General features: G+C 53.8%; 47 protein-coding genes and 2 tRNA genes (1 of these 49 cut by a window edge). 13 read left to right on the top strand and 36 right to left on the bottom strand.

Annotated features, from left to right (window positions below; all coding sequences use genetic code 11):
* Positions 1–75: 75 nt before the first annotated feature.
* The 14 genes from KORM41_RS06120 to KORM41_RS06050 form a co-directional block, all read right to left on the bottom strand.
* A protein-coding gene (locus KORM41_RS06120) for an IS3 family transposase (protein ID WP_156431865.1) occupies positions 76–1430 on the bottom strand; the annotation gives its coding sequence in 2 pieces (ribosomal slippage) (positions 76–1083 and positions 1086–1430; 1353 coding nt in all).
* 20 nt (positions 1431–1450) lie between these two features.
* Entirely contained in the window at positions 1451–1885 is a 435-nt protein-coding gene (locus tag KORM41_RS06110) for an ATP-dependent nuclease (protein WP_068146094.1), read from the bottom strand.
* 33 nt (positions 1886–1918) lie between these two features.
* Positions 1919–2809 carry a 3'-5' exonuclease gene (locus KORM41_RS06105; protein WP_068146091.1) on the bottom strand — a complete coding sequence of 297 codons (891 nt, stop codon included), beginning with the start codon at positions 2807–2809 and terminating at the stop codon, positions 1919–1921.
* Positions 2810–3433: 624 nt separating this feature from the next.
* The gene (locus KORM41_RS06100) at positions 3434–5296 is read right to left on the bottom strand and encodes an ABCB family ABC transporter ATP-binding protein/permease (RefSeq protein WP_068146087.1); all 1863 of its coding nucleotides are present in this window, start codon (positions 5294–5296) and stop codon (positions 3434–3436) included.
* Between the two features lie 136 nt (positions 5297–5432).
* On the bottom strand, positions 5433–6176 hold the full coding sequence (locus tag KORM41_RS06095) for a retropepsin-like aspartic protease family protein (protein ID WP_082719789.1): 744 nt from the start codon (positions 6174–6176) through the stop codon (positions 5433–5435).
* A gap of 60 nt (positions 6177–6236) precedes the next feature.
* Positions 6237–6992, bottom strand: coding sequence for an MBL fold metallo-hydrolase (locus tag KORM41_RS06090; protein WP_068146080.1), 756 nt, complete (start codon positions 6990–6992; stop codon positions 6237–6239).
* Positions 6989–7804, bottom strand: coding sequence for a TatD family hydrolase (locus tag KORM41_RS06085; protein WP_068146077.1), 816 nt, complete (start codon positions 7802–7804; stop codon positions 6989–6991). The genes KORM41_RS06090 and KORM41_RS06085 overlap by 4 nt, the downstream gene beginning before the upstream one ends.
* A complete protein-coding gene (gene metG / locus KORM41_RS06080; RefSeq protein ID WP_068146074.1) occupies positions 7804–9357 on the bottom strand; it encodes a methionine--tRNA ligase in 1554 nt (517 codons plus the stop codon). Before metG ends, KORM41_RS06085 begins: the two co-directional genes overlap by 1 nt.
* 33 nt (positions 9358–9390) lie before the next feature.
* Positions 9391–10497 (bottom strand): DNA polymerase III subunit delta', encoded by a 1107-nt coding sequence (locus KORM41_RS06075; protein ID WP_068146071.1) that lies wholly within the window; start codon positions 10495–10497, stop codon positions 9391–9393.
* Entirely contained in the window at positions 10494–11147 is a 654-nt protein-coding gene (tmk, locus tag KORM41_RS06070) for a dTMP kinase (protein ID WP_068146068.1), read from the bottom strand. The genes KORM41_RS06075 and tmk overlap by 4 nt, the downstream gene beginning before the upstream one ends.
* Positions 11147–12322: a D-alanyl-D-alanine carboxypeptidase family protein gene (locus KORM41_RS06065; protein ID WP_068146064.1), complete on the bottom strand. Its 1176-nt coding sequence runs from the start codon at positions 12320–12322 to the stop codon at positions 11147–11149. Before KORM41_RS06065 ends, tmk begins: the two co-directional genes overlap by 1 nt.
* A gap of 16 nt (positions 12323–12338) precedes the next feature.
* Positions 12339–13115 carry a septal ring lytic transglycosylase RlpA family protein gene (locus KORM41_RS21715; RefSeq protein WP_156431912.1) on the bottom strand — a complete coding sequence of 259 codons (777 nt, stop codon included), beginning with the start codon at positions 13113–13115 and terminating at the stop codon, positions 12339–12341.
* 6 nt (positions 13116–13121) lie between these two features.
* Positions 13122–14198, bottom strand: a complete 1077-nt coding sequence (locus KORM41_RS06055) for a lytic murein transglycosylase (protein ID WP_082719788.1) — start codon at positions 14196–14198, stop codon at positions 13122–13124.
* A 180-nt stretch (positions 14199–14378) separates the two neighbouring features.
* A tRNA-Lys gene (locus KORM41_RS06050) sits at positions 14379–14454 on the bottom strand.
* A 165-nt stretch (positions 14455–14619) separates the two neighbouring features.
* Between KORM41_RS06050 and KORM41_RS06045 the strand changes: the two genes are divergently transcribed.
* Positions 14620–16101 (top strand): alpha/beta hydrolase, encoded by a 1482-nt coding sequence (locus KORM41_RS06045; protein ID WP_082719787.1) that lies wholly within the window; start codon positions 14620–14622, stop codon positions 16099–16101.
* Here KORM41_RS06045 and tgt read toward each other — a convergent pair whose 3' ends face one another.
* The 4 genes from tgt to coaD all read right to left on the bottom strand — a co-directional run bounded on the left by tgt (position 16102) and on the right by coaD (position 19459).
* The gene (tgt, locus tag KORM41_RS06040; protein WP_068146053.1) at positions 16102–17244 is read right to left on the bottom strand and encodes a tRNA guanosine(34) transglycosylase Tgt; all 1143 of its coding nucleotides are present in this window, start codon (positions 17242–17244) and stop codon (positions 16102–16104) included.
* Between the two features lie 3 nt (positions 17245–17247).
* Entirely contained in the window at positions 17248–18282 is a 1035-nt protein-coding gene (queA, locus tag KORM41_RS06035; protein ID WP_068146050.1) for a tRNA preQ1(34) S-adenosylmethionine ribosyltransferase-isomerase QueA, read from the bottom strand.
* A gap of 97 nt (positions 18283–18379) precedes the next feature.
* Positions 18380–18868 (bottom strand): peptidylprolyl isomerase, encoded by a 489-nt coding sequence (locus KORM41_RS06030; RefSeq protein WP_231727165.1) that lies wholly within the window; start codon positions 18866–18868, stop codon positions 18380–18382.
* Between the two features lie 75 nt (positions 18869–18943).
* Positions 18944–19459, bottom strand: a complete 516-nt coding sequence (gene coaD / locus KORM41_RS06025; RefSeq protein ID WP_068146044.1) for a pantetheine-phosphate adenylyltransferase — start codon at positions 19457–19459, stop codon at positions 18944–18946.
* Between the two features lie 126 nt (positions 19460–19585).
* Here coaD and KORM41_RS06020 point away from each other — a divergent pair, with 126 nt between their 5' ends.
* On the top strand, positions 19586–20221 hold the full coding sequence (locus KORM41_RS06020; protein ID WP_068146040.1) for a LysE family translocator: 636 nt from the start codon (positions 19586–19588) through the stop codon (positions 20219–20221).
* Between the two features lie 59 nt (positions 20222–20280).
* Here KORM41_RS06020 and gyrA read toward each other — a convergent pair whose 3' ends face one another.
* A complete protein-coding gene (gene gyrA, locus KORM41_RS06015) occupies positions 20281–23043 on the bottom strand; it encodes a DNA gyrase subunit A (protein WP_068146037.1) in 2763 nt (920 codons plus the stop codon).
* Positions 23044–23318: 275 nt separating this feature from the next.
* Between gyrA and KORM41_RS06010 the strand changes: the two genes are divergently transcribed.
* Together KORM41_RS06010 and KORM41_RS06005 are read left to right on the top strand one after the other, a co-directional pair.
* Positions 23319–23408 (top strand) — tRNA-Ser (locus KORM41_RS06010).
* A 127-nt stretch (positions 23409–23535) separates the two neighbouring features.
* The gene (locus KORM41_RS06005; protein ID WP_068146034.1) at positions 23536–23988 is read left to right on the top strand and encodes a hypothetical protein; all 453 of its coding nucleotides are present in this window, start codon (positions 23536–23538) and stop codon (positions 23986–23988) included.
* Positions 23989–23992: 4 nt separating this feature from the next.
* On the opposite strand, the gene KORM41_RS06000 is transcribed toward KORM41_RS06005, so the two are convergent.
* Complete coding sequence (locus KORM41_RS06000) at positions 23993–24571, bottom strand: glutathione S-transferase family protein (RefSeq protein WP_068146031.1); 579 nt, start codon at positions 24569–24571, stop codon at positions 23993–23995.
* Positions 24572–24818: 247 nt separating this feature from the next.
* On the opposite strand from KORM41_RS06000, the gene KORM41_RS05990 reads away from it, so the two are divergent.
* The 4 genes from KORM41_RS05990 to KORM41_RS05975 all read left to right on the top strand — a co-directional run bounded on the left by KORM41_RS05990 (position 24819) and on the right by KORM41_RS05975 (position 28447).
* Positions 24819–25157: a P-II family nitrogen regulator gene (locus tag KORM41_RS05990; protein WP_068146026.1), complete on the top strand. Its 339-nt coding sequence runs from the start codon at positions 24819–24821 to the stop codon at positions 25155–25157.
* 13 nt (positions 25158–25170) lie between these two features.
* Positions 25171–26532, top strand: coding sequence for an ammonium transporter family protein (locus tag KORM41_RS05985; RefSeq protein ID WP_068146023.1), 1362 nt, complete (start codon positions 25171–25173; stop codon positions 26530–26532).
* A gap of 183 nt (positions 26533–26715) precedes the next feature.
* Positions 26716–27798: a ferritin-like domain-containing protein gene (locus tag KORM41_RS05980; protein WP_068146019.1), complete on the top strand. Its 1083-nt coding sequence runs from the start codon at positions 26716–26718 to the stop codon at positions 27796–27798.
* Between the two features lie 307 nt (positions 27799–28105).
* Entirely contained in the window at positions 28106–28447 is a 342-nt protein-coding gene (locus KORM41_RS05975; protein WP_068146016.1) for a TraR/DksA family transcriptional regulator, read from the top strand.
* Positions 28448–28452: 5 nt separating this feature from the next.
* Here the strand turns inward: KORM41_RS05975 and KORM41_RS05970 are convergent, their stop codons facing one another.
* Both KORM41_RS05970 and KORM41_RS05965 read right to left on the bottom strand, forming a co-directional pair.
* Positions 28453–28740, bottom strand: coding sequence for a chorismate mutase (locus tag KORM41_RS05970; RefSeq protein WP_082719786.1), 288 nt, complete (start codon positions 28738–28740; stop codon positions 28453–28455).
* 123 nt (positions 28741–28863) lie between these two features.
* Positions 28864–29721 (bottom strand): tetratricopeptide repeat protein, encoded by an 858-nt coding sequence (locus KORM41_RS05965; protein ID WP_082719785.1) that lies wholly within the window; start codon positions 29719–29721, stop codon positions 28864–28866.
* 163 nt (positions 29722–29884) lie between these two features.
* Here KORM41_RS05965 and KORM41_RS05960 point away from each other — a divergent pair, with 163 nt between their 5' ends.
* A complete protein-coding gene (locus KORM41_RS05960) occupies positions 29885–30067 on the top strand; it encodes a hypothetical protein (protein WP_068146006.1) in 183 nt (60 codons plus the stop codon).
* A 120-nt stretch (positions 30068–30187) separates the two neighbouring features.
* On the opposite strand, the gene KORM41_RS05955 is transcribed toward KORM41_RS05960, so the two are convergent.
* Positions 30188–31066: a squalene/phytoene synthase family protein gene (locus KORM41_RS05955; RefSeq protein ID WP_068146002.1), complete on the bottom strand. Its 879-nt coding sequence runs from the start codon at positions 31064–31066 to the stop codon at positions 30188–30190.
* A gap of 146 nt (positions 31067–31212) precedes the next feature.
* Here KORM41_RS05955 and KORM41_RS05950 point away from each other — a divergent pair, with 146 nt between their 5' ends.
* Positions 31213–31800, top strand: a complete 588-nt coding sequence (locus KORM41_RS05950; protein WP_068145999.1) for a urate hydroxylase PuuD — start codon at positions 31213–31215, stop codon at positions 31798–31800.
* Between the two features lie 77 nt (positions 31801–31877).
* On the opposite strand, the gene KORM41_RS05945 is transcribed toward KORM41_RS05950, so the two are convergent.
* The 9 genes from KORM41_RS05945 to KORM41_RS05905 form a co-directional block, all read right to left on the bottom strand.
* Positions 31878–32501 carry a superoxide dismutase gene (locus KORM41_RS05945; RefSeq protein ID WP_068145996.1) on the bottom strand — a complete coding sequence of 208 codons (624 nt, stop codon included), beginning with the start codon at positions 32499–32501 and terminating at the stop codon, positions 31878–31880.
* 105 nt (positions 32502–32606) lie between these two features.
* Complete coding sequence (locus KORM41_RS05940; protein WP_082719784.1) at positions 32607–33200, bottom strand: gamma carbonic anhydrase family protein; 594 nt, start codon at positions 33198–33200, stop codon at positions 32607–32609.
* 10 nt (positions 33201–33210) lie between these two features.
* Positions 33211–34338: an N-acetyl-gamma-glutamyl-phosphate reductase gene (argC, locus tag KORM41_RS05935; RefSeq protein ID WP_068145994.1), complete on the bottom strand. Its 1128-nt coding sequence runs from the start codon at positions 34336–34338 to the stop codon at positions 33211–33213.
* Between the two features lie 133 nt (positions 34339–34471).
* Positions 34472–35341, bottom strand: coding sequence for a flagellar motor stator protein MotA (gene motA / locus KORM41_RS05930; RefSeq protein WP_068145991.1), 870 nt, complete (start codon positions 35339–35341; stop codon positions 34472–34474).
* 188 nt (positions 35342–35529) lie between these two features.
* Positions 35530–36135 (bottom strand): redoxin domain-containing protein, encoded by a 606-nt coding sequence (locus KORM41_RS05925; protein WP_068145989.1) that lies wholly within the window; start codon positions 36133–36135, stop codon positions 35530–35532.
* A 17-nt stretch (positions 36136–36152) separates the two neighbouring features.
* A complete protein-coding gene (locus tag KORM41_RS05920) occupies positions 36153–38225 on the bottom strand; it encodes a protein-disulfide reductase DsbD family protein (protein WP_068145986.1) in 2073 nt (690 codons plus the stop codon).
* Positions 38226–38318: 93 nt separating this feature from the next.
* Positions 38319–39587 (bottom strand): glycerate kinase type-2 family protein, encoded by a 1269-nt coding sequence (locus KORM41_RS05915; RefSeq protein ID WP_156431911.1) that lies wholly within the window; start codon positions 39585–39587, stop codon positions 38319–38321.
* Positions 39577–40980, bottom strand: coding sequence for a M28 family metallopeptidase (locus KORM41_RS05910; protein WP_068145981.1), 1404 nt, complete (start codon positions 40978–40980; stop codon positions 39577–39579). The genes KORM41_RS05915 and KORM41_RS05910 overlap by 11 nt, the downstream gene beginning before the upstream one ends.
* 23 nt (positions 40981–41003) lie before the next feature.
* A complete protein-coding gene (locus KORM41_RS05905; RefSeq protein WP_068145977.1) occupies positions 41004–41345 on the bottom strand; it encodes a 5-carboxymethyl-2-hydroxymuconate Delta-isomerase in 342 nt (113 codons plus the stop codon).
* A gap of 180 nt (positions 41346–41525) precedes the next feature.
* Here KORM41_RS05905 and KORM41_RS05900 point away from each other — a divergent pair, with 180 nt between their 5' ends.
* Positions 41526–42095 carry a hypothetical protein gene (locus KORM41_RS05900; protein ID WP_068145974.1) on the top strand — a complete coding sequence of 190 codons (570 nt, stop codon included), beginning with the start codon at positions 41526–41528 and terminating at the stop codon, positions 42093–42095.
* Between the two features lie 52 nt (positions 42096–42147).
* Here the strand turns inward: KORM41_RS05900 and KORM41_RS05895 are convergent, their stop codons facing one another.
* From KORM41_RS05895 to KORM41_RS05885, 3 genes are all read right to left on the bottom strand, one after another.
* Positions 42148–42564, bottom strand: a complete 417-nt coding sequence (locus KORM41_RS05895; RefSeq protein ID WP_068145971.1) for a DUF4399 domain-containing protein — start codon at positions 42562–42564, stop codon at positions 42148–42150.
* Positions 42565–42723: 159 nt separating this feature from the next.
* A complete protein-coding gene (locus KORM41_RS05890; protein ID WP_068145966.1) occupies positions 42724–43086 on the bottom strand; it encodes a cupin domain-containing protein in 363 nt (120 codons plus the stop codon).
* Between the two features lie 85 nt (positions 43087–43171).
* Positions 43172–43696 (bottom strand): PAS domain-containing protein, encoded by a 525-nt coding sequence (locus KORM41_RS05885; protein ID WP_068145963.1) that lies wholly within the window; start codon positions 43694–43696, stop codon positions 43172–43174.
* Positions 43697–43883: 187 nt separating this feature from the next.
* On the opposite strand from KORM41_RS05885, the gene def reads away from it, so the two are divergent.
* A complete protein-coding gene (gene def / locus KORM41_RS05880; protein ID WP_156431909.1) occupies positions 43884–44429 on the top strand; it encodes a peptide deformylase in 546 nt (181 codons plus the stop codon).
* A 172-nt stretch (positions 44430–44601) separates the two neighbouring features.
* The gene (locus KORM41_RS05875) at positions 44602–45129 is read left to right on the top strand and encodes a GNAT family N-acetyltransferase (RefSeq protein WP_082719782.1); all 528 of its coding nucleotides are present in this window, start codon (positions 44602–44604) and stop codon (positions 45127–45129) included.
* Between the two features lie 58 nt (positions 45130–45187).
* Here KORM41_RS05875 and KORM41_RS05870 read toward each other — a convergent pair whose 3' ends face one another.
* A protein-coding gene (locus KORM41_RS05870; protein ID WP_068145956.1) for a DUF2059 domain-containing protein crosses the window boundary here: on the bottom strand, positions 45188–45504 show its 3' portion. Its footprint extends 178 nt past the window's final position; 317 of the gene's 495 nt are visible here — the last part of the coding sequence; the start codon falls outside the window, past its right edge; it ends in the stop codon at positions 45188–45190.

The raw sequence follows: 45504 nt of genomic DNA, 5'->3' as shown, positions 1-45504 counted from the left end.
TGTCCGTCGTCAGATAAATTGTTACCAGTAGGCGCTTAAAATAAGAGAGGTTTTGATCTCATATCTTGTTTTAAGTTAAGCAGCCTTTGCGTGATGTCGCAAGGCTCGTTGTCTTAAGGTTTGTTGTTTGATTTTTCTCCTTCTGTCCAGAATGGTTGGGCCCCGCCCGAAGTAGACATCTGCAGGCGTCAGATTGTTCAGGCTTTCATGATATCGCTCGTGATTATAGTAGTGGATAAACTGGCCGATCTCATGTTCCAGATGACCGGGTAGATAATAGTTATCCAGGAGAATGCGGTTCTTCAGTGTTTGGTGCCAGCGTTCAATCTTGCCCTGTGTTTGCGGGTGATATGGCCTGCCGCGAACATGCCCCATGCCCTTGGCCTTCAGGAAGTCCGCCAGTTCCTCTGCCACATAGGACGAACCATTATCTGATAACAGGCGGGGCATGGCAGCTTTGTCATGACAGCCAGAAGCATTCAGCGCCTGATCAATTGTGTCTGTCACATCCTTGGCTTTCATGGTGCTGCAAAGCTTCCAACTGATCACATAACGGCTGTAATCATCCAGGATCGTGGATAGATAATACCAGCCCCAGCCTTTGATCTTGAAGTAGGTAAAGTCGGTCTGCCATTGCTCGTTAATGCGCGCCGGCTTGTCTTTGAACTCGTCCGCAGCCTTGATCACCACATAGGCCGGGCTGGTGATCATGTTTGCGGCTTTCAGCATGCGGTAAACGCTGGCTTCCGACACAAAGTAGCCCTTGCTGTCCGTGAACTTTACGGCCAGTTCCCTCGGGCTCAGTTCTGGCTCGTCCAGTGCCATATCATGCACCTGTTTACGGATATGATCCGGGATGCGGTTCCAGGCTTCGCCAGGGTGCGGCTGCCGGTCATTGAGACCATCAAAGCCACTGGCCAGATACCGGTCATACCAGCGGTAGAAAGTCGTGCGTGGAATGCCTATCCTGTCCAGTGTCTGACGTGCCGACAGATGTGACTGTTCGACAGTGCGGATGATCTCAAGCTTCTCAGATGCAGAGTATCTCATTCTTCGTACCCCCCATCCCCGACCACGCTTTTTTTAAGTAGCCGTATCTCCAGGGTTTGCTCCGCCACCACTTCCTTCAGGTCCCTGGCTTCCCGCCTTAGGTCGTTTACCTCGTCACTGGTGGCTGCACGCACTGTATCGCCTGCCAGGCGCTGCTTGCCGGCCTCCAAAAATTCCTTCGACCATTTGTAATACATGCTCTGCGCGATGCCTTCCCGGCGACACAGTTCGGCAACCGATGTCTCGCGGCTCAGCCCCTCAAGGACAATCCGGATCTTCTCCTCGGCCGAATAAATCTTCCGCGTCGCGCGGCGGATGTTCTTAACTGTTTGATCTGCGGCTGACTTGCCACTTTTTGAACTAGAGGATTTAGCTTTCATTCTTCGTTCCTTACGTCACTTCAAATGAAATCAAAATCCTCTCTTATGCAATTGCCTTCTTTGGCCCCATAAGCCCTGACGGGGAACACTGCCTTCTTATAGTGGCATTCGCAGACAACTCTTACCTTGAGGGCACCTGTGCCTGCGTCAAAAAACATGTCATTAAACACATGAGGTAATTTGTCCGGATCGTCGAAGGCAAAAACTACATCAATGGTTAGTTCTCGCTCCTCTACGTTTTGGCTATCTTCCCAAGGACCAAAGTGGACGTCTGTCCTGCGAAAAATACGCTCTGATGCCACCGGTGAAAAGAGGCGCTTAATCGCATCCAGCACAGCTGATTTACCCGCACCGTTATCACCTACAAAACCTGTCACACCGTTGTTAAAGGGGATATAAACCGGGGCGTTCCCAAAACAGCGGAAATTCTTTATTGCCAGCGATTCAATGTGCATGGCGATCAATCCTCTATTATTAGTGTTGCTTTCTCAGACACGATTTGAATATCGCGAAAATGCATTAAAGCGGGTTAGAATAGGCGCAGCATCTGCATCCTGATAAATGTCATTGCGAAGCCATTCGAGTTCTGCCTCAACGTCAGACTCCCGCACATCCACATACCATGCCCGTGGACGAGCATCGCTGCCGTCATTCCAACGGTATCCGCGTTTTCTAAGCTCATCTTTAAACTCAAAGGGTGCATTTTCGGCCCAAATTCGACAGGTCGATTGACGAGCAAACTCAAGCAAATAGCTCAAACCGGTCGAGCCTGTATCCCCAAGCTTGTCTGAGAGCAGCCTAAGCCCAGCAAAACAGTCCATTGTGGCCCGATGTCCGTCGTAGAAAAAGCCACTCTTTAGTCCCAAATACTCCAGTTTGGCACTCTCAAATCCATGACTACGCCAATCAATATCCGCGTACGAGCACCCCCAAGCCTTTAGTTCGAACATTGGTTCGACTTTTTCGAGAAACGGTCGATCAAAGCCCGAGTTATGAGCAATAATTATGACAGCGTCAGCGATAAGGTCCCGTACCTGTTGCCAGTCGATTACTTGGCCTCGGACATCGTCGAATCTTATTCCAGTTAATGAGGTGATTTCTTCGGAGATGGTTCCTACTGCGGGTTCTTGCAGCATATTCAACGGAGGATGTATTCCAATAATATTGGCGTTCTCATCAAACACAAAGGGAACAAGTGCCAGTTCAATTATCTCATCCTTTTCAAGGGATAAGCCGGTGGTCTCGATATCTAGATAAATGCCACGTTTGAGCAATTGGTCGGGTAGGGGTCCATCTAGCGGGACTGGCACCTGAAGTCTCTCAATGACAAGATGGTCTTCACTTGACTCAAGAAGTTCTATAGCCTCTTCAATATCCATTGATAACTCGGCCCCTAAATAAACGTACTTCGATTCGACGATCCTAATTCTACCGCCCAACTATCTGCAAGTAGAAGTACATTTGTTTCGAAGAAAAACTATCAACCGGAAACCCGTAATTATTTACGTCTTTGAACAGCTAATCTTTCAACAGCATCGTTTTAAATCCCTAGTTTTTGCAGCTGAATGTTAGAGCCTTACAGGCTGCTGGCCATTTTGTTTTCGGTTGGGGCTACAGATAAGGACAAAATATCCTGCAAACAAAACTAGGGAAACCAAATGGAAAAATTAAGAGTATTGTTTTCCTTGGTAGACCCAATAGTTCTCAAAATAAGAGATACACTCAAAGCGTATTAATAACAGTGGGTTAGTGATTGAGACTGAGACCTTAGTTGCAGAGTATTAGGATACGGGTCCATCGAATGCGGAAAAAAATCAGGAGATTTGCAATATTCTCGTCGTATTCGAATTCTCACAGATCACGCTTAGCCGAAATATTCAGCTTGACGCGCATAATTTATATTATGGGAAATATTTAGATTAGATAGATCAGATGGTTATGCCGAAACAAACCGTTTAGCACGTGTCAGCACGTCTCTATCGCGCTTGGCACGATGCGAGCGGCTATTCCGCCGGAACCGCGACGTCTTCGCCGGCAGCTTCGAGTTTTTCGAAGGCTTCGCTGACTTCCTGCTGTTTCGCCCACATCTGTGCATAAAGTCCGTCCTTGGCCAGCAAGTCGTCGTGTCGGCCGCGTTCAACGATCTGTCCGGCATCCATCACCAGTATTTCATCCGCATTAACCACGGTCGACAGCCTGTGCGCGATAATCAGTGACGTGCGGCCTTCGGCGATTTCCTCTAGCGCGGCCTGGATATCGCGCTCTGTGTGGCTATCCAGTGCTGATGTCGCTTCATCCAACAGCAAGATCGACGGGTTTTTAAGGATCGTGCGCGCTATGGCCACGCGCTGCTTTTCGCCGCCTGACAGCTTCAGCCCGCGTTCGCCGACCTCTGTTTCGTAGGCTTCAGGCAAATTGCTAACGAAATCATGGATTTGCGCGAGTTTTGCGGCCTCATAAACCTCGTCCTCGGTAGCGTCAGGCCTGCCGTAGCGGATATTATAACCGATGGTGTCGTTGAACAGCACCGTGTCCTGCGGTACTACGCCAATCTGGGCCCTGAGGCTCTTTTGCGTAACACCCCTGATATCCTGGCCGCCCACAAGTATCTGGCCGTCTGTGACATCGTAAAAACGGAACAAAAGCCGTGAAATCGTTGATTTTCCTGCGCCGCTGGCGCCCACAATCGCGGTTGTCGTGCCGCTTGGCACCGTGAACGAGAGCCCTTTGAGTATTTCCCGCGTATCGGTATAGCCGAAGCGCACATCTTTGAATTCAACGTCAGAGTTTTCTGCTTTTAAATCAAATGCATCAGGAGAATCTTTAATGTCAGAACTCATGCGAATGATATCGAACATCTTTTCCATATCCACCAGCGACTGCTTGATCTCGCGATAGACAAATCCAAGGAAATTGAGCGGCATATAGATCTGGATCAGGAGGGAGTTGACGAGCACAAATTCACCAATGGTGAACTGACCGTTCACAACGCCCTGCGCGGCCATATAAAGCACGATCACCAGCCCAAGGGAGATGATGATGCCCTGCCCGACGTTCAGTAGCGTCAGCGACAGCTGGCTGCGTACCGATGCGGCTTCGAACCCAGCCAGAGCCTGGTCATAGCGGCTGCTTTCATGTTCCTCGTTGGTGAAATATTTCACCGTCTCAAAGTTCAGCAAGCTGTCGACGGCTTTGGTGTTGGCTTTTGTATCCTGCGCGTTCATTTCGCGCCGAAACTTCAGCCGCCAGTCGGTGACATAGATAGTAAACAGGATGTAGCTGACGAGCGCAACGAATGTGATGGCAGCATACCAGAAGCCGAACTTGGTCCAGAAAACGGCTGAAATCAGAAGGATTTCAAGGAGTGTTGGCAGGATATTGAACAGCATGAACCTAAGGAGGAAATCAATCCCGCGTGTGCCGCGTTCGATTACGCGGCTAAGGCCGCCTGTGCGTCGTTCCAGGTGGAACTTGAGGCTGAGGGCATGCAGATGTCGGAAGGTGTTGAGGGCGACACGTCTCAGCGCATGCTGGCCAACGCGGACGAACACTGCGTCCCGAAGCTCGCCAAACATAAGCGCCAGCACCCGCGCAAGCCCATAGCCAAGGATAAGCCCCGTCGGTACGGCAACAGCTAGAGTCTCAGCTGTTACCTTGCCGCCGCCTGCGATGGCGTCAACTGCATCCTTGAACAGGAACGGCACGTAAACGCCGATGAGTTTTGCAAACACAAGGAAGGATAAGGCCAGAATCACGCGAAATCTGAGGTCCCAGCGGCCGTCAGCCCACAGGTACGGCAGGATGCTTTTCACTGTCGACCAATGATTTTCAGACTTCTGTTTCTCAGGCACGGGACGGTTGGTCATATAGGTGTGTTCCAATATCTTGCAGCTTGGGCAAAGGCGTGAGGCGTTAAGCGAGAGGAGAGCATATGGGCCATGGGCCTCATGTTTCAACCGCCGTATGGCAGGCTTGCAGAAATGTTACCCCGTTCTGCGGATATCAGGGCCTGAGAATCATCATGTCGCCGCGGAATTCGATGCTTGAAAACTCCTTCAGCACGGTCATGCCGAGAAGCGAACCGTCCATGTCTGCCCCGTTGATGGTAACAGGCACATCATAGAAGGTCTCCTCCCCAAGCCCCAGCGTGCTGATGGTGGCGCGGGCATAAGAAACAACGCCGTTTGCCGTGGTGGCGCGGCCGCTATAATCCAGGATGCCGGTGTTAATACCGATGCGGCGGGCATCATCCGGGCTTAGGACCACATTACTGGCACCGGTGTCCACCATGAAGCGGACATCCACGCCGTTGAGCCGGGCCTTCATCCAGAAATGCCCGTCGCGGGAGCGGTGTACCATAAGCCCCTCTTCCGTGCTGACGACCCCTGACGGGTCAATAGCGCTCATGAAGCGGTTTCCAAGATCGGACCGGTACAGGTAGAAGGTGGCGATGCCTGCGATGATCAGCGCCCATAGACCAGCCATTTTGGCGAGGCGCAGGATGCTTGAACGGCTCCAGAAGGCCGCAGCACCGCCAAAAATAAGAATGATGATAAGCCCTCGCACGAGGTAAGGGTCGACCATGCTGGTGGTCGGGAACGCGAGCGACAGACCAAACAGCAACAGCCCCATGCCTGCCAGAAATACGATAAGGCGCAAAACAGGCGACGGATGTCCTTTCGGCCGCCCCGGGACTTGCTTTCTGTCGTTATTGTGGTCTGGCACCTGCCAGGGATTATGGGTCATGCTGTCTGGCTCCGCTACGCTTCAAGGATACGGAAAGCCGTCACGCTCGCCAAGTGTTCTTTAAGAGTGTTCGATCACCATTCCGTCAAAGGCGGGAGCAACGCCCTCCGGCAGCTCCGCCGTCAGGGTCTCATAGTCCATGTCCCATGTCATGTGGGTGAGGATAGCGAGCTCCGGCTTCACCCGGTCGATCCATTCCAATGTTTGCGCCAGGTGGCTGTGCGTGGGGTGCGGATCGTACCTGAGTGCGTCCACCACCCATATTTTCACGCCCTCAAGCGCCTCAAAGGCGGATTCGGGCATCCGGTCCAGGTCTGTGGAATAGGCCATGTCGCCAAACCGGTAGCCAAGGCTTATACCGCTGCCGTGCCCCTGTTCGAACGGCGTCATCGTGATCCCGCCCACCCGAGTGGGGCCTGAGATGATTTTTGCCGTGCAGATCGCCGGATAGCCGTTCTGGCTTTTGAAGATATAGTCAAACCTTTGCTTGAGCGTGTCGATGGTTTGCTGGTCGCCGTAAACCGGCACTTTCTCGCGCGTCGCCTGAAAAAAGCCGCGCAGGTCGTCTATACCGTGGGTATGATCGGCATGGTCGTGGGTATAGAACACCCCGCTGACATGCTTCATGCCTGCTGACAGCGCCTGTTCCCGAAGGTCCGGCGTTGTGTCGATCAGGATGCTTGTATCGCCCTCTTCCACCAGCACGCTGGCACGGCGACGGCGGTTCTTCGGGTTCTTCGGGTCGCACGCGCCCCAATATTCCGGCATCTTCGGGACGCCGCCCGACGTGCCGCAGCCAAGAATGGTCAGCTTCATGCCGCGTCTTTGGCCGCTTCTGGCGGCGTGGCTTTGTCGAACAGGGCAAAGAAATTCGCGGTTGTCGCTTCCTGGAGCTCTTCAAAGGAAATGCCCTTGAGGTCGGCAACAAATCGCGCCGTGTCCATCACATAGGCCGGCTCGCACGGCTTGCCGCGGTGCGGCACGGGCGCCAGGAACGGCGCGTCCGTTTCAACCAGCAAGCGGTCCAGCGGGATGGTTTTGACGGTAGCCTGCAGGTCCTTGGCGCTATTGAAGGTGGCGATGCCGGAAATGGAAATATAGAGGCCCATCTCAAGAACCGCATCCGCGAGCATCTGGCTGGCGGTAAAGCAATGGATAACGCCCTTGAACGGCCCTTTAGCCATTTCTTCCCGAAGGATTGCTACACAGTCTTCGTCAGCGTCCCGCGTGTGGATAATCACTGGCAGCCCGGTTTCGCGGGCGGCAGCGATATGGGCGCGGAAATTTACCTGCTGCATGTCGCGCGGGGCATTATCGTAGTAGTAATCAAGTCCGGTTTCGCCAATACCCACGATTTTCGGATGTTGAGCCCGTTCAACAAGTGCCGCAACCGCGACATCTGGTTCATTTTCGGCCTCGTGTGGATGGATGCCAACCGTGCCGTATACATCGTGATAGGTCTCGGCGATGGCGCGAATTTCATTGAATTCACGTAGTTTCGTGTTGATTGCCAGCATGCAGCCAACGCCCGCGGCGCGAGCGCGCGCAACTGCACCGGCCTCGTCCTCACGAAGCTGTTTGTAGTTCAGGTGGCAGTGGCTATCGACGATATACCCGAATTCAGCCATCAGGCAGCGTCCTCCTCTGGTAGCTCAAAGCGTGGGAATACGCCCTCTGGCTTGGGAATAGCGGTACCCGGCGCGATCCGGTGCTCACTACCAATCTGGTCGAAACCACGTTCAGACACATTCATCTGGCTAAGGAGCTTATCCATGCTTTCAGGCATGATGCATTGGGCCATAATGGCGATCTGGCGAATGGCATCTGCGAGTACATAGAGAACCGTGTTCATGCGCTCAGGGTCGGTTTTCTTGAGCTTCCAGGGCTCTTGCACGGAGATATAGCTGTCAGCTGCGCTAGCCTGCGCAAAGATGGCTTCAAGCGCATAATTGAATGCTTGCTTGTCCATATGGCCGCGAACCACATCAAGTGTTGCTGCAATATCATCCAGCAACTTGCTGTCATCATTCGTAAAGTTTCCAGGTTCAGGGATAACCGCATCGCAATTTTTATGGATCATGGACAGCGTGCGCTGGCTCAGGTTGCCAATACCGTTCGCAAGTTCTGAGTTGCAGCGCAAAACGAAGGACTTGCGCGAGAAATCGCCGTCGTTGCCGAATGGCACTTCGCGCATCAGGAAGAAGCGCACAGGGTCGAGTCCGTAGGTGTCGATCAGCTCGAACGGATCGATCACGTTACCAAGCGACTTGGAAATCTTCTGACCTTCGTTGGTCCACCAGCCGTGGGCGAACACGCGTTTTGGCAGCGGCAGGTCTGCCGCCATCAGGAAGGCCGGCCAGTAAACGGCATGAAACCGCAGGATATCCTTGCCCACCATATGAACATTGGCGGGCCAGTATGTCTTGTAAGCCTCAGCGCCCTCGTCCGGGTAGCCAACGGCTGTCAGATAGTTGGCCAGCGCGTCGATCCAGACATACATTACATGCCCATCGTGGCCTGGCACAGGCACGCCCCATTTGAAGCTGGAGCGCGAGATCGACAGGTCTTCAAGCCCGCCTTTGACGAAGCTGCGCACCTCATTGAGGCGCGACTTGGGCATGACGAAGTCTTCTTGGGTGTCGTAAAGCTCCAGGAGCTTGTCCTCAAAAGCAGATAGCTTGAAGAAATAGCTGGGCTCCTCGACCCACTCAACCGGCGCACCGGTCGGGGCCAGTTTCTCACCGCCCTCCCCGATGGTCAGCTCTTTTTCAGCGTAAAACGCCTCATCGCGAACCGAGTACCAGCCAGAATAGCTGTCTTCATAGATGAAGCCCTTTTCCTCAAGTACGGTCCAGAGATGCTGAACCGCCTTTTTGTGGCGGTCTTCGGTGGTACGGATAAATTGGTCATTCGAGAAATTCATCGCCTTGGCCAGTTCCTTGAACCGGTCAGAGACATTGTCGCAGAAAGTCTGCGGGTCAATGCCTGCCTTTTCTGCAGACCGTTCAATCTTCTGGCCGTGTTCATCTGTGCCCGTGAGGAACATGACATCATAGCCGTCCAAGCGCTTGAACCGCGCCAGCAGGTCGCAAGCGAGGGTCGTATAGGCATGGCCAATATGTGGAACATCGTTCACATAATAGATTGGCGTCGTAACGTAATAGGACGGCCTGTCGGTCATATCATTCTCGTATCTGAATAAAGCAAAAACGGTTTAGCCGCGCGCCAAAGCACCGATCGACGTGAACAGGTTCACAATCACCTGTTTGCGGTCAAGGTTGACAGCGTCAGCCCGGCTTACCAAACGGCCCATCTTTTCCCACAGGTCAAGCCAGTTATCAAGCCCGGCCGTTGCAGAAATTCTGGCCATTTCGGCGCCTTCGCCCTGCATAATGTCATTTGTGCTGACGCCGCTTGCGCTTTGGCGCACCAGACGTTCAACCCAGCCCAGAAGCATCTCGATGAACAAATGGTATTCCGCATCTGCTTTGGGCGCTGCAAGCCGTGTCGCAAGGGCATGGACATCCGGCGTATTGAGACGCGGCAGGCGGACCAGTTGTGAAGCCATATCCCGGTATAGACCAACGCCACCTAGTTCTGCCAACTCAATCGCTTTGCCTGGTGCCCCGCCCGAAAGGCGGGCCAACGCGTTCAGATCGTCGCTGGCAAGCGTAGGATAGCGAGCCACAAGAACGGCTTTCACGCTTTCTTCGCCCAGTGCCTTCAGCTTGAGGGTTCGGCAACGGCTGCGGATTGTCGGCAGCAGTTTGCCCGGCGAGTGGGCAACCAGGAACAGGATGGATTTTGCTGGCGGTTCCTCCAGCAGCTTCAGAAGCGCGTTCGCCGCGTTGGCGTTCATTTCATCTGCGGCGTCCACGATGGCTACTCGCCATCCGCCTTCGCTTGCTGTTTGTGAATAAAAGCTTGTCAGCTTGCGAACGTCATCAATCACAATATCTGCGCGAAGCTTTCCCGTTTTCTCATTTTCTGTGCGCTCAGCAACAGCAACGCCGCCATGACCGCCTGAAAGAATGCGCTGAATAACGGGATTGTCAGCTTCCACATCAAGGGATGTGGCCTCTTGCGGCAGGTCATCGCCGAAAAGCCCGGGACCAGCGTCCGCACCATCCTGCGACAGCAGGAACTTGGCGAACTTCCAAGCAAGCGTGGCCTTGCCGATGCCCTTAGGGCCAGTGATCAGCCATGCGTGATGCAAGCGGTCGGCGTTAAAGGCGCTCAGGAACTCCCGTTCGGCTGCCTCATGCCCGAAAACGGCCGTTGTCTCCCGTGGGTGACGTGATATAGCGGCCTCTTCGGTCATTGCATGCCCACAAACCGGTGGTTCACTTGCGCCCGCAGGTCATTCTGCAGTGTTGTGATATCGCGGTTGGCATCAATCACTACGCATCGATCAGGCTCAGCTTCTGCGATTTTCAGGTATGCGTCCCGGATATTCTCGTGGAATGCAAAATTCATCCGTTCGAACCGGTCCTCCCGGTCTTCCCGCAGGGCCTCGCGCCCGCAAGCGCGCGCCAAACCAACGTCCACAGGCAAATCAAGAATGAACGTGAGGTCCGGCGTCAGGCCATGAAGCGCCATATCCTGCAGATCACGCATCTTTTCGATGCCAAGCCCCCGCGCACCGCCCTGGTAGGCAATGGTGCTGTCGAAGAAGCGGTCGCACAAAACCCAAGCGCCGCGTTTTAGCGCTGGTTTGATTGTCCGTTCAACATGTTCTGCGCGGGCGGCAGTCATAAGGAGTGCCTCGCTCATCGGCGTCCAGCGGTCGGTTTCACCCTTTACCAAAAGCTCTCGGATTTCCTCTGCGCCCGTTGACCCGCCTGGTTCGCGGGTCATGACAACTTCAACGCCGCGGCCAGTCAGCCACTTGGCCAGCAGGCGAATTTGCGTCGACTTGCCAGCGCCTTCGCCGCCCTCGAAACTGATAAACTTCGGCGAAAATTCGTTCATTAGTTTCCTGGCTCCGCACCCGCTGATCCGAAGATCAGATATTCAAATGCCGCGCCGATTTTGCCGAAACCACCGACTTCTTCGACGGCTTGACCTGCCAAAAGCGGCAAGCGCAGGACCGGACGATCCGGCATTTCGATCACAAGTTCGCCGAGCTGGTCGCCTGTGGCAATCGGTGCTGGTGCGGGGTTTGTATATTCAACGCTGACCTTCATCTGGGCGCGCTGCAGGCGTGACATTGTCAGGGCGACATCTTCACCCACAACCATTGGCACAGTTTTGTCTTCACCCAGCCATACCTCTGCATAATCAACGGTCTCACCTGCCTTGAAAAGCGGGTAATGGCTGAAGTTGCGGAAGCCATACTGCATCAGGCGTGAGCTTTCCCGCATCCGTTCGTTCATCGAATTCAGCCCTGCAACAACCAGAACCAGACGGCGGCCATCGCGTTCGGCGGAGGCAGCAAGGCCGTATCCAGCTTCTTCCGTGTGACCGGTTTTGAGACCATCCGCGCCAGCAAACCGCCCGAGAAGCGGGTTGCGGTTATATTTGTTGCGATCGAAATTCTTATAAAGATATTCCCGCTCAGCAAACATCGGGTAAAGATCCGGGAAGTCATTGACCAGATGCATTGAAAGCGTCGCCAGGTCACGAGCCGTCATGACATGGCCATCGGCAGGCCAGCCGTTGGCATTCACGAAATGGCTGCCTGTCAGCCCAAGTTCGGTCGCTTTGGCGTTAAGCCACTCAGCGAAGACGCTCTGGGACCCAGCCATATGCTCTGCCAACACGACGCAGGCATCGTTGCCCGAAAGAACAATAATACCGCGAAGAAGGTCTGCCACCGTTACAACATCGCGTGCGCGCAAGAACATGGTGGAACCACGGTTGTTCCAGTTGCGCCAGGCTTCGTCTGAAACGACAACCTCATCATCAAGCCGCATTGTCCCCTGTTTGATGGCATCAAATGCCAGATAAACCGTCATGAGCTTGCTCATGGACGCTGGTGGGAAAGGCTCATCAGCATCTTTTTCAAAAAGGATACTGCCGGTCGATGCATCAAGAAGGATGGCATGTTTCGCCGGGGTCGCCATTTGCTGGGCAGTGGCTGGTGCCGTCAGCGCGAATAGTGCCGAAATGGTCCATCCGATTATTGCCAGTTTTGTTTTTAACATTGCCTTCCCTTGTTTCTCATCGCGTCGATTCAGTAAAAATTCGGGCCTCATAAAACCCATCCGCTACAATTCGGTCAAGCTTCTCTTCAGCCAGAAGCATTTCAATGAAGGGGCCAACGCGGACCCGCCAAAGCATCCGGCCGTTGGATGCAGACTGTTCGATCTTTGCCTCGTGCCCCCGTCCGCGAAGCCGGCGTGCCTGGATTTCAGCGTTTTCGCGCTGGCTGTATGCGCCAACCTGAATGAAATGCGCGTCGCTTGTTACTGCGGTGCTTGCTGTCTGCGTCCTTGGCAGTTTCGGCGGACGGCCATGCTCGTCAACGGCTTGTACGCGCACCTTTGTAACGCCCTGCTTGTCGAAACCCAGAAGCTGGGCCCCTCGGCGTGAGATATCAATGATCCTGCCCTTGACGAATGGCCCGCGGTCATTCACCCGCAGGATGATGGTACGCCCGTTCTCCAGGTTGGTGACCTTGACATAGGTTGGCAGCGGCAATGTCTTATGTGCCGCCGTCAGGGCGTTCATATTATAGATTTCACCGTTGGCGGTTTTCTTGCCGTGGAAATCACGTCCATACCAGGATGCATACCCTACTTCATCGTAGTTTGGCTGCTCTGCCGGCGTATACCACACTCCAGCTATCTTGTAAGGCTTGCCTACCTTCCGCTCCACACCTTGGCTGCCACGCGGTAATTCATCATTCTGAGGCATGCCGCGACCAATAGGGCGCATCGATGACGAACAACCCGCCAGTAAGGCGCTCATGGTGAGAAGAAGAAGGAGATTACGCATGATGGATCAATCCTTCGCGATCACGTCAGAAAGAAGGCCAACCGCCAGCGCATATTTGAAGGATGGGTTATAGCGCATGACGGAGCAGAAATTCCGGTAAACCAGATATCCTTCATCGTCTCCTTCATCCCCTACGATAAGCGCTGCCGGAATTGAGCGTGGCGGCAGGTCCTTGCCATTCAGGCGACGGACCCCCAGGGCTTGCCAGTCCTGCAGGTCACGCCAGACACCCATGCTTTTATAAGCCGCACACCAGCTGTCTGGCTTCAGGCCGTCCGTCTGTGCGCCTTGAAGCGATACCTCGCCGCCTTTGGGCAGCTTTACCTTGCGGCCCCAGGTCTGGTCGTCTTGCCAGCCGTAGGAATTCAGGTAATGGGCAATGGAGGCAAAGACATCAGGCTTGCTGGTCCAGATATTTGGTGAACCGTCACCGTCATGGTCGACAGCAAACTTGAGATAGCTTTCCGGCATGAACTGAGGTTGGCCCATGGCGCCAGCCCAGGAACCCTTCATCAGGTCAAACTCTGCGTAGCCTTTGTCTAGGATTTCAAGTGCTGCAAACAATTCGCGGCGGAAGCGCGTGGCCCGGCGCTTGTCGTATGCGAGCGTCGCAACAGCATCAAAAACGGAGTAACTTAGTGGCACTGTGCCATAGTTGGTCTCAATGCCCCAGATTGCTGCAATGAAGCGAGGCTGAACACCAAAGCGCTGTCCTGCGGAGCGCAGCGCTTCGCCGTGCTCTTTCATCATCAGGGCGCCCTTTTCCTTGCGCCACTCGCTAACACGGCTTTTCAGGTAAAGCGCATATGTCTGTTTGACTTCGGGTTGGTTGCGATCCCGCTTGATGACGCGCTCTACGGGCACGATTGTTGGCAAAACCTGATCAAGCGTATCAGCCTTGATCCCTCGCTCCAGCGCCTCTGTCCGGACTCCTTCAAGCCAGCTTTTAAAAGCGGCATCCTGTGCGGGCTGTGGAACGGCTGCAGCGGCAGACGCGGCATCGTCAGATGCAAAACTGGCATGTGAGACGGTTAGTGACAGGAAAATTCCCAGGACAGACTTCAAAACACGCCGCTTATGCATCGTTTATACCGCTCCCTTTTCAACTATAATGCGTGGGTAGACTTTAGGCTGTCCTACCCCTGAAAGACAAGTCGAGAAAGGCGGCTTTTTCGAGGCAATTTCAAATATTTCACTGGAAAAGGGCTTGTGGCGGGCAAAACGAAAAAAGGCTAGCGATGTTTCACGCTAGCCTTTCCGAATTGGTGAGCCCGACAGGGTTCGAACCTGTGGCCTACTGATTAAAAGTCAGTTGCTCTACCAGCTGAGCTACGGGCCCTCACACAAATGTTCGTCGGAGCGTTTCCCCCGGGAACGCGGCGGAACATAGGGGCATCATTCCTGACCGTCAAGCAAAAGTGTCACCTAAAATGAAATTTTTCTGACACCCCTTCTCCGCACCCCGGAATTGCGCCGATCTCAAAGGCAGGATAAGCTGATTTTCATGAATAAATTTATAATGGCCGCAGCTTCACTCTTATATTTTTTTTCAGTTGCGCTTCATGGCGTCGCAGCATCCCCCGGGACTGATCTTGGTCAGCTACAACCGTGTGATGAGACGTTTTTGCTCAAAGCCCGGTCTGGCGAGCTGTGCAGGCCTGCGGGTAGTTTCTTCGATGTTTACGTTTTCATGTCAGAGGAGGCTGAAAAAACTGCGCGACCGCCTGTGCTCTACCTATTGGGCGGTCCAGGCAGTTTAGCAGTGCCCCAGACGAAGAGATTTGCAGCCTTGGCTGAGAAAACACAGCGTGTGATTCTGGTCCCAGCCGTGGCGGACGGCTTGCTGCACCTGGATTGCAAAAGCGACGGCGCGTCTGACGCTGTTTGGGGGATCGCTGCAAAAGCTGAAGAAGCCATTGTCTATGGCAGAAAGCAGCAGGCGGCCAAGCTGGATGCTTGTCTTTCAAGGGTGCGTGAGGCCTTGGATAATGGCTCCTTTGACCCGCCCGGCACCCTCATCACTGCTGGCCAGTTATATGGTTTGCGCGAAAAACTGGGCATACAGGGCTGGCACCTGTTTGCCGAATCATATGGCGCCAGAGTGTCGCTTGCGCTGGCAACACTAGACCGGACAGGGACCTTGTCCCAAACACTTGATTCACCCGAAACCCCATGGGTGGATGGCTTCTGGCATGCGGGACGTAATTTCTTCAATGCCTTGAAAGAACTAAGCAGTTACTGCCGCAGCCATTTCTACTGCCCAGCCAAGCGAGGCCGGCTTGAGCGGGATTTGCTTCGCGGAATTGCCCAGCAGAATGCAGCGACTGCCGCGCCAGTTGCACTGAAGAACATCATAACAGGCCAAATTGCTGCCTATGCGAAGCCAACGCGGGAGCAACTTTTAATAAGTAGCTTCCATGCGCTCAGAACCCCTGCCCGTGCTGCCATACTACCCTACATCGGATCATCACCAGAAAATATGCGGGAACGCTTTGGTTTGCTGCTGGACCAGTTGCTCTTTCCGGGTGATGGATTGAATACGGGTATGCACCATCTGATACGGTGCAGCGAACTACCGATGGCAATCTGGTATCGCGCGCTTGAAGACGACAGGCTTGAGTACCCCGAGATGGCACCTTTTCTGAGTTACCTTGCATGGCGCCAGCAATACGCATGTAACGCCATTGCGGTAACGCCGCCAGAGGCGTTCCAGATGCCGGACCTCCCAAGAGTTCCGTCGCTGGTCCTGAGCGGCGAGCTTGACCCGGTCACGCCGCCGTCAGTGGTGGAAACGGCATTCCGTGGCTCGAGCTCGTATTTCATAAGGCGCTACCGCGCGTTGGGGCATGTCACGCACGCGCAAAAGGAGTGTGTGATGGAAGATGTCTTATTCTTCTGGGAATCGCCATCAAGCCCGCCCAAACGCTCTGCATGCAGCAGCGATGATCTCGCGCTCAGGTTCTATTCTCCGGTGGTTGTCCGCTGATCAGAGCGGGTCAATATCGCCCAGTGCATAGGTGGCCCGAAAATTGTTGGCATGGTCGGTCAGGCGACCGTCTGTGATAGCTTGCCTCAGGCCTGCCATGAGATCCTGATAGAATTGGAGGTTATGCCATGTCAGCAGCATGGCTCCCAGAATTTCACCTGCACGGATCAGGTGGTGTACGTAAGCACGACTATACTGGGTGCAAGCCGGGCAAGCACATCCTTCCTGAATGGGGCGCATATCGTCCTTGTGGCGGGCGTTTTTCATATTGATGGCGCCGCGCCAGGTGAAGCCCTGCCCCGTGCGCCCGGAGCGGGTGGGCATGACACAGTCGAACATATCAATACCACGCTCAACGGCGCCGACGATATCGTCAGGCTTGCCAACGCCCATCAGGTAGCGCGGTGTTTCTTTCGGCATGCGAGGCATAGTGAAATCCAGGACCTTGAACATCATGTCCTGGCCTTCGCCGACAGCAAGACCGCCTACGGCATAGCCGTCGAAGCCTATCTCCTGAAGTGCATCGATCGAACGGAAGCGAAGGTCTTCATAGACGCTGCCTTGCACAATACCAAACAACGCCGAGCGCGCCGCATGGTCCGAACCGCTGTCGAAGCCGTCACGGGACCGCCGCGCCCAGCGCATGGACAGCTCCATGGACTGCCTGGCCTGGTCTTCTGTGGCCGGATACGGCGTGCATTCATCGAAGCACATCACAATGTCAGATCCTAGCAGGCGCTGGATTTCCATGGATCGCTCCGGCGTCAGCAAGATCTTGCTACCATCCAAATGCGACTGGAAGGTCACGCCTTCTTCACTCATTTTCCGGAGCTGAGTCAGTGACATAACCTGAAAGCCGCCGCTATCCGTCAGGATCGGACGGTCCCAGTTCATGAATTTATGGAGCCCACCCAGTTTGTGCACGCGCTCAGCTGTTGGGCGCAGCATCAAATGGTAGGTGTTGCCCAGCAGGATATCGGCGCCGGTGGACCTCACACTTTCTGGCATCATCGCCTTTACGGTACCGGCCGTACCGACCGGCATAAAGGCAGGCGTGCGAATTTCGCCTCGCATCATCTGTATGGTGCCGGCCCGTGCTGCGCCATCGGTTGCGTGGATGTCATATTTGAAGCGTTCAGCCATAGATCACCTGATTTCCGGGTACAACAAGCTGCTGTCCCCATATGAATAGAACCTATATTCTGCCGCGATAGCGTGCGCGTAGGCCGCTTTCATTGTCTCCAGCCCAGCGAAGGCCGAAACCAGCATAAAGAGCGTTGATTTCGGCAGGTGGAAGTTGGTCATCAGCAGATCCACGCCCTTGAAGTGGTAGCCAGGCGTGATGAAGATGTCGGTGTCTGCCGAAAATGGATGAATGATTCCATCTTCCGCGGCGGCACTTTCAAGAAGCCGAAGCGACGTGGTGCCCACGGCGACTATGCGACCACCTTTGGCACGGGCCTCATTCAGAGCTGTAGCGACTTCGGGCGTGATTTCACCCCACTCGCTGTGCATCTTATGATCTTCCGTGCGGTCGGCCTTAACTGGCAGGAAGGTTCCGGCCCCTACATGGAGGGTTACCGTTTGGCGTTGCACGCCTTTGGCATCTAGGGCCGTGAGCAATTCTGGGGTGAAATGGAGGCCAGCTGTCGGCGCCGCTACTGCGCCGTCCTCGCGGGCAAAGACAGTCTGGTAGTCTGACTTGTCACGTTCATCCACCCCTCGCTGCGAAGCAATATAGGGAGGCAGAGGCATGACACCATGAGTTTCAAGGGCTGCGGTCATTGCCGCAGGGTCTACATCGAACTTGAGGGTTCGTTCGCCGTCTTCGCCAACATGGATCACTTCCGCTTGGAGGCCTGCGAAATCCAGCATATCGCCGAGCCGACATTTTTTGGCGTTCTTGGCAAACACCCGCCAGGTGGTGGCGTCTTCGCGTTTATGCAGGGTCACTTCAATCTTGGCTTCGCCGCGCTTGCCAGTCAGGCGCCCGGGAATTACGCGGGTATCGTTCGTAACCAATACATCTTTGTCTGTCAGCCGGTCCACTAGGTTTTTGACACCCTCGTCTATGAGTTTGCCATTGTCGACAATAAGCATACGGGCCGCATCGCGCGGCTCTACGGGCCTAAGTGCGATCCGGTCTTTCGGCAGGTCAAAATCGAAAACGTCTACATCCATGGAGCGGGCTTTTATCGGAACTTGGCGGAAAGGACAAGCGGCAACAAAAAAGGCACCCCAAAGAGGTGCCTTCTAAAGAGTGCGGATCTAACGCGCCCTATTCTTCAACGTCCGCTGCAACCTGCATTCGAACGATCTTGCTTGGATTGGCCGGTGGCTCGCCGCGATTGAGCATATCCACATGTTCCATGCCTGCGACAACCCGGCCCCAGGCGGTGTATTCGCCATCAAGGAATGCCGAGCGATTGAAACAGATGAAGAACTGGCTATCTGCACTATCTGGGGATGCGGCCCGCGCCATGGATACTGTCCCGCGCAGGTGCGGCAGGTCATTAAACTCTGCGGGGATGTTCTGGCCGGAACCGCCAACGCCGGTCCCCAACGGGTCGCCGCCCTGAGCCATGAAGCCTTCAATGACACGGTGGAACACAAGGCCGTCATAGAAGCCGTCGCGCACCAATTGCTTGATGCGCTCCACGTGTTTTGGGGCCTTGTCCGGGCGCATGGCGATCACCACGCGGCCAGTTTCCAAATCAAGATAAAGGGTATTTTCCTTATCCAGTTCCATTGCATTAGAGTCGTTCATGAAGCCCACCATCATTGCTAGTAAAATCAGAATTCGTTTCATTTTAGATACTTCTGTTCGCTGAAACCTTGACCATTAGGCCCGCTTTGACTCAGCGACACGTTTAACCACGGCCGCTGCAACGTCTGCAGGTACAAAGCTCTTGATATTGCCGCCATAGCGCGCCACTTCTTTCACGAGACGTGACGCAATGGTCTGGTACCGGGGGTCGGCCATCAGGAAGACGGTCTCGATATCAGGATTTATCTGATAGTTCATGCCAGTCATCTGGAATTCATACTCAAAATCCGCTACGGCGCGCAGGCCACGAATGATGATGGAGGCATTCACCCGCTCTGCAAAGTGCATCAGCAGCTCATCGAACTGCACCACTTCAAACTCCACGGCTGCAGCTTCTGCCATTGGCCTCGCACCGGCATCAACCATTGCCACTCGTTCTTCCAGTGTAAATAACGGATCTTTACTAGGATTGGTGGCCACACCAATAACCATTTTGTCGACAAGGCGCAGGCCGCGCTTGATAATGTCGAGGTGCCCGTTAGTGATTGGATCGAACGTGCCAGGATATACGCCTATACGCTGTTTTGTCACAGCTACTCCCCAAGAAAAAGTCTTGCAATATGGTTGCTTGCCAGCAACATTCCCGAAACTGCCCCAAAAAACAAGGGCCAAGTGCCATTTAGAGCACAATCGTACGCTGTCGAGGAAGATTTTGCCATGGCTCTGCCCGTTGACCCGCTTCTTTTCTGGCTATTTCTTGGCGCTGTGACGCTGCTGGTGCTGACACCTGGGCCGATTGTAAGCCTGATAATCGCCGAAACCTTGAATGAAAGCCCGAAACATGGCCTTGCGGTTGTGGCAGGCGCCGAAGTGGTTGGCATCATTATGCTGTCGGTCTATCTGCTTGGGTTTTCAGCGATTATCGAGTTCCTGTCGGACGATGTTCTCAGTGCGGTGCGCTATGGCGGCGCAGCATATCTGGCCTATTTGGCATTCAAATCGTTCCGCAAAAGCGATGTAGGCGCTGACCCGAAGAAAATTGTGGTCGAACGCACGCCCGGAAAGGCCTTCACGGCGGCGATTGCGGTTGCGGCGACCAATCCAAAAGCCATTTTGTTTTTTGCGGCTTTTTTCCCACAGTTTATATCGCCTGACTTGCCGGTGATGCCGCAATTGATCACTCTGTCTGTCGCGTTTGCTATCCTTGCCCCGTTTCTGGACTGTATCTGGGTTTTGGCAGCCACTGGGGCGCGAGAGGTACTGAAGCGCAAGGGTTCAGTTTCCCTGATAAGCAAGATTTCAGGCACGATCCTGGCGGTAGGAGCTTGTGCGCTTCTCCTGATCAATAGTTAAACGCCCGATCCTCCATGTGAAGACCGGGCGTTAATAAATTGATCTAGATGAATAATGTCTTATTCAGCCTCAGGTTCTTCAGGCGCTTCTGTGGCACCTGACTCAGCCTCAGTACCCTCGACTTCAGCCGTGCCATCAGCGCCTTCTTCAACGTCTTCATCCTCTTCAGATTCCTGAAGTTTGGCTACCGACACAATCGTTTCACCATCAGCCACCTTGAAGAGTGTCACCCCCTTGGTGTTCCGCGAGGCAATTCGAACATCATGAACCGGCGTACGGATCAGCTTGCCATGGTCGGTAACCATCATAATCTGCTCGTCGTCGGTAATCGGCGATGCCATCACAACGTCACCGATCTGTTTCCGCAGGCGCTCATCAGAAGGCACATTCCAAATGCCCTGACCACCACGACCGGTCAGACGGTATTCATGGCTTGAGGTGCGTTTACCAAAGCCCTGGTTAGTCACGGTAAGAATAAACTGCTCTGTGGCCTGCAGTTCCGCCATCCTTTCGTCTGAAAGCGTTTGCTCGCCGGGCTCGGTCTTCCACGGCGCTGCCTTAAGATACGCATCGCGTTCTTCAGTCGTGGCATCTGTGCCGTTGATCACCTTCATCGATACGACTTCGTCACCCTTACCGAACTTCATGCCGCGAACACCGGTGGATGTCCGGCCCGCGAACAGGCGAACGTCTGTTGCCTTGAAGCGGATCGCGCGGCCTTTTTTGGCCGCCAGAAGCACGTGGTCGTCTTCAGTGCAGACATCCACACCGATCAGCTTGTCATCGTCATCTGAGAACCGGATAGCAATCTTACCGTTCGACATAACATTGGAGAAGTCGGAAAGTTTGTTGCGCCGAACATTGCCAAAGGCTGTCGCGAACATGACCTGCAGCTCGCCCCAGGTATCTTCATCCTCTGGAAGCGGAAGAATTGTCGCGATGGTTTCGCCCTGCTTCAGTGGGAGCAGGTTGATCACCGGCTTACCTTTCGACTGCGGGTTACCAAGCGGCAGCTTCCACACCTTCATTTTGTATACCTGGCCGAGGTTCGAGAAGAACAGCACCGGCGTGTGGGTATCGGCAACGAAGACGGTGGAAAGGAAATCCTCATCCTTCGTCTGCATGCCGGAGCGCCCTTTCCCGCCGCGGCGCTGAGCCCGGTATGTGGCCAGCGGTACGCGTTTGATGTAACCGCTCTGTGTAACTGTTACGACCATATCTTCGCGTGCGATCAGGTCTTCATCATCGAAGCCTGTGATGGCGTTCATATCGATCTCAGTGCGTCGGTCGTCGCCAAATTCCGCACGAACCGCTTCAAGCTCACCGCGCAGCACTTCGTAAAGCTTCACGCGGGACTGAAGGATTTCGAGATATTCGCGGATCTTCAGTGCCAGTTCTTCCAGCTCTCCGCCGATTTCGTCGCGACCGAGGGCGGTCAGGCGGTGCAGGCGGAGGTCAAGAATCGCCTTGATCTGAGCTTCAGACAGCTGGTAGGTGCCATCATCGTTCAGGTGGCTCATCTCGTTGATCAGCTCAAGATACGGCAGGATTTCTGTTGCGTCCCATTTGCGGGCTGCTAGGGCCTCGCGTGCAGCAGCAGGCGACGGTGCTGTTCGGATTGTCGCCACTACTTCATCAATGTTGGCAACCGCTGTCACAAGGCCGAGCATGATGTGCGCGCGGTCGCGTGCCTTGCCCAGTTCGAATTTGGTGCGGCGGGTGATTACTTCCTCGCGGAAGTCGATAAAGGCCTGCAGCACACGCTTGAGCGAAAGTTGCTCTGGCCTGCCCCCATCCAGCGCCAGCATATTGATGCCGAAGCTGGTTTGAACCGGGGTGAAACGGTACAGCTGGTTCAGGATTACATCTGCCACGCCGTCGCGCTTCAGCTCAACCACCACTCGTACACCGTCGCGGTCGGATTCGTCCCGGATATCCGAAATGCCCTCAATGCGTTTCTGCTGAACGCATTCGGCGATCTTTTCGATCATCGAGGATTTGTTCACCTGGAACGGGATCTCGGTGATCACGATGGCCCAGCGGTCCTTGCGGATCTCCTCAACATGGGTGCGGCTGCGGATTGTGATAGAGCCCTTGCCGGTTTCATAAGCCTGGCGAATGCCGCCAACGCCCATGATAATGCCGCCCGTAGGGAAATCGGGGCCCTTGATGTGTTCCATCAAGCCCATTGCGTCGATGTCCGGATTGTCGATCACGGCAAAAACACCGTCGATCACTTCCCGCAGGCTGTGCGGCGGAATGTTTGTCGCCATACCTACCGCAATACCGGTGCCACCATTTACCAGCAGGTTCGGGAAGCGGGCGGGCAGAACAATCGGTTCGTGCTCGCTTTCGTCATAGTTAGGCTGGAAGTTCACGGTATCCTTGTCGATATCCGCAAGGATCATCGAGGAAACCTTGTCCATCCGGGCTTCGGTGTACCGCATGGCCGCCGCGCTATCGCCGTCCATGGAGCCAAAGTTACCCTGGCCGTCCACAAGAGGCGCGCGCATGGAGAAGTCCTGCGCCATCCGCACCAAGGCGTCATAAATCGCGCTATCGCCGTGCGGGTGGTATTTACCCATCACGTCACCAACGATACGTGCCGACTTGCGGAATGGCTTGTTCCATTCATAGCCTTGTTCGTGCATGGAGAAGAGAATCCGGCGGTGTACCGGCTTCAGGCCGTCCCGCACGTCCGGCAGTGCCCTCGATACAATTACGCTCATAGCGTAATCGAGGTATGATGCCTTCATCTCATCTTCGATGGTGATTGGCTGGATATCCCGCTCTTCCGGCGTAATGGGTGTGTTGTCGCTCACCAGCTTCAGCCCCTTGATTATGCAGCGCTAATAAAAGCAGCCGCGGTCCCCGAAACAAATATAAACTCAAATATATAGTCAGCCCACCGACAGGTACCCCCGATATATGGTGTGGCCGGACAGACTTGTCTAACAAGTAAGAGCCCCATGTGCAAGGCGCGAAGCCGCCTTTTCCACAGGCTTTTTATCCCAGAAACAATTTTCGTAATAATTGGGCTGGACGGACAGGAAAACAGTCGCTAAAAAGCGTCCCTGTTTTCGACTTATCACCATCTGGGCAGGTGGCAGAGCGGTTGAATGCACCGGTCTTGAAAACCGGCAAGGGTGCAAGCCCTTCGTGGGTTCGAATCCCACCCTGCCCGCCAATAAAAAGGTCACCCCATGGGTGGCCTTTTTTTGTTCTGATCCTCATTATTCTGACGCATTTATTCAGCCGATGTTCAGGCGCGCCTGACATAATGGCGTCATACAGCAACCGATGAAGGTAAGGTCATGAAGAAGACAACGATGACAACAAGCCTGATTATGGGCGTGGCAGCCAGCCTTTCTGGCCCAGCAGCCGATGCGGCCAGCCAAGAGGAAATCTGCAGCTATTATGGGAATGTGGGTGCTGCAGCGATAGACTTTCTGATGCCACTTAAGTTTTCAGAAGTTGTTGAAATGGTTTCCGGCAAGAACAAGGAGTTGCTGGAAGGCATGGCCAAGGCCGTGGAACGAAAAGGCAACCCTGAGGTCAAGGCCTCTATCAACAATATGGGTGATGGGTCGCTTGAACTGATGGGTGAAGCGGCGGGGCTACACGGCTTCCAGTTGGTTATGACGGGCCAGGCTACCAGCGGGCAGGAAGTCTTCGGCATTCTCACCAGCCGCTGTATGCAGTCGGGCCCCAATAATATCATCGAGGCCCAGCGCCGAGCTAGGGCACTGCAGCAGCCCTCCAATTGATTGATCAGCTGGTTAACCTGCTTTTGACCCGTTGGAGCCATGCCTGAACGGCGGGCCGGGTTTCAAGGCTAAATCCGCCCTCTTCCGCGAACTGGGTATAGGCTACGAGTGCGACATCCGCGAGCGACAAGGTGTCACCGAGCAGATAATCTTGCTGACTAAGCTGGAGTTCCATCCGGTCAAGCGCGGCATCGCCCTTGCTGACCAGAGTCTGATCGATCTCGGATCGCGGAACACCTTTAAGGGCCACCAGGAAGCGGACCACAGCAATCGCTGGCTCATGGCTGTATTGTTCCCAGAAAAGCCATTCATCCATCTTGGCCTGCTGCCAGTCGTCGGAGGGAATCAGGCCGCTATCACGCGCTAGATATCTTATGATAGCGTTCGATTGTGACAGTATCCGACCATCATCAAACACGACCGTCGGAATCTGGCCGGCTGGATTAATAGCCAGAAAGTCTGGCGTGCGGGTGAAACCTGACAGGACATCAACCTCCTCCCATTCATATGGCATTTTCAGATAGTCACAGACGTACTTTACCTTCAGGCAGTTGCCGGATCGGCTATCACCGTAAACTTTCATTGATTCCTCCTGTCGTTAGGTGGCTATAGATTACCAGCCGAAAGGCAACGGCTAACGCGATATTTCCCCTTGCCTTTATTAAGCTCAGCTATATGCACAAATTTTGTGCAATCGATATTTTTTGTGCATAAATTGTCGCCAGCAATTTTCATAAAGAAGCTGAAACCGTTGCTATACTTATATTTCAAGAACTGGCACGGAACCTGCTGATAGAGCTCCCGAACGAGACCAACCATAGGGAGTTGTCATGAAATACATCATCGCGATCATTAAGCCGCACCGGCTTGATCCAGTTCGGGATGCCCTGGCTGAAATCGGCATCAACGGTATGACCGTTACCGAAGTCCAGGGCTATGGGCGCCAGCGCGGCCAGAAAGAAATTTATCGTGGTGCCGAATATGAAGTTCATTTTCTGCCCAAAGTAAAACTCGAGGTCGCCACCGACGACGCTGTAGCGGCGCAAGCCATCGAGGCCATCCAGCAAAGCGGTCACACTGGCCAAATCGGCGACGGCAAGATTTTCGTGCTCGACCTCAATCAGGTGATCCGTATCCGGACCGGCGAAACAGACTCGGCTGCGCTTTAAGGGAGTATTATCAATGTTTGAAAAATCGACACTCAAAAAGCTGGCCCTAGTTGGCCTCGGTGCGACGCTGATGACCGTTCCCGCAAGGGCCGAAGTCACTGGCGAGACCGCCTTTATCTTTAATACACTTCTGTTCCTGATCGGCGGCTTCCTGGTTATGTGGATGGCAGCCGGCTTCGCTATGCTTGAAGCGGGCCTAGTTCGCTCCAAGAATGTTGCGGAAATCTGCCTCAAGAATGTTACGCTATATGCGCTGGCGAGCCTGATGTGGATGCTGATGGGTTATAACCTGATGTATTCAGGCGTCGACGGTGGCTATTTCGGCACCTTCTTCTCGCTCTGGTCGCCTGACGACGCAGCCGCATTGGCAGAAGGTGCACAACATGACCCATCAGGTTATGCTGCCGGTTCAGACTTCTTCTTCCAGATGGTGTTCGTTGCCACCACAGCTTCGATCGTCTCTGGTACGGTTGCTGAGCGCATCAAGCTCTTTCCGTTCCTGATCTTCACGGCTGTTCTGGCGGGTATCATCTATCCGATCCAGGGTTCCTGGGAATGGGGCGGCGGCTGGCTGAACTCCGAAGGGTTTGCAAGTGCATTCGGTGCGGAGTTCTCTGATTTCGCGGGTTCAACCCTCGTTCACTCTGCTGGCGGTTGGGCGGCTCTTGTTGGCGCCATCATCCTCGGCCCACGTCTTGGTCGCTATTCGGCTGAAGGTAAGGTTCGCCCGATGCCTGGCTCCAGCCTGCCGCTCGCTACTCTGGGCACCTTCATTCTTTGGCTCGGCTGGTTCGGCTTTAACGGTGCGTCTCAGCTCGCTCTCGGCACAGCTGGCGACAGCATCGCGGTATCCAACATCTTTGTTAATACCAACATGGCAGCTGCCGGCGGTGCTATTGCCGCAATGCTGACCACCAAGCTGGTCTACAAGAAGGTTGACCTTTCCATGGTGCTGAACGGTGCGCTTGCTGGTCTGGTTTCCATCACGGCAGAGCCACTGACGCCAGAGCCATGGTCTGCATCGCTGATTGGTGCCTTCGGTGGCGTATTGGTGGTGTTTGCCGTGCCATTCTTCGACAAGCTCAAGATCGATGATGTTGTCGGTGCGGTGTCCGTTCACCTCGTTTGCGGCATTTGGGGGACGCTTGCGGTCGCCCTGACCAACTCAGACACTACGTTCCTGGCTCAGTTGATGGGTGTTCTTGCAATCGGTGCTTTCGTTGTGATCGCAAGCGGCATCGTCTGGTACGCACTCAAGCTCACCATCGGCATTCGTCTTGACGAATCTGACGAGGAACTGGGCACAGACCTCGCTGAACTGGGCCTCGAGGCCTACCCAGAGTTCGGCAAAGGCTCGCAGAAGCTTAGCTTCTAAGGCCTTAAACTCTTTAACCTCGGAGCCCTTCTCTCCCTGGTAACCTTGGCAGTCGCGGGATTTCGCGGCTGCCTTTTTTATACCGACTTTATTGACAATATTGTCATTACTATTGCTAGGCGTGGGATTCTTTACTAGACTTCCTCGTCTATAAATGTGCGGGATGATGGAGGGATGTATCCGATGGCACTGGACCCAATTTACGCGGCAGCACTTGAAGATTGTTCCTGGGATGTGCCCCAGGACTATGACGCCTTGTTCAACTGGAATTATAGCGACGAGCGGAAAGATCTGCTTGGGCTCTATAACAAAGGCAAGAGCATGCAGTGGGATACGGAATCCCGCATCGACTGGTCGCACGAACTGGACCCGGACGACCCTCTAGGCATTCCTATTGAGCTGTTTCCGCTCTATGGCGCTGACTTCTTTATGAAGATGTCCCGTAAGGAACAAGGCGAGGCACGCCGGCACCAGGCAGCCTGGAGCAACAGCCAGTTCCTGCATGGCGAACAAGGCGCGCTGATTTGCAGCGCCAAAATCGTGACAAACGTCCCGGATATGGAAGCCAAATTCTATGCATCCACCCAGGTGATGGATGAAGCGCGCCATGTGGAGACATACAAGAAACTGGTTGAAAAAATCGGCCTTGCCTACCCAATCACCGGCCCGCTGAAGACACTTCTGGATCAAGTATTGCGCGACAGCCGTTGGGATATGACCTACCTGGGAATGCAAGTGGTGATCGAAGGGTTGGCACTTGCTGCATTTTCCAACATCCGTGATCACAGCACAGATCCTTTGGCCTCGGCCGTGAACGCCTATGTCATGCAAGATGAAGCGCGGCATGTAGCTTTTGGGCGCCTGGCCCTTCGCGATTACTACCCAGAGCTGACACAGGCTGAGCGGGACGAACGAGAAGAATTTCTGATCGAGGCTTGCTACCTGATGCGCGACCGGTTCCAGAACAAAGAAGTTTGGGAAAACCTCGGTTTTCCGATGAAGGAATGCCTTGAATTCCTGGAGAACAGCCAGGGTATGCAAATGTTCCGCACCAATCTGTTCAGCCGTATTGTGCCCGTGGTAAAAGATATAGGCTTGTGGGGTGACAAGATTCAGCACGCTTACGGCCAGATGGGTATCCTGGGCTTTGCCAACATCGATATCGACGCCATGCAGGCGAATGACATGGCTGTGGCGGATGAACATGATGCGCGCCGGAAGCATGTTGAAGAAACGATCGCTGCTGGAAAATCGGCCGCCGAGTAAAATATCAGCTGAAATTTGGCAATAAGAAACCCAGAGGGCGATGGGGGTAAGCCCTCTGGGTTAGGTAACGTCCGGCCAAGGCCGAATTAGTCGTTACAGATATATAATACAGTAGGCTTTCGGCCTTTTCCAAGACAAATATTTCATCGATCATTCAATAGCTTGGCGGGGATTTATTCCTGACCAAATGGGCAGGTTGACTGAACTCGAAAAAAATGAAGCAAAATACAACCTTACGGCTGCCAGAAAATAACAATCCTCAATTTGAACTAGAAACAATATTCATCTTCTGCCTATTGTATTTTTCATGATCAGAAGCGAAAAAAAATCCTCTTATTGGCGCAACAAGCTCAACCATTTGCGTCAGGACCTCGAATCTCTCAATCAGGATGCTCTTGAAGGTCGTCAGGCCGTTGAGCTTGACCAGTCGCGCGTAGGCCGCCTGTCGCGCATGGATGCCTTGCAAAGCCAGGCCATGAATAATGCCATTGCGGAACGTCGTCAGGCCACCCTGCTACGCATAGAAGCGGCTCTGGCCCGCCTGAACGAAGACGAATATGGATATTGCCTGGTTTGTGGCGATGAAATTCCGGAAAAACGGTTGGAGCTCGACCCTACCGTCAGTACGTGCACTAGCTGCACTAAATAGCGGCCTCAACCTTCACTTACATCCTGGTGGGCCATATCCCAGACGCCAAATTCGTGATTGATGCTCCATTCGATCAAATGGCGATAGATATCCTCGATGTAGGATTGGTTACCGGACTGCTGCTCTGCCACTGATTTGGCTTTAGAGACCACGTCCTCAACACGCCAGTTATCGCGAACAGCGCTCCGATTGGGTTTGATATGACCAGCTTGTGCAATATACTGCAGGCGTTCCAGGAGGAGCGGCACGATCAAACGGTCGACCCGGTCGATCTCTTCTCGCACTTCAGCCATTGTCTTGCACTGTTTCACTGCGTTTCCTTCACTATTGAATGCTTCCGCCGGGCCTTCGGCAAAGCTTCCATAGACGCCTCGACCGGTTCATTCAAGGGTACATTTTGTCTCGAGGGATGGATGTTATCGCTGCATGATATCGCGAGGCAGATGGTCAAACATCAAAAGGGCTGCCTGCTCTTGCTTTGTAAGACGTGGCAATAGATCGAAAGCGATACGCATGGTCTCGAAGCCGGATTGATCCGTCGCGCCGCCGGCAATGACCGTTGCTGCTTTTTTTTGGCCCGATAGAGCGTAAACAAAGGCAAGCGAGCGTTTGCCAGAAGACACACCGCCGGGCGTATCCATGGTTTTCTGCAAAAGTGCGACAGCCGTTTCAAACTCGCCTTCCAGTGCGAATGAAAGCGCCATGTTGCGGATTGCTGCCGGATGGCTGGGCGCCAAGGCCAGCGCACGATCCAACAGCAGTCTGGCGCGTCGCGCGTTCCCAGTAACTTGTGCTAGCTGGCCGGCAAGGATCAATTGCGTCAGGTCATTGGTTTCTGTCGTCACCACCTCGGATAGCGTTTTATCGGCGAGGCTGTAGTCAGCCCGCATGATGGCCACATCAACTTGGGTTAGCTTCAGTTCAGTGGTGCTAGGATAGCGACGTGCAAGGTCATCCAGAATAGCCTGTGCCTGATTTAAGCGGCCGGTTTTTGCCAAGACCCTAGAGATACCAAGGTTAGCCGACATCAAATTCGGGTCAGCCGCTGCCGCTTGAGTGAAGAGATTGTAAGCACCTTCAAGATTGCCTGCGCGCTCAAACCCTTCTGCAACAGTAACAAGCCCTGCCGGGTTTTCGCTTGCTAAGGTGTTGCGCGCCCGTGCGGACACAGGCCCTTCGCCGTGGTTCACTCTTTTTTCTGGGCCTGATGCGGCACAAGCCGCCAGAAGCAATAAAGGTATAAATTTGATTCGGTTGGATAAAATTTTAGACATTTTGCCCCCGGTTTTGGCCTTGCGTGACCGAAAATAGCAGACCCTATGCCTTTAAAAAGCACTGAATCGTCGAATATTTGCTGTCCGGCATCATTTCATGTATAGTCTTAATCGCTGAGAAAGCGCGTGTCATGGGTATTCACGCGTAGTTGGAGCAGAAAAAATGGACATTCAAGGAACAGCCAATACCAACGCTGCCGCGATTGCGGGGCAAGGTCGGTCTGGGGCGCTTGAGTCTGCTGCCACCGAACGCAAAAGTGCGGAAGATTCCGAAATTGAACGGAAAGAAATTGAACCTTCCGATACTGGCGCTGGCGTTGGCGAAAAGGTAGACATACAAGCGTAGTTTAGGCAGAACGCCGGACTTCTATTGAAAATGGTAATGAGCCTGCAATTGATTTTGCGGGCTTTTAGTGCATCCGATAAATCAGGGTCAATTTAGCGCAGGTATCCGTCTAATCGGTACTTAACCCCAGAACTGGTATTTCATAAGCGCCAAAAGCTTCCTGGCGTTTCCGGGAAGGCGTTCATCCAATGACATCAAATCGTCCCCTACCCGCTTGGCCGCCCTTAGCTCCAATTCAGTCAGCGGAACCAGCCCAAGAACAGTCCGGAGCGCTGCGTCCCGACGGGCATCGGGCAGCGCGTCACGCAGGTTCGCGATATCACTCTCCAATGACGCCAACAGTTTTCGAACCGTGGGCAGGACTGCACTGACCATATTCTCTGCCTGTTGGGCTGGCCTGCCAGCAGCATCGCTCAGCAAGCTCTGCCAATCACTTGAAGGGGTTGCGAGTTCATGTGGCAATGCCCGAACTGTCCCCATCAGGCTCCAGGCCCTGCCCGCGGCTTGTGCCAGATCAAGTTGGCTAGCGCCTGCATCCGCATTCAGGATGAGCAGCATAGCTGCATTAAGCACTCCACCCGTGCCGTCTGCGTGCTTCCGGATACTGGCAAGGGTCACCTGTTCGCCGCCAAAATCATCAGACCAGGTATCGATGATGGCATCCAGATGACGCCTGATCGCCAAAAAGTCATGGATTTCATGCGCCAGGGCCTCAACGACTGGATGCGCGCGCGGCGTGCCTGCAGCAATACCTTCCAGTGCTTCCCGCCACCACTGCAGCCGGATTTCGCCAAGCATGGCTTCGCTTACGACGGCTCGGGTCTTGCTGACCTCCTGATTGAAGGCAATCAGGGCCCAGATACCGGGACGTTTGTTCGCGGACGCCAGCAAGCTGATATAATATCGTTCGGGATCATGTTCCCGCGCCTGTTGCCGGCAATAGTCGATGTTTTGCAGCTGGTTTTTCATGGCGCGCACCATGGCCCCAGTGTCCGGCATTTGCAACAGAATTTGCCCGTATTGTTGACGGCGGCGCCTACGCCCTTGGCCGGGCACACTATTGTTTTCTTGTTAAACCTATACTCAAACGGTAGGATTTAGCCGGGACGACTTTTAAATTGCTCGAGAAAAAGGGGAGCTAGGAAATGGGAAAGATTCTCGAATCTCTGCAAAATACAGTGATCGCGGGCTTTGTGCTTCTGATCATCGTTATTGCTGTAATGACTAAAGGATTTGCCGGCGTTGACTTTGACCCGGCCTTCTTCGCACGCTATATCCACGTGCTCGCAGGTGTTATGTGGATCGGCCTGCTTTGGTATTTCAACTTCGTTCAAATACCGACGATGCCGTCAATTCCGGACGAGCAGAAACCAGCCATTGGCAAGCATATTGCGCCGAAAGCTCTTTGGTGGTTCCGTTGGGGGGCCATGTTCACACTGCTTAGTGGCCTTTGGCTGGCGTCTGAGAACGGCTATATCGTTGATGCCCTGACATTGGCCGAAGGCGCACGGTCTATCGGTATTGGCATGTGGATGGCGATCATCATGTGGTTCAACGTCTGGTTCGTGATCTGGCCAAACCAGAAGATTGCGCTAGGCATTGTCGAAGCCGATGCTGACGCCAAACCAGCCGCAGCCCGTAAGGCGATGCTTTTCAGCCGCACGAACACTCTGCTGTCTATCCCGATGCTTTATTGCATGGTTAGTGGCCAAAATGGTGGCGCAGGTTGGTAAGTCATCCGCACCAATCAGTTACAGAAAAGGGCCGGAATACCGGCCCTTTTTTTTGTTTATCGCTGTAGGTTATTCGCCTATTCAGCCGCCTTCTTCGCTTGCGCAGCCACGAGGTTCTCAGCTGCAAAGGACCAGTTCACAAGGCTTGAAAGGAAGGTTGCGATATAATCTGGGCGACGGTTCTGGAAGTCCAGATAGTAAGCATGTTCCCAGACATCCATGGTCAGCAATGGCGTTTGGCCGTCTGTCAGCGGGCATTCAGCGTTCAGCGTTTTAACAACCTTCAGGCTGCCGTCTTTATCAAGAACAAGCCACGCCCAGCCTGACCCGAACTGGGTAGCGCCAGCGGTCTTGAAAGCGTCAACAAAGGCATCGAAGCTACCGAAGTCAGCATCGATCTTGTCAGCAAGTGCACCTTCAGGTTTGCCGCCACCGTTTGGCGCCATGGAATGCCAATAGAAAGTATGGTTCCAGATTTGGGCTGCATTGTTGAAAATGCCAGCTTTAGACGCATCGCCTGCCGTTGCCACCATGATGTCTTCGAGGCTCTTACCTTCAAATTCGGTGCCCGCCACCAGGTTGTTCAAGTTTGTGACATAGGCATTGTGGTGTTTGCCATGGTGGAAACCAAGGGTCTCAGCCGAAATATGCGGCTCAAGGGCGTCCTGTGCATATGGCAGTGCGGGAAGTTCAAAGCTCATGGGGAGATACCTCTTTGGTAAGAATTACGTTAAAACATAAAGAGTTGCATGGCTTAGCTAATGCAAACCAAGCCCCATTTCAATGGCTGTGGAGTGAATTTTTCTTTACGGATAGGGGTGATCGGCTTGTTCGCCGCCGGCATCCTTTTCATGCTGCACGGCCAGAAGACGATAATGCTCGGCCATGCTGCGGTTTTTGGCAATTTCAGCCGCCGTAAGCTTGCGCATGAACTTGGCAGGTGATCCCGCCCAAAGTTCCCCGCACCGCACGACCTTTCCGGGTGTCAGCATGGCGCCAGCTGCCAGCATGCCGTCACTTTCGATGACGGCATTATCCATGACAATGGCGCCCATGCCGACAAACGCATTATCCATAAGGGTACATCCATGCAGCATGGCCTTATGGGCCACCAGAACATCCCGGCCTATGGTTGTTGGGTATGTACGTGTGGAGACATGCACTACAGTACCGTCCTGGATGTTGCTGCGCGCACCAACGCGGATCTGGTTTACGTCGCCTCGCAGGACACAGTTGTGCCAAATGCTTGCGCCCTCGCCGATCTCCACGTCGCCGACGATTTGAGCGCCATGAAAAACAAAGCTGCCAGCCCCAAGAACGGGCCACTTGCCTTTAAAAGGCGTCAGGCGCCCACTCAAATGAGTGTCGCGGTATAGCGGCGTCTCTAGTGCGTCTCCCATCGCTATTGCCCTATGGAAACATTGGCGCTTGCATCAGGCCTGTGGTTTCATCCAGGCCCAGCATCAGGTTCATATTCTGGATGGCCTGCCCCGATGAGCCTTTTACCAGGTTGTCTATGGCTGACACCACGATTGCCCGGCCTGGGATGCGGTCGTGAAAAACATTAAGGACACACCTGTTCGAGCCGCGCACCATGCGTGTTGCAGGCACCGTATCGTCTGCAAGCACGGATACGAACGGCTCATCAGCGTATGTTGACGCCAACTGGTCCTTGAGGTCTTTTGCTGTCGCGCCATCCTTAAGGCGAACATAGATGGTTTCCAATTCGCCCCTGTTCATGGGGACAAGATGTGGCGTGAAGCTGATGCGCACGTCTTCGCCAGCTGCCAGCGTCAGTTCCTGCTCGATCTCCGGCATATGACGGTGGTGCCCGACGCCGTATGGGTGCATGGCTTCGGCGACTTCGACAAACAGATTACCTTCCTTGAGGGAACGCCCTGCCCCGGAAACGCCAGACTTGGCATCAATAATGATATCCGTGCCAGAGATTTGGCCGCTTTTCAAAAGCGGAATAAGCGCGAGCAACGCTGCCGTCGGGTAGCAGCCGGGACAAGCCACCAGGTGGGCCTTACGCACAGCCTCGCGGTTAATCTCAGGCAGGCCATAGATGGCTTTGGGCTGCAGGTCCGGTGCTGTATGCTCGCGTCCATACCACTGTGCATAGACTGAAGTGTCGCGCAAACGGAAGTCAGCGGACAGGTCAACAACCTTCACTTCACCGGGAATAGTATCCGCCAAGTCACCTGTTGTCTCAATCACCATTTCGTCCAGCAGACTATGGCCCGTCGCATGCAGGAGACCTTTGATCACCTCCTGACTGGTCGCGTGTGGTAGGGCGCAGAAAACCACATCAAGCTCAACTGCTGGCCATTCCACTTCATCAAGACCGATCAGGTCAGGCAGGTCATATCCGGCAAGGTGCGGAAAGACATCGCCGATGGGCATTCCAGCTTTTCGCTCAGCTGTCATCAATGCGATTTCAACATTTGGATGCGTCAACAACAGACGCACAAGATCAGCACCTGTGTACCCGCTGGCGCCTAGAATACCGACCCGGAATTTACGTGTGTCAGACATAGCGAAGCCTTTGTTCGATATTTTGATAGAAAAATGCCATGTCCTATTTTGCGACATGGCATTCCATAAGTCATTGAATTTCTATGGCCAACACAGGAAGATTTTTATCCTGCCTGCGTAAGTGGCCCTAAACTTATATGTCAGGCGGCAACTCTGCGATCGCTTCTTCAAGCTCGATAAAGCCTGGCATATGCTGGCTCGGAACATTGCGACGCCCAATTTCCACTGAAATTTGCGGCGGGTTACCCTGCAGATGAGACACCAGCACAATCTTGATCAGATTCATGAACTGGCCTTCTTCGTTGAGAATTTGACCCAGTCGGCCTGCAATTGGCGCCACCATCAGGTAAGATAGGAAAATCCCCAGGAATGTACCAACAAGGGCGCCGCCAACCATGCCGCCAAGAACCTCAACCGGCTCAGCAATGGCGCCCATGGTTTTCACAATACCAAGTACAGCGGCAACAATACCGATCGCAGGCAGACCATCTGCCATTGTTTGCAGTGCGTGCTGTGGCTCGTGCAGTTCGGCGTGATGCTTTTCAAGGTCCGCCGTCATAGCGTCTTCCATTTGCATTGGATCATCAAAGTTCATCGTCAGCATGCGGATATAGTCGCAGATGAACTCAACCACATGGTGGTCTTCAACGATTCGCGGGAAGTTCTGAAAGATTTTGGATTCTTCAGGGTTTTCGATATGGGCTTCAATTGCCACAACGCCCTTTGTTCGCATGGTTTTGCACAAAAGGAACAAGAGGCATAAAAGATCACGATAGTCTTCGGCTTTCCAATGAGGCCCCTTCATCACCTTGCCGATGCCCTTCAGGGAGCCACTGATGACACCGGTTGAGTTGGCGCTGATATAGGCACCGATTGCACCACCGAAAATGATCATCAACTCGAAGGGCAACGCCTTGAGGATAATGCCGAAGCTCCCGCCCGATAGAGCGAAGCCCCCAAACACCATCACAAGGACCACGATTAGACCGATGATAAGAAACATAGGGCGTGCCTGCCTTCTGTGGTTAACTAGCCTGTCGGGCGCGAAAACATTTCGCCCCCGTTTTTTCCATCTTTGCAGTTCCGCCAGTGTTGATCAATAGGCTTAACACACCTTTAATTTCCGCTATCGCCCTGAAAATTAATAAAAAAGCCGGACAATTCTGAACGGAGCCAGCCTATCAGGGCGTATCAATCGCCATATTTAACCGAACAACCATATGGCTGTGTTGAGTTTGGGGACACGTCATCTCCCGCTTTCAGCTGCTCCCAAGCCTGCAATGCATAGTTGGTCGCGCCATCAAGCGAGGACGTTCTTGCAGATGGCCTGTCGTCAATAGCGCCCATATATTGCAGGATGCCCTCTGCATCGATTAGAAACATCTGCGGTGTAGTTTTAGCCTTGTAAAGCTGCCCAATTTCACCAGATGGATCGAGAATCAGCATGTCATTGTATGTACCGCGTGCCTGGCTCAGTTGATCGGCCTCAGCCGCACTGACATAACCCTGCTTGCCGGGGGCAGAAGAAATGATAGATATCCAAATCACGCCGTCTTCTGTCAGGGCACGCTGGCTCCGCTGCATATTGCCGCTGCCATAGTGCTTGCGCACATAGGGGCAATCATGGTTGGTCCATTCAAGCATAACCGGTTTACCGCGCAGATCAGAAAGAGTCACTGTTTCCCCGTTTGTGAGCCGCCCAGTGAAATCCGGCGCGGGCTTACCTGGAGCTGGGCCGTCTGCACATGCCGCAGAGGCTAATCCGAGCGCAATCAGAATTGTGACGAAGAGTTTCATAATCAGTCTCCCTACTGTCAGTCAGTCTTACCGTTGAGGAGCTTCGCTATGCTATTAGGAGCCAGGATTTCTGGCAAAACTAACGGCTGATTAGCTCCAGCCTCATAATAGAGGTACAGCGGCACGCCCGCCCTGCCATGGCTGGCCAATACGGTGGCGATTTCCTCGTTCCTGTTGGTCCAGTCGCCTTTCATCACTGCGGTCCCTGTCTCGCGGAAAGCTGCCTGGGCGTCATCAGTTAGGATGGCTATCCGTTCATTAACCTTGCAGGTGATACACCAATCCGCCGTGAAATAGACGAATACTGGCTTCCCTTCCTTCAGCAGCGTGTCAAGCGCAGCACCGCTATAGGGTATCTCTTCAACATAACCTTCCTCAGGGGAATGGCTCGGCTCCTGCCAGGGTTCAGATACGATTCCGTATAGTGCCAGGGCTGCAAAGCCCCAGGCCAAGAGGCGAATTGAGAGTCTTCCTGCTGCCTGCTTGCCTATCCAGATAGCGAAAACAACGCCTATGAGCGCCGCAACAAGCACCAACATGGCCACGGCTCCGGCTTCCCGGGTGAATACATAGAGTAGCCATGCGGCAGTCAGATACATGGGAAATGCCAATCCCTCCTTGACCTTCTCCATCCAAGGGCCGGGCCTTGGCATGATGCGCGCCAAAGCAGGACTGTATGACAGCACAAGGAACGGCAGCGCCAAACCAAGGGCCAGGAAGCTGAAGACCATCAAGACGATCAGGACTGGCTGTGTCAGTGCAAAACCAATCGCGGGGGCCATGAACGGAGCTGTACAAGGCGTAGCCACCAGGGCCGCAAGAACGCCTTTAAAGAAAGCGCCGCGAACCCCTTCTCGCGCGGCAAGCGTTTGTCCCGCGCCTTCGATGCCGAATTGAATGTTGAACATGCCAGAAAGCGATAGCGCCACGACAAGCATCAAAAGCGTCAATAGGCCAACGAAAACAGGTTCCTGTAGTTGGAAGCCCCAACCAACAGCTGTTCCTCCTGCCCTCAATACCAGCAGCGCGGCTACTATGATCATGAAGCTCAGCCAGATACCGAGGGTATAGGCCCAGCCTTCCTTCTGCCTGTTGGCTGCTGTTTTATAGTTGGCCGAAACGAAAGCAAATGCTTTCAGTGACAGGATGGGAAATACGCACGGCATCAGGTTCAGTATCAATCCACCCACAAGGGCGAATAATGCGGCTTCCCAAAGGGGAAGTGCAGGCACGGTCGCACTCTGTTGGGCTTCTGTTTCCTGAGCCATTTGGAGCAACGGCTGCAGGCTATACGCTGCCTTGCTCCCATCTGCTGTTGTCAGCATCAAAACCCCTGCCGCAGTCGTAATTTCAGGGGCGCCTGAAGGCCGTTGCGCCTGTATGATGAGACCATCTTCGGCCAGATCGACTGTTTGCGGGGCCGCATAATCAAGAATGCCGACACTTTCGGGGAAGAAATACGCGTCTGTCACTTCTGCGGCCTCTTCAGGCCCCATATAGACCGTCAGAGTTGACGATGAGCTTGAAACCGTCAGGTCTGAGCTCCAGAAGCTTGGATCCGGGAGCGCGGCCCTTGCTGCCTTAAAAATGGCGGATGCATCATTGTCTGCAACGGTCGGCCCCACGGGAAGGTCAAGTTTGATATCCGCGATCTGTGGTACACACTCAACTTCGCAGATAAGCCATTCAGCTTCGAGCGCCACGTGGAAACTGTCACCGGATGTCGGCGCTGTTGCCGGAATGAGCAGGCTGACGGGCGTGTCATATCCATAATTTACCAAATGGCCAAGTGGCAGGCGTTTCGGGGTTGGGAACATGGCTGCACCTACCGTGGCATTGTCGGCAGGCTGCCAGTCAAATACAGGTCTTGCCCCACTGTCCCCAGCGTTTTTCCAATAGCTGTGCCATCCGCTGCGAGGCGTGATTGTAACAGCCAACCAGAAGGGTTGCCCTGGTGCCACTGATGCCATGTCGCTCTCGATTGACAGGTCACTGTGGCTTGCTTCCACTCGCGCAAGCTCTTTTGCGTGGGCCGCTGCGCTCAGCAACGCCAAACTACAGATAATCAGTCCATGGAAAAAACGCTTCACAGTGCTGCCCTTCTTGAGCCGTTGGCCCGAAAGTTTGGTCTCTAGACTATCGCCATATAACACGCTGCGTCGGGTTCGCACCTCACATGTTTGTCAATGCGCTGTCAGCCCTTGTGGCATAATTGCGATCATACGGAAGTCATTCACGTTAGTCATCGTTGGTTCTACGGTAAAACTGCTGTCCAGGATTTTGAAATATTGCAGGCTGTCATTTTCCGCCAACATGGCCTCTGGTACCACAGCCTTTTCAATCGCTAATTTGCGGCTCTGCGGCGTGCTGATGCCCCCCGCAGCCCCACCGACACCGTCCATACCGTCCGTGTCAGCAGCAAACGCATACAGCCCATCATCCGAGCCGAATGCAGCTGCCAACGCCAATACATACTCCTGGTTTGGGCCGCCCTGCCCGGCGCCGCGCACTGTAGCTGTTAGCTCCCCGCCGGACAAAAGTAAGATCGGCTTGTCCATATTTTTTTCGAGATGGGAGCGCGCAATTGCGGCATGTTTTTCAGCAACATCCTTTGCCTCTCCAACTACATCATTCCCAATATTTCGCACATCAAAGCCCAACGCCTCGGCATAGTTCTCTGCCGCCTTAAGCATGTCGCCAGCCTTGGCGACAATTTGAAAGCTGCTTCTATTGCTCTCCACAAAGGCACAGTCATCCGCCCAGCTGCGTGGCCGCTCCAGGCCGTATCGATCCAGGATTTCTTGCGCATCCTGCCATAAGGATGTGTCCGCCTGGGTTGGTCCGGACGCAATCAGGCCAGGATCATCGCCGACGACATCTGATATCGCGAGCGTCACAATATGACCAGCGTTGACAGCGGCAGCGGCCAAGCGGCCACCCTTTATAGCCGACAGGTGCTTGCGCACAGTGTTTAATTCCGAAATATCGGCACCTGCCCGCAAAAGGCTTGAAATCAGCTGTTTCTTTGTTTCAAGTGTTATCCCGTCCGATGGCAAGCATGCAAGAGATGAGCCGCCACCTGACAGAAGCACCAGCAAAAGTTCATCGGGCTTGGTGTCGGCTGCAACCTTCAGTGCACGCTCAGCCGCGGCAACACTGCGCTCATCGGGAATGGGATGGGCGCTTTCGATTACGTCTACACGGTCACACTGCACGCCATAGCCTTCGCGACAAACGGCAATGCCGGTTATTGCGACATCTGGCCAGCATTGTTCAACCGTACGGGCCATGGCCGCGGCGCCTTTGCCCAAGGCAATAAGTTTCACGGCGCGATAGGCCGTTGGGTCCGGAAGGAACGGAGGCAGGCAGTTTTTTGGCAAGACAGGCCTGATGGCAGCCGAAAAAGTGCTGGCGCAAAAGGCCTGCCAATCGTCTGCTATGTCAGTCTTCACCTGCGGCTGTCCGCTCAAACGCCCCCATAGAGCCTGGGAACACCACTGGGCTTTCAAGGCCGTCGTTGGCGACGGATGCAACACCGAAGAAATAGTTATCGATAACGATGTTTTCCAGTGTATGCGAGCGCACGTCTGGACCCACGAAATGGCTCCAGCGCCACTGTGCGTCAGTGGTCAGCCGCCAGTAAATCTTGAAGCCCCGCAGATTGGCCCTTTCGCGCTCATCCCCCGGCACATCCCATTTGATCGTCGTGGATGGCGACACTGCGCCTTCAAGCGTCACATCGCTTGGAAATGGCGGTGCACCAGCCATGGATGCCAGGGTCACAACATTCAGGGCCGTCAACTTCGCGGCATAATCAAAGTCTACACCGTCCAGCGTATCACCATACCGGATGCCATTCTCAGTGCGGAGATCCTGGTGCTGGCGATTGTAGTTTTCATTGGTTTCCATGATACGGACACCCGGCCAACCAGCCTCATTGAATGGCCTGTGATGGCCGCCGCGACGGAAACGGTCCAGGCGGTAGACCATCATTACATCCAGGTTCGGGATATAGGTGTCTGCAAGGCGGTCAACCAGTCGCGCAATGTTACGGCTTGGACTATCCACCTCTCCGCCCCAGAAGCGACGCTGGCGGGCTTCTTCTGACGTTTCGGTCACACGTGTCCCTTCAGAGAAAACCCGTGCCGTTGTGTTGTTGATAACGCCATTCACACCCTCGATGTTGCCGATCATGTCATTGTTCAGAACACCCATCAGGCGCCAGCCCTTTTCCTTGATGTGGCTTGCAAGGATTGCACCGCCAAACAGGCCCTGCTCCTCGCCCGAAAGGCCTGCATAGACGATCGTGCCGGGGAATTTGGTCTGGCACAGGACCCGAGCGGCTTCCATTGTGCCGGCCATGCCGGAGGCATTGTCGTTAGCGCCGGGGGAATCGCTTGTGCCGTCAAGCGGGTCAGATACACGGTTGTCGATATCGCCGGACATCATCACAACGCGGTTTGGATCAAGGATGCCTTTTTGCACGGCGATCACATTCACAACTTCCGTCGGGTTGGGGATCCGGGCGCCCGTGACCACATCGGAAATGGTATAGACCTCCAGGTCAGCGACGCATCCTTCGGCAATACGCTTGAATTCGGCTTCGATCCAGCGACGGGCCGCGCCGATGCCGCGCGTTTCAGATGTTGTGTCCGAAAGGGTATGACGCGTCCCAAAGCTGACCAGCTTCGTAATATCTGCTTCGATCCGATCGGCAGACACATCGGCCACCATCTTGTGAAGCCGCTGAACCTCACCCTGTGGGCCTTCGTGATGCTCTGCTCCGGCTGTAGCCGTAAGTAACAAGGCGGCGCCAGCGGCAATCCCGTATTTTGCGCGTTTCATATATCCCTCCGGTTTCTTTATCTTTAGCGCGATATCTTGGCGTATGATTCTCGGTCCATATCAATCGCGTTTGCACTGATGGATTTTGCAGATGGCACGAGTGCCGCAAACCCATTTATCAGTGCTTCATTCAGGGCTTTCTTGGTCGGCTGATCCCGCCCGGAAAGCAAGTAGCAGGTAATATGCAGCGTCGGTGCTGGTTTTCCAGCCACAAGGGCGTGATCGACCGGAAAAAGTCTGACCTTGATGTCCGACTCGTCGAACAGGCCCGATGCCATTGAGATGTCATGAGCTGCCGCGAGCAGGCTGTCCGGACCGGCTTCATCTTCAAGGTCCCGGCTATATTCGACGATTAAGTGCGGCATTGAGAAACTCCAAAAAAAGAAACTTGGCTGGATGCTAATGCGAGCAGCTCTCTTTTAAAAGATTACTGCTGTTCAATGGATTTCTTTTTTTGAAAAAACTCGTAATAGTTTTACACTTGCACGTGAAGTGACCGGAGCGCCCATTGACGCGGCCCTGCAAGGTAAGAAGGGGACTTTTTGATGAAGATACTTGTGGCACTAACATTGACCTTCGCAGTCCCACCTGACTATAGCACGCCAGAGCTTGAAAAAGCATTAGATCAAGTGCCTAGTATTGCGGACCTGTGCGGCGCTGTGCCAACTGCGCCAGCGAAAGTGCGCGGCGGTTCAATCCACCAACCTGTGCGCCGTGAAGTCAGAAGTTTCATCATTGAGACCAACGCTTGGCTCGATTGTGCGGCTGAAAAATATGTGCAAATCCAGCGCCTTGTGGACGGCATGACGGACAGCAGGCAACGCTCTGTTCTTGTGGATCACTTAAACGCGGATTTCCAACAATACTACGGTAAGCTGAACATGCAGACCAAGCTGTTGGCCGAGCGGGTAAACTACCGGCTGAGCTGGCAGTACCGCCCTATCAGGCCAGAAGTGCCCCGTTCCCAAGCTGGAAAAAGCAATAGCAAGGCCAATGTGCTCCTGCGCAAAGCAAGAAGACTGACGGAGCATTCCGACATCAACCGGATCATCCATAATCCAAGGCCAGGTTTGCTTCAATGGGAAGAGATACCAGCGCTGCAGTTTGAAAGTTGAACGCCGGTAACAGAAAAAGCGAAGGCCAGCATTTGCTGGCCTTCTTTATTCCTTATTCTTTCACCGTGATGGTTATCCGCCTGGAGAAAACCGGAGGATTATGAGGAATATGGTTCATATCTCCCAGCAACAGTTGCAGAGTATGATTGCCGGGTGCCAGGTTGATCGTTACCTCTGTCTGGCCGCCACCAAAATGAATATGATTTTCGTCTGCCGGGATATTTTCGTCCAGTGGCGGCAACCCCGTATCAATAAGTAGGTGGTGGTGGCCGGTGTTTGCTTTGTCAGTACCTGCCGGGGCAACCCCCATGCCTTTTAAGCCAAACACTACGGTAACAGGGCTTGTCACCACAGCGCCGTCTGTTGGGCTGATAATATATGCCTGTGCTTTATCGTCTGCGCCTGCCAGGTCGGCCGACCAAACGGAAACGAATAGCCCAAGCAATACGGTTAGATGGCGACAACTCATCTCGAAATCTCCCTTGATGTAACTCTGAGGCACTATCTCACAGCCGACTTGCTCCGGCCACAATGTTTATACGCAAAAACATAGCAAGTTGATCATGCCGCTAGCGCCAGCGCGGGCATCGATCGCTGGCGGAGCTATTTCAATCTGATGGCGAAAGCCTTACCCAACAAGCGCAATGACATAAAGCTTCTTGCAGGGCTCAATCGTTTCCCAGGTCCCTTTGAAACCAGCGGGTACGACAAATTTATCCCCAGCCTTGAAACGCTGGGTATCCCCATCTTCGCTAGTCAGCTCGATCTCACCCTCCAGGATGTGACAGAACTCCTCTTCACCGTCGTAGTTCACGTGCCACTTTCCGGCAGCTGATGACCAATATCCTGTGAAGAACTTTCCCGATGCGCCTTCAAAGACATTTTCCGTAACCTGAAGCGGCGTGCCTGAAATCAATTTACTGCTGTCCGGGAGCCCCTCTTCCCGTTCAGGCGTGACAGAATCAAATGAGACAATCGATACTCCGGCCATTGGCTATCCTCCCTATATGGCATTAGAGCGCCAATGTGCTGGAAGGCGTGAGTATAAGCAACAAAAATGTGATCACATTTTTTCGTTATTCTGGCACTGCCGAGAAATGCACCAAAATCTGATCTATAGAGCCGCTTTCGCCAAGCAGCGGGATGAACAACAGCGTGACTTGGAAATACGGTAGGTCCGCCGACATTTTGACCGAATGCCCCAGCACCGGCTGTCCGGACGCAAGGACAGCTGCAACACACTTGAAGCCCCGATCCACAGCCGTTGCGCTGTTGAGTGTTCTCAGGCTGCCGTCAACAACGGGGCCATAGAAGGCCGACATACGCGACCCGGTCAGGCGGACCTTGATGTCTGTCAGCGTGTCGCCGTCCATCTGAGGTTCGAGAATCATCACGTCAGGGAGCAGATGCTTCATATCACTGGGCGAGAGGTCGGCCCGCACCGGCACGCCGCCAATTGAGACGTTCCTGTAGGCATAGGCAAAAAGCCAACTAGCATCCCGGCCCAGGAGATCTTTATTGCCGCTATTGACCTCGGCAATAGAAAATTCCGCCAGCGAATGCTGGATTTTAGATGAAATATCTCTCGGAAAAGAAGACATAATATACTCTCAACAGCGTCCAAATGTCTGGATATCTTAAGGTTGTAAGACACCATATGTCAGCGGTTTTTATAAATTTTATGTTAAGAGGCTATCCACAAATTGCTGCCAGTTAGATTTCTCTTCCACCAAGCCAGCTTTAGGCGTATCTGGAAGCCTTATCAAAACCAGTGAGCGAATGAGACCAATGGCCCATCTTCAGATTGTCACCGCACCCCACCCGATTTTTCGCAAAAAGGCAGAACCCGTTGCCGACGTGACCGATGAAATCAAGTCCCTCGCCGCTGACATGCTTGATGCTATGTATGAAAATCGCGGTATCGGCATCGCGGCCAATATGGTTGGACTCTTGCACCGCATAATTGTCGTGGACATCCAGCCAGAAGGAAACCGTGATCCACTTGTGTGCATCAACCCGGAAATCACCTGGGCGTCTGAAGAGATGTCAACCAATGAGGAGGCTTCCTTAAGTTTCCCCGGTATTTCGGCCGAAATCACACGGCCCAACGCCATCAAGCTCACATACCTGGATCAAGCCGGTGCCAGGAAGGAACTGGCGGCAGAGGGATTTCTTGCCATCGTGATCCAGCATGAGATGGACTATCTGGATGGCCGTACCTATCTGGACCATCTTTCCAAGATGAAACGGGACCGGCTTTTGAAAAAAATGCAGAAATACCTTAAGCAGGGTCACGCATGTGGCGACCCGCATTGCGGCCACGATCATCACTAGCGGCGCTATTGGCCTAGCGGCAGAGCTTCGCTATACTGAGTCATCAATATCAGCGAATTGGATCGCCTGTGACTGCCTGAAAGGCACTGAAATAGCAATGCAAGCATAAGCCGCCTTGGCCGGGTTTTTTTTTGTGTTTGCCTACTCAGTCGCACATTTTCAGGATACTTCAATGACCAAACATCCATCTACTCCGACCGACGGAACCATAACCTTGGTTCCCGCGAGCAGAAACCTACTGCAGGCAGAGCTGAATGACCCGCCAGCGGTGTTCAACATTCTCGATGTCGATGCAGCCCCACCCTACTGGCCGCCGGACCTTAACGACGACGACAGTTTCCGCCATGCGCTGAACCTAATCCCCGCGGGCGCTCAGACAGCAGACTGGGGCTTCTACTATGTGCTGTTACACGAAGGCGGCCAGCGTCACGCGATTGGTCTGGGCGGCTTCAAAGAACAGCCGGATGAGAACGGTGAGGTCGAGATCGGCTATAGCATTCTGGAGCCCTATCGCAGACGAGGCTTTGCAACACGCATGACCGGCCTTCTTGTGGATCACGCATTTGCGGATCCGTCTGTCACGGCTGTTACAGCAACTACCCTGCCAGATCTTATTCCGTCTATCGGAGTGCTTGAGAAAGTAGGATTCCGACAGACCAACCTGTTGGACGGCATCCTCTATTTCTCTTTGCTGCGCTAGAGACAGACAACAAAAAAGGCCGCCCCGTAGGGCGGCTTTTTCTGCCAACGTATCATGGCTATCGGAGATCTGGATATTTCTCCAGAAGATCCAACATTATTTTTTGCCCAAGTTCCTGCCCTAGACGTTCACCAGCATCGCCGGCAGACTTCATAATCTCTGGCGTTCTGCTTGAAAAGGTCTGATAAGCTGGCGTCTCCATTATCTGGATCATTTGATCCATCTCTTCGACACTGAAATGCTTTCGATATTCTTTGACCAACAATGGCGTCATTTTTTCACTGAACTCGACAATCACTAACTCACGCCACTCGTTGACCAATTTGACAACGGTCTCGCGTTTCACTGCTTTACCCTGATCAGTAAAATCCTGAT

The sequence above is a fragment of the Kordiimonas lipolytica genome, from assembly GCF_001550065.1.
This window is presented reverse-complemented; position numbering and strand designations above follow the sequence as displayed.

Excerpts from the sequence above, each read along its gene's own strand:
- KORM41_RS06030 (WP_231727165.1), bottom strand. The coding sequence starts at position 18,868 with ATGAACGACTCTAATGCAATGGAACTGGATAAGGAAAATACCCTTTAT.
- KORM41_RS06005 (WP_068146034.1), top strand. The coding sequence starts at position 23,536 with ATGAAGAAGACAACGATGACAACAAGCCTGATTATGGGCGTGGCAGCC.
- KORM41_RS05875 (WP_082719782.1), top strand. The coding sequence starts at position 44,602 with ATGACCAAACATCCATCTACTCCGACCGACGGAACCATAACCTTGGTT.
- KORM41_RS05990 (WP_068146026.1), top strand. The coding sequence starts at position 24,819 with ATGAAATACATCATCGCGATCATTAAGCCGCACCGGCTTGATCCAGTT.
- tmk (WP_068146068.1), bottom strand. The coding sequence starts at position 11,147 with ATGAACGAATTTTCGCCGAAGTTTATCAGTTTCGAGGGCGGCGAAGGC.
- KORM41_RS21715 (WP_156431912.1), bottom strand. The coding sequence starts at position 13,115 with ATGCGTAATCTCCTTCTTCTTCTCACCATGAGCGCCTTACTGGCGGGT.
- KORM41_RS06110 (WP_068146094.1), bottom strand. The coding sequence starts at position 1,885 with ATGCACATTGAATCGCTGGCAATAAAGAATTTCCGCTGTTTTGGGAAC.
- metG (WP_068146074.1), bottom strand. The coding sequence starts at position 9,357 with ATGACCGACAGGCCGTCCTATTACGTTACGACGCCAATCTATTATGTG.
- KORM41_RS05940 (WP_082719784.1), bottom strand. The coding sequence starts at position 33,200 with ATGGGAGACGCACTAGAGACGCCGCTATACCGCGACACTCATTTGAGT.
- KORM41_RS05910 (WP_068145981.1), bottom strand. The coding sequence starts at position 40,980 with ATGAAACGCGCAAAATACGGGATTGCCGCTGGCGCCGCCTTGTTACTT.
- KORM41_RS05890 (WP_068145966.1), bottom strand. The coding sequence starts at position 43,086 with ATGGCCGGAGTATCGATTGTCTCATTTGATTCTGTCACGCCTGAACGG.
- KORM41_RS06095 (WP_082719789.1), bottom strand. The coding sequence starts at position 6,176 with ATGACCCATAATCCCTGGCAGGTGCCAGACCACAATAACGACAGAAAG.
- KORM41_RS05970 (WP_082719786.1), bottom strand. The coding sequence starts at position 28,740 with ATGGCTGAAGTGCGAGAAGAGATCGACCGGGTCGACCGTTTGATCGTG.
- argC (WP_068145994.1), bottom strand. The coding sequence starts at position 34,338 with ATGTCTGACACACGTAAATTCCGGGTCGGTATTCTAGGCGCCAGCGGG.
- KORM41_RS06000 (WP_068146031.1), bottom strand. The coding sequence starts at position 24,571 with ATGAAAGTTTACGGTGATAGCCGATCCGGCAACTGCCTGAAGGTAAAG.
- KORM41_RS05950 (WP_068145999.1), top strand. The coding sequence starts at position 31,213 with ATGGGAAAGATTCTCGAATCTCTGCAAAATACAGTGATCGCGGGCTTT.
- KORM41_RS05980 (WP_068146019.1), top strand. The coding sequence starts at position 26,716 with ATGGCACTGGACCCAATTTACGCGGCAGCACTTGAAGATTGTTCCTGG.
- KORM41_RS06065 (WP_068146064.1), bottom strand. The coding sequence starts at position 12,322 with ATGTTAAAAACAAAACTGGCAATAATCGGATGGACCATTTCGGCACTA.
- KORM41_RS05895 (WP_068145971.1), bottom strand. The coding sequence starts at position 42,564 with ATGAGTTGTCGCCATCTAACCGTATTGCTTGGGCTATTCGTTTCCGTT.
- KORM41_RS06075 (WP_068146071.1), bottom strand. The coding sequence starts at position 10,497 with ATGACCGAAGAGGCCGCTATATCACGTCACCCACGGGAGACAACGGCC.
- KORM41_RS05975 (WP_068146016.1), top strand. The coding sequence starts at position 28,106 with ATGATCAGAAGCGAAAAAAAATCCTCTTATTGGCGCAACAAGCTCAAC.
- KORM41_RS05925 (WP_068145989.1), bottom strand. The coding sequence starts at position 36,135 with ATGAAACTCTTCGTCACAATTCTGATTGCGCTCGGATTAGCCTCTGCG.
- tgt (WP_068146053.1), bottom strand. The coding sequence starts at position 17,244 with ATGGCTGAACGCTTCAAATATGACATCCACGCAACCGATGGCGCAGCA.
- KORM41_RS06105 (WP_068146091.1), bottom strand. The coding sequence starts at position 2,809 with ATGGATATTGAAGAGGCTATAGAACTTCTTGAGTCAAGTGAAGACCAT.
- KORM41_RS05945 (WP_068145996.1), bottom strand. The coding sequence starts at position 32,501 with ATGAGCTTTGAACTTCCCGCACTGCCATATGCACAGGACGCCCTTGAG.
- KORM41_RS05985 (WP_068146023.1), top strand. The coding sequence starts at position 25,171 with ATGTTTGAAAAATCGACACTCAAAAAGCTGGCCCTAGTTGGCCTCGGT.
- queA (WP_068146050.1), bottom strand. The coding sequence starts at position 18,282 with ATGGATGTAGACGTTTTCGATTTTGACCTGCCGAAAGACCGGATCGCA.
- def (WP_156431909.1), top strand. The coding sequence starts at position 43,884 with ATGGCCCATCTTCAGATTGTCACCGCACCCCACCCGATTTTTCGCAAA.
- KORM41_RS06020 (WP_068146040.1), top strand. The coding sequence starts at position 19,586 with ATGGCTCTGCCCGTTGACCCGCTTCTTTTCTGGCTATTTCTTGGCGCT.
- KORM41_RS06090 (WP_068146080.1), bottom strand. The coding sequence starts at position 6,992 with ATGAAGCTGACCATTCTTGGCTGCGGCACGTCGGGCGGCGTCCCGAAG.
- KORM41_RS05905 (WP_068145977.1), bottom strand. The coding sequence starts at position 41,345 with ATGCCGCACTTAATCGTCGAATATAGCCGGGACCTTGAAGATGAAGCC.
- KORM41_RS06085 (WP_068146077.1), bottom strand. The coding sequence starts at position 7,804 with ATGGCTGAATTCGGGTATATCGTCGATAGCCACTGCCACCTGAACTAC.
- KORM41_RS06055 (WP_082719788.1), bottom strand. The coding sequence starts at position 14,198 with ATGCATAAGCGGCGTGTTTTGAAGTCTGTCCTGGGAATTTTCCTGTCA.
- KORM41_RS05955 (WP_068146002.1), bottom strand. The coding sequence starts at position 31,066 with ATGCCGGACACTGGGGCCATGGTGCGCGCCATGAAAAACCAGCTGCAA.
- KORM41_RS05885 (WP_068145963.1), bottom strand. The coding sequence starts at position 43,696 with ATGTCTTCTTTTCCGAGAGATATTTCATCTAAAATCCAGCATTCGCTG.
- KORM41_RS05960 (WP_068146006.1), top strand. The coding sequence starts at position 29,885 with ATGGACATTCAAGGAACAGCCAATACCAACGCTGCCGCGATTGCGGGG.
- KORM41_RS05900 (WP_068145974.1), top strand. The coding sequence starts at position 41,526 with ATGAAGATACTTGTGGCACTAACATTGACCTTCGCAGTCCCACCTGAC.
- motA (WP_068145991.1), bottom strand. The coding sequence starts at position 35,341 with ATGTTTCTTATCATCGGTCTAATCGTGGTCCTTGTGATGGTGTTTGGG.
- KORM41_RS05965 (WP_082719785.1), bottom strand. The coding sequence starts at position 29,721 with ATGTCTAAAATTTTATCCAACCGAATCAAATTTATACCTTTATTGCTT.
- KORM41_RS06100 (WP_068146087.1), bottom strand. The coding sequence starts at position 5,296 with ATGACCAACCGTCCCGTGCCTGAGAAACAGAAGTCTGAAAATCATTGG.
- KORM41_RS06045 (WP_082719787.1), top strand. The coding sequence starts at position 14,620 with ATGAATAAATTTATAATGGCCGCAGCTTCACTCTTATATTTTTTTTCA.